At 46.7% G+C, this 57,671-nt stretch carries 52 protein-coding genes, 3 pseudogenes and 1 riboswitch; of the genes and pseudogenes, 5 read left to right on the forward strand and 50 right to left on the reverse strand.

From position 1 onward, the window contains the following. Positions 1-215: 215 nt before the first annotated feature. The 3 genes from JNE38_RS28280 to hpf all read right to left on the reverse strand — a co-directional run bounded on the left by JNE38_RS28280 (position 216) and on the right by hpf (position 5,144). Positions 216-1,655 carry a S8 family serine peptidase gene (locus tag JNE38_RS28280; RefSeq protein ID WP_203354355.1) on the reverse strand — a complete coding sequence of 480 codons (1,440 nt, stop codon included), beginning with the start codon at positions 1,653-1,655 and terminating at the stop codon, positions 216-218. Between the two features lie 189 nt (positions 1,656-1,844). After that, positions 1,845-4,367, reverse strand: a complete 2,523-nt coding sequence (gene secA, locus JNE38_RS28285; RefSeq protein ID WP_203354356.1) for a preprotein translocase subunit SecA — start codon at positions 4,365-4,367, stop codon at positions 1,845-1,847. Between the two features lie 216 nt (positions 4,368-4,583). Then, positions 4,584-5,144 (reverse strand): ribosome hibernation-promoting factor, HPF/YfiA family, encoded by a 561-nt coding sequence (hpf, locus tag JNE38_RS28290; RefSeq protein WP_203354357.1) that lies wholly within the window; start codon positions 5,142-5,144, stop codon positions 4,584-4,586. 212 nt (positions 5,145-5,356) lie between these two features. Here hpf and JNE38_RS28295 point away from each other — a divergent pair, with 212 nt between their 5' ends. After that, positions 5,357-6,409 carry an HD-GYP domain-containing protein gene (locus tag JNE38_RS28295; protein ID WP_203354358.1) on the forward strand — a complete coding sequence of 351 codons (1,053 nt, stop codon included), beginning with the start codon at positions 5,357-5,359 and terminating at the stop codon, positions 6,407-6,409. A 51-nt stretch (positions 6,410-6,460) separates the two neighbouring features. Here JNE38_RS28295 and cspD read toward each other — a convergent pair whose 3' ends face one another. The 5 genes from cspD to JNE38_RS28320 form a co-directional block, all read right to left on the reverse strand. After that, complete coding sequence (gene cspD / locus JNE38_RS28300) at positions 6,461-6,658, reverse strand: cold-shock protein CspD (RefSeq protein ID WP_055746341.1); 198 nt, start codon at positions 6,656-6,658, stop codon at positions 6,461-6,463. 92 nt (positions 6,659-6,750) lie between these two features. Then, on the reverse strand, positions 6,751-7,425 hold the full coding sequence (locus JNE38_RS28305; protein ID WP_203354359.1) for an amino acid ABC transporter permease: 675 nt from the start codon (positions 7,423-7,425) through the stop codon (positions 6,751-6,753). Between the two features lie 87 nt (positions 7,426-7,512). Beyond that, positions 7,513-8,313, reverse strand: a complete 801-nt coding sequence (locus JNE38_RS28310; protein ID WP_203354360.1) for a basic amino acid ABC transporter substrate-binding protein — start codon at positions 8,311-8,313, stop codon at positions 7,513-7,515. Between the two features lie 292 nt (positions 8,314-8,605). Then, entirely contained in the window at positions 8,606-9,409 is an 804-nt protein-coding gene (locus JNE38_RS28315; RefSeq protein WP_203354361.1) for an OmpA/MotB family protein, read from the reverse strand. After that, positions 9,402-10,211 (reverse strand): motility protein A, encoded by an 810-nt coding sequence (locus tag JNE38_RS28320; protein WP_203354362.1) that lies wholly within the window; start codon positions 10,209-10,211, stop codon positions 9,402-9,404. The genes JNE38_RS28315 and JNE38_RS28320 overlap by 8 nt, the downstream gene beginning before the upstream one ends. Positions 10,212-10,349: 138 nt before the next feature. Between JNE38_RS28320 and JNE38_RS28325 the strand changes: the two genes are divergently transcribed. After that, the gene (locus JNE38_RS28325) at positions 10,350-10,541 is read left to right on the forward strand and encodes a putative motility protein (RefSeq protein ID WP_203354363.1); all 192 of its coding nucleotides are present in this window, start codon (positions 10,350-10,352) and stop codon (positions 10,539-10,541) included. Positions 10,542-10,798: 257 nt separating this feature from the next. Here the strand turns inward: JNE38_RS28325 and JNE38_RS28330 are convergent, their stop codons facing one another. From JNE38_RS28330 to JNE38_RS28505, 36 genes and pseudogenes are all read right to left on the reverse strand, one after another. Then, complete coding sequence (locus tag JNE38_RS28330) at positions 10,799-11,182, reverse strand: flagellar protein FliT (RefSeq protein ID WP_203354364.1); 384 nt, start codon at positions 11,180-11,182, stop codon at positions 10,799-10,801. Positions 11,183-11,186: 4 nt separating this feature from the next. Beyond that, positions 11,187-11,567 carry a flagellar export chaperone FliS gene (gene fliS, locus JNE38_RS28335; RefSeq protein WP_203354365.1) on the reverse strand — a complete coding sequence of 127 codons (381 nt, stop codon included), beginning with the start codon at positions 11,565-11,567 and terminating at the stop codon, positions 11,187-11,189. Positions 11,568-11,587: 20 nt separating this feature from the next. Next, complete coding sequence (locus tag JNE38_RS28340; RefSeq protein ID WP_203354366.1) at positions 11,588-13,123, reverse strand: flagellar hook-associated protein 2; 1,536 nt, start codon at positions 13,121-13,123, stop codon at positions 11,588-11,590. 12 nt (positions 13,124-13,135) lie between these two features. Next, positions 13,136-13,483 (reverse strand): flagellar protein FlaG, encoded by a 348-nt coding sequence (gene flaG / locus JNE38_RS28345; protein WP_203354367.1) that lies wholly within the window; start codon positions 13,481-13,483, stop codon positions 13,136-13,138. 89 nt (positions 13,484-13,572) lie between these two features. Continuing rightward, the gene (locus JNE38_RS28350) at positions 13,573-14,010 is read right to left on the reverse strand and encodes a YaaR family protein (RefSeq protein ID WP_275296734.1); all 438 of its coding nucleotides are present in this window, start codon (positions 14,008-14,010) and stop codon (positions 13,573-13,575) included. 87 nt (positions 14,011-14,097) lie between these two features. Next, positions 14,098-15,906 carry a flagellin N-terminal helical domain-containing protein gene (locus JNE38_RS28355; RefSeq protein ID WP_203354369.1) on the reverse strand — a complete coding sequence of 603 codons (1,809 nt, stop codon included), beginning with the start codon at positions 15,904-15,906 and terminating at the stop codon, positions 14,098-14,100. A 27-nt stretch (positions 15,907-15,933) separates the two neighbouring features. Then, positions 15,934-16,383 (reverse strand): flagellar export chaperone FliS, encoded by a 450-nt coding sequence (fliS, locus tag JNE38_RS28360; protein WP_203354370.1) that lies wholly within the window; start codon positions 16,381-16,383, stop codon positions 15,934-15,936. A 58-nt stretch (positions 16,384-16,441) separates the two neighbouring features. Further along, positions 16,442-16,738: an EscU/YscU/HrcU family type III secretion system export apparatus switch protein gene (locus tag JNE38_RS28365; protein WP_203354371.1), complete on the reverse strand. Its 297-nt coding sequence runs from the start codon at positions 16,736-16,738 to the stop codon at positions 16,442-16,444. Further along, entirely contained in the window at positions 16,735-20,418 is a 3,684-nt protein-coding gene (locus tag JNE38_RS28370) for a hypothetical protein (protein WP_203354372.1), read from the reverse strand. The genes JNE38_RS28365 and JNE38_RS28370 overlap by 4 nt, the downstream gene beginning before the upstream one ends. 199 nt (positions 20,419-20,617) lie before the next feature. Further along, positions 20,618-20,989, reverse strand: coding sequence for a DUF8042 domain-containing protein (locus JNE38_RS28375; RefSeq protein ID WP_203354373.1), 372 nt, complete (start codon positions 20,987-20,989; stop codon positions 20,618-20,620). 225 nt (positions 20,990-21,214) lie between these two features. Beyond that, a complete protein-coding gene (gene fliB / locus JNE38_RS28380) occupies positions 21,215-22,444 on the reverse strand; it encodes a flagellin lysine-N-methylase (protein ID WP_203354374.1) in 1,230 nt (409 codons plus the stop codon). Between the two features lie 136 nt (positions 22,445-22,580). Next, positions 22,581-23,414, reverse strand: coding sequence for a flagellin N-terminal helical domain-containing protein (locus JNE38_RS28385; RefSeq protein ID WP_203354375.1), 834 nt, complete (start codon positions 23,412-23,414; stop codon positions 22,581-22,583). Positions 23,415-23,597: 183 nt separating this feature from the next. Then, positions 23,598-23,837 carry a carbon storage regulator CsrA gene (csrA, locus tag JNE38_RS28390; protein ID WP_203354376.1) on the reverse strand — a complete coding sequence of 80 codons (240 nt, stop codon included), beginning with the start codon at positions 23,835-23,837 and terminating at the stop codon, positions 23,598-23,600. Between the two features lie 7 nt (positions 23,838-23,844). Further along, a complete protein-coding gene (locus JNE38_RS28395; protein ID WP_203354377.1) occupies positions 23,845-24,264 on the reverse strand; it encodes a flagellar assembly protein FliW in 420 nt (139 codons plus the stop codon). Between the two features lie 16 nt (positions 24,265-24,280). Further along, positions 24,281-24,859 (reverse strand): DUF6470 family protein, encoded by a 579-nt coding sequence (locus JNE38_RS28400; RefSeq protein WP_203354378.1) that lies wholly within the window; start codon positions 24,857-24,859, stop codon positions 24,281-24,283. Between the two features lie 24 nt (positions 24,860-24,883). Continuing rightward, entirely contained in the window at positions 24,884-25,777 is an 894-nt protein-coding gene (gene flgL / locus JNE38_RS28405; protein WP_203354379.1) for a flagellar hook-associated protein FlgL, read from the reverse strand. 35 nt (positions 25,778-25,812) lie between these two features. Further along, on the reverse strand, positions 25,813-27,294 hold the full coding sequence (gene flgK, locus JNE38_RS28410; protein ID WP_203354380.1) for a flagellar hook-associated protein FlgK: 1,482 nt from the start codon (positions 27,292-27,294) through the stop codon (positions 25,813-25,815). A 12-nt stretch (positions 27,295-27,306) separates the two neighbouring features. Further along, on the reverse strand, positions 27,307-27,798 hold the full coding sequence (locus JNE38_RS28415; RefSeq protein ID WP_203357781.1) for a flagellar protein FlgN: 492 nt from the start codon (positions 27,796-27,798) through the stop codon (positions 27,307-27,309). A 45-nt stretch (positions 27,799-27,843) separates the two neighbouring features. Then, positions 27,844-28,119 carry a flagellar biosynthesis anti-sigma factor FlgM gene (flgM, locus tag JNE38_RS28420; protein ID WP_203354381.1) on the reverse strand — a complete coding sequence of 92 codons (276 nt, stop codon included), beginning with the start codon at positions 28,117-28,119 and terminating at the stop codon, positions 27,844-27,846. Positions 28,120-28,234: 115 nt separating this feature from the next. Beyond that, positions 28,235-28,663, reverse strand: a complete 429-nt coding sequence (locus JNE38_RS28425; protein WP_203354382.1) for a TIGR03826 family flagellar region protein — start codon at positions 28,661-28,663, stop codon at positions 28,235-28,237. A gap of 87 nt (positions 28,664-28,750) precedes the next feature. Further along, positions 28,751-29,524: a ComFC family protein gene (locus JNE38_RS28430; RefSeq protein ID WP_203354383.1), complete on the reverse strand. Its 774-nt coding sequence runs from the start codon at positions 29,522-29,524 to the stop codon at positions 28,751-28,753. Then, entirely contained in the window at positions 29,524-31,446 is a 1,923-nt protein-coding gene (locus tag JNE38_RS28435) for an ATP-dependent helicase ComFA (RefSeq protein ID WP_203354384.1), read from the reverse strand. The genes JNE38_RS28430 and JNE38_RS28435 overlap by 1 nt, the downstream gene beginning before the upstream one ends. Before the next feature lie 109 nt (positions 31,447-31,555). After that, on the reverse strand, positions 31,556-31,942 hold the full coding sequence (locus JNE38_RS28440; RefSeq protein WP_238933493.1) for a glycosyltransferase family 2 protein: 387 nt from the start codon (positions 31,940-31,942) through the stop codon (positions 31,556-31,558). 60 nt (positions 31,943-32,002) lie between these two features. Beyond that, positions 32,003-32,710 (reverse strand): response regulator, encoded by a 708-nt coding sequence (locus JNE38_RS28445; protein WP_203354385.1) that lies wholly within the window; start codon positions 32,708-32,710, stop codon positions 32,003-32,005. A gap of 32 nt (positions 32,711-32,742) precedes the next feature. After that, a complete protein-coding gene (locus JNE38_RS28450; protein ID WP_203354386.1) occupies positions 32,743-33,885 on the reverse strand; it encodes a sensor histidine kinase in 1,143 nt (380 codons plus the stop codon). After that, the gene (locus JNE38_RS28455; protein WP_238933494.1) at positions 33,882-34,670 is read right to left on the reverse strand and encodes a polysaccharide deacetylase family protein; all 789 of its coding nucleotides are present in this window, start codon (positions 34,668-34,670) and stop codon (positions 33,882-33,884) included. The genes JNE38_RS28450 and JNE38_RS28455 overlap by 4 nt, the downstream gene beginning before the upstream one ends. A gap of 369 nt (positions 34,671-35,039) precedes the next feature. Continuing rightward, the gene (metK, locus tag JNE38_RS28460) at positions 35,040-36,251 is read right to left on the reverse strand and encodes a methionine adenosyltransferase (RefSeq protein WP_238933495.1); all 1,212 of its coding nucleotides are present in this window, start codon (positions 36,249-36,251) and stop codon (positions 35,040-35,042) included. A 134-nt stretch (positions 36,252-36,385) separates the two neighbouring features. Next, positions 36,386-36,486: riboswitch (SAM riboswitch) on the reverse strand. A 53-nt stretch (positions 36,487-36,539) separates the two neighbouring features. After that, a complete protein-coding gene (locus JNE38_RS28465) occupies positions 36,540-36,986 on the reverse strand; it encodes a hypothetical protein (protein WP_203354388.1) in 447 nt (148 codons plus the stop codon). Positions 36,987-37,013: 27 nt separating this feature from the next. Next, entirely contained in the window at positions 37,014-39,578 is a 2,565-nt protein-coding gene (locus JNE38_RS28470) for a S8 family peptidase (protein WP_203354389.1), read from the reverse strand. A gap of 184 nt (positions 39,579-39,762) precedes the next feature. After that, entirely contained in the window at positions 39,763-40,749 is a 987-nt protein-coding gene (locus JNE38_RS28475) for an SLAP domain-containing protein (protein ID WP_203354390.1), read from the reverse strand. Between the two features lie 47 nt (positions 40,750-40,796). After that, the gene (locus JNE38_RS28480; protein ID WP_203354391.1) at positions 40,797-41,741 is read right to left on the reverse strand and encodes an SLAP domain-containing protein; all 945 of its coding nucleotides are present in this window, start codon (positions 41,739-41,741) and stop codon (positions 40,797-40,799) included. Between the two features lie 92 nt (positions 41,742-41,833). Further along, on the reverse strand, positions 41,834-42,772 hold the full coding sequence (locus tag JNE38_RS28485) for an accessory Sec system S-layer assembly protein (protein WP_203354392.1): 939 nt from the start codon (positions 42,770-42,772) through the stop codon (positions 41,834-41,836). A 460-nt stretch (positions 42,773-43,232) separates the two neighbouring features. Then, positions 43,233-44,783: a S8 family serine peptidase gene (locus JNE38_RS28490; protein ID WP_203357784.1), complete on the reverse strand. Its 1,551-nt coding sequence runs from the start codon at positions 44,781-44,783 to the stop codon at positions 43,233-43,235. Between the two features lie 236 nt (positions 44,784-45,019). Then, a pseudogene (locus JNE38_RS28495) lies at positions 45,020-45,856 on the reverse strand (RNA-guided endonuclease TnpB family protein). A 72-nt stretch (positions 45,857-45,928) separates the two neighbouring features. Continuing rightward, positions 45,929-46,349 (reverse strand): annotated as a pseudogene (tnpA, locus tag JNE38_RS28500) (IS200/IS605 family transposase). A 301-nt stretch (positions 46,350-46,650) separates the two neighbouring features. After that, entirely contained in the window at positions 46,651-47,994 is a 1,344-nt protein-coding gene (locus JNE38_RS28505; protein WP_203354393.1) for a tyrosine-type recombinase/integrase, read from the reverse strand. 1,991 nt (positions 47,995-49,985) lie between these two features. Here JNE38_RS28505 and JNE38_RS28510 point away from each other — a divergent pair. Together JNE38_RS28510 and JNE38_RS28515 are read left to right on the forward strand one after the other, a co-directional pair. Then, entirely contained in the window at positions 49,986-50,156 is a 171-nt protein-coding gene (locus JNE38_RS28510; RefSeq protein WP_203354394.1) for a hypothetical protein, read from the forward strand. Positions 50,157-51,833: 1,677 nt separating this feature from the next. Further along, positions 51,834-52,163 carry a hypothetical protein gene (locus JNE38_RS28515; protein ID WP_203354395.1) on the forward strand — a complete coding sequence of 110 codons (330 nt, stop codon included), beginning with the start codon at positions 51,834-51,836 and terminating at the stop codon, positions 52,161-52,163. 445 nt (positions 52,164-52,608) lie between these two features. Here JNE38_RS28515 and JNE38_RS28520 read toward each other — a convergent pair whose 3' ends face one another. Further along, entirely contained in the window at positions 52,609-52,830 is a 222-nt protein-coding gene (locus JNE38_RS28520) for a hypothetical protein (protein ID WP_203354396.1), read from the reverse strand. Positions 52,831-53,182: 352 nt separating this feature from the next. Next, complete coding sequence (locus JNE38_RS28525) at positions 53,183-53,398, reverse strand: hypothetical protein (RefSeq protein ID WP_203354397.1); 216 nt, start codon at positions 53,396-53,398, stop codon at positions 53,183-53,185. 196 nt (positions 53,399-53,594) lie between these two features. On the opposite strand from JNE38_RS28525, the gene JNE38_RS28530 reads away from it, so the two are divergent. Next, a complete protein-coding gene (locus JNE38_RS28530) occupies positions 53,595-53,948 on the forward strand; it encodes a helix-turn-helix domain-containing protein (protein ID WP_203354398.1) in 354 nt (117 codons plus the stop codon). 35 nt (positions 53,949-53,983) lie between these two features. Here the strand turns inward: JNE38_RS28530 and JNE38_RS28535 are convergent, their stop codons facing one another. The 4 genes and pseudogenes from JNE38_RS28535 to JNE38_RS28550 all read right to left on the reverse strand — a co-directional run bounded on the left by JNE38_RS28535 (position 53,984) and on the right by JNE38_RS28550 (position 56,707). Continuing rightward, positions 53,984-54,232 carry a hypothetical protein gene (locus JNE38_RS28535; protein WP_238933497.1) on the reverse strand — a complete coding sequence of 83 codons (249 nt, stop codon included), beginning with the start codon at positions 54,230-54,232 and terminating at the stop codon, positions 53,984-53,986. Positions 54,233-54,254: 22 nt separating this feature from the next. After that, positions 54,255-55,126: pseudogene (locus JNE38_RS28540) on the reverse strand (tyrosine-type recombinase/integrase). 300 nt (positions 55,127-55,426) lie between these two features. Beyond that, on the reverse strand, positions 55,427-55,837 hold the full coding sequence (locus JNE38_RS28545; protein WP_203354399.1) for a hypothetical protein: 411 nt from the start codon (positions 55,835-55,837) through the stop codon (positions 55,427-55,429). A 372-nt stretch (positions 55,838-56,209) separates the two neighbouring features. Next, positions 56,210-56,707: a flagellin hook IN motif-containing protein gene (locus JNE38_RS28550; protein ID WP_203354400.1), complete on the reverse strand. Its 498-nt coding sequence runs from the start codon at positions 56,705-56,707 to the stop codon at positions 56,210-56,212. Between the last annotated feature and the right edge of the window lie 964 nt (positions 56,708-57,671).

The following is a 57,671-nucleotide window of genomic DNA, read 5'->3' on the forward strand; positions in this document are numbered from 1 at the left end:
TCATCGTGTATTTGGAAAAGTGTTGTACTTACGATTCTATGGTTTTTTGAAAGGATTTCCACTAGAATCGTTCGATGGCATTTTCCAGTGTTAGACAAATCGACGGAGCGATGCCGACGAGGAACAAAGGAATGGGACGAACGCTGTCTAGCAGGCAGGAATCAGGGCAGAAAAAAACCTCTGAGTTCACATGCTCAGAGGTTCTAGCCGTATCATCAATCTTCGAGTGCCTCAAAAATGTTAGCCTCACCCGCGCCGAAGTACTTATCTTGACCTTTTTTCCCATAATCTACTGCTGTCTTCCGGATTAATGCTGCCACCTGTGCCGGGCTGTAATTCGGATGCTCGGATTTGATGACTGCAGCGATTCCAGCCACTTTTGGAGCTGCCATCGACGTTCCATGCATATAGGCATATCCCTTTAGATTGGAGGTAAAATACGGCGGAAGGTAGGTTGGCCATGTCGACAACGCACGGTAGCGGAAATCACGCTTATCGAGGTAGTCACCTTTCGGGTCTTCCCGATAAAGGGCGTCGTATTCTGGACCGTTGTCTCCGCCTGGCGCGGCGATGTCGATCGGATTGCCATAATTGGAATAAAACGCGATTTGATCCTTTGACCATTCATTGGAGGAAGACACCGTAATGACTCCTGGGAGCTGAGCAGGGACAACCCGGGAAGGCCCTTTGATATCCAATCCATAGGTGTCCTTCCAATATTCCTGCATGTCGTGCAAACTGCCCAGATCCCTCGAATCATTTCCGGCAGCAACGACTACTGTCACGCCCTTCTTAACGGCATATTGAACAGCCCGTTTATACGCCACGATGGAAGCAGAATCACCCTTTTCTCCATAATTCTGCGCCATCCAACGCCAGCCGCCCAGGGACATGTTCACTACGTCCACCTTGTCATTTGCCGCAGCTACCAGCGCATCCGTGATCCAGGATTGCTGCGCTCCGCCTGTCGCTCCGAATACTCGGTATGCGCGGACCGTCAGCTTAGGTCCAATCCCCAACACCTTGCCATCCGCTGCGATGGTACCAGCAACATGGGTGCCATGGCCGTTTTCATCCCACGCGTCATCTGTTCCCGGCACAAACGTCTTGCTGCCTTTCTCATCTGCATTTTTCTTCAAATCCGGATGATCAAAATCCAATCCGGTATCAATGATCCCGACGACCGTATCTGAATCTCCTTTGCTAATTTCATGCGAGTCAAAATCATGGGTCACCCGTTTCACATCCCACTGCAAATCGTGGTAATTTTGATCCGGGTCATCCCAGTCAGGCTGTGGAATGTCCGTAATCGGCTGGCCATCCGCTGCTTCTGGGTCCTCTTCGTCCAAGTGGATTTCCAGTTCTTCCTCCGCAGCGAGTACATCAGTGGATTCACGAAGCTTGTCCAAAAAGTTAGGATCATCCGAGCTGGCCGACACGATCCCAATCTCCTCAACCACCGTCTCAACCTCTCCACCTGCATCTTCAATCTGCTCTTCGAAATCATTTGGCAAATTGTCTTTCTTGAAAGCGATCAGGTAAGACGTCTCCTTGCTCTTCCCAAGTACAGGTGCTTGCACAGCAGAAAGCACGGTGGCCATCAGGCCTACCACCAACGTGGAATTCAAAAGGACAAGCTTGAGTGATTTTTTCAACGGACATTCTCCCTTCGGTAAATTAACTTTTACTTATATCATTGTAGGGATTTCCAATATCTTGCTCCAGAAAAATCGTTCGATGTGTTTCTGCACCAATGGACAAAAAGACGCAAAAAAACATCCCTTCCTACAGATCCAGGCTGTTGAAGAAGGGATGTTTGACGAATCACGCGTCTTTTATTTGTGTTATTGATTGCGCTTGTTGTTGCGGCGGCGCTCCTGATCCTCAGCTCGGCGCTGCGCGCGGTTTTTCGGATCGGCGTCTCCGGAAGTCTCTGAATCCGGGCGCTCGGAAGGTCCTGAAGTCTGCAGCTGATCTGGATCCATACCTTGACCTCGGATCACATCCTGACGCTCCAGGTTTTGGCTCACTTCCGCTTTCATGATGTACATAGCCACTTCTTCCTCGACAGCAGCGACCATGGACTGGAACATTTCATATCCTTCAAACTGGTACTCACGCAGCGGATCGTTCTGACCGTAAGCGCGCAGATGAATCCCTTGGCGAAGCTGATCCATCGCATCGATGTGATCCATCCACTTGCTGTCCACAGCGCGCAGGATAACGACTTTTTCAAACTCGCGAATCATATCGCCAATCTCTGCTTCACGCTGTGCATACTGCTTGGAGACTTCGTTTTTCAGGAGTTCCATGATTTCTTCCGCTTCTTTGCCTTTCAGCATCTTAGCGGTGATGGTTTCATCATGCAGGAACATGTTGTTGGCTGCATCCGCAAGTGCTTGGAGATCCCAATCCTCTGGCACCTCTTCTTTTGGACAATGCAGCTCGACATTGCGTTCCAGGACGCTGTTGATCATGCCAAGTGCGATTTCGCTCAGGTCCTCTTTCTCCAGGATGTCGCGACGCTGCTTGTAGATAACCAGACGCTGCTGGTTCATCACATCGTCGTACTGGAGTACGCCTTTACGCGCATCGAAGTTGGAGCCCTCTACCCGTTTCTGAGCAGATTCGACAGCACGTGTAACGAGACGGCTCTCGATCGGCATATCTTCTTCCATGCCGAGACGATCCATCATGTTCATGATGTTGTCCGCACCAAAACGGCGCATCAGCTCATCCTGCATCGAAAGGAAGAACTGGGAAGAACCAGGGTCCCCTTGGCGACCGGAACGACCGCGCAGCTGGTTGTCGATCCGACGGCTCTCGTGGCGCTCGGTACCGATGATGTGCAAGCCGCCCAGGTCAGCGACTCCCTCACCCAGCTGAATGTCCGTACCACGTCCCGCCATGTTCGTCGCGATCGTGACGGCACCGTATTGACCCGCACGTGCTACGATCTCGGCTTCTCGCGCATGCTGCTTTGCATTCAGGACGTTGTGCGGTACGCCTTTTTGCTTCAGCATTTGCGAAAGACGCTCGGAGTTTTCGATGGAAATGGTACCGACCAGAATCGGTTGCCCTTTTTTATGACGCTCTACAATGTCGTTTACCACTGCACGATACTTCGCTGCTTCCGTTTTGAACACCAAGTCAGGCAAGTCCTCACGTGCGACTGGTTTGTTCGTCGGAATGACGACAACGTCGAGTCCGTAGATCTTTTTGAATTCCTCTTCTTCCGTTTTCGCCGTTCCGGTCATACCGGACAGCTTTTGATACATACGGAAGTAGTTTTGCAGGGTGATGGTCGCCAGCGTCATGCTCTCGCTCTGAACGCGCAGACCCTCTTTCGCTTCGATCGCTTGGTGGAGACCGTCGCTGTAACGACGCCCTACCATCAGACGACCGGTAAATTCGTCGACGATCACAACTTCGCCTTCCTGAACGACATAGTCCACGTCGCGTTTGAACAGGACTTGCGCTTTCAGTGCAGCCGTAATGTGATGGTTCAACGTCATATGTGCCGTATCGTACAGGTTTTCGATATTGAACGCCTGCTCTACCTTGCTCACGCCGTCATCGGTCAAGGACACGATTTTCAGCTTTTCATCAATCGTGAAATCCTTTTCCAGCTCCAGACGTTTTACAAAGTGGGAGCAGATGTAGTACAGCTCCGTCGAACGATTCGCAGAGCCGGAAATGATCAACGGCGTACGCGCTTCGTCGATCAGGATGCTGTCCACCTCGTCAATGATGGCATAGAAGAGCGGACGCTGAACCATCTGTTCCTTGTACAGCACCATGTTGTCGCGCAGGTAGTCAAAGCCAAATTCGTTGTTGGTTCCGTAGGTAATATCGCAAGCGTAGGCTTCACGCTTTTCTTCCGCGCTAAGTCCGTTCTTGTTCAAACCGACGGTGAGGCCCAAGAAGTTGTAGAGTTGACCCATGATGGTCGAGTCGCGCTCGGCCAAGTATTCGTTCACCGTAACGACGTGAACCCCTTTTCCCAGCAATGCGTTGAGGTAAGTGGCCAGTGTCGCTACGAGGGTTTTCCCTTCCCCCGTCTTCATCTCGGAAATGCGTCCTTCCTGCAGGACCATACCACCGATGAGCTGCACATCAAAGTGCCTCATGCCGAGGACCCGCTTGGATGCTTCCCGAACGACGGCAAACGCTTCATTCAAAATCTTGTCCAGATCTTCCCCGTTTTGCAGGCGAGCTTTGAATTCTTCTGTCTTTTCCCGCAGCTGCTCATCGGATAGAGCCGCTATGCTTGGTTCAAGCGAATTGATCGATTCTACGCGCTTAAACATTTTTTTGACTTCGCGCTCATTGCTATCGCCAAAAATCTTTTTAACGAGTCCTAACATGAGGACACCCCTTCCATATGCTCTCAAGTGAAAAACGGTACTTTCGCTCCCCCTTGAGAGGGCTCCAAAATATCCCTGAAACAGGGATACAGATTTTCCGAAAATAAACTCTCTCTAAAAATCTATTTTAACAAATCTGTTCACATATACACAAGTAAAGGGAGTTGCCAATAGCAACTCCCTAGTCTTATACGAGTGATAGGCTATAAAGTTTCGTTATTTGGGTTCGATCAAACCGTAGCGACCATCATTGCGACGGTACACCACACTCACATCGTTCGTGTCGGTATTTTGGAAGACAAAGAAGTTGTGTCCCAACATATCCATTTGCATGACAGCTTCGTGAGTATCCATTGGTTTTAGATCAAAGCGCTTGGTTCGGACGATGTCGATATACACATCTTCCTCATCGCTTCCATCAGCCAGCGCCACTGCTACCGGTTGGCTTTCACGTCCCCCCGCTTTGCTAGCAGAATCAATTCTCAATTTTCGCATTAACTTGGTTTTGTGCTTGCGAATTTGACGCTCCAGTTTTTCTACTACCAGATCGATAGCAGCGTACATGTCTTCATGCGTTTCCTCTGCCCGGATAATGACTCCGCCAAGCGGGATCGTTACCTCGATCGTCCCCTCGCCCCGATGAACGCGCATCGTGACTTGAGCATCGGTAGGCTGAGTGCTTTCAAAGTATTTTTCGAGACGGCCGACTTTCTTTTCCACATACTCTCGTAGTGCTTCGGTGACTTGAATGTTTTCTCCACGAATGTTAAATTTCATGGTTCCAACCTCCTTCCGTCTATATAAAGGTATTCGGCGCAATTGTAAATAATCCTCCTGTTTCTCTTCAAAAAACGCACACAAAATTTTTACAATCACTCAACAATCGACAGAATTTTACCAATACTTACTACTTTCCCTATGATATAATACCTTAGTAGTCACTCACACAACCATATTTCGCGGTCGTATATCGCACAGGAGGAATCCTCATGGCAGAGGTGAAACCTTCCCACTCTATTATCGGAGCTACACTCGCGCAAGACGTTTACAACGAGTATGGCCTGCTGCTCTTACCCGCAGGCGTTGTATTGCAGCAGAGTGACTTACGGCTACTAGAAGCCCATCAAATCAATAAGGTAATGCTCGCCGCGGCGGGCGAGGCTCCTGAGATGCCCGAGCCGACCCTCCATTGGAACGAAGCGCAAGCCACCCGCCAATACGTGATAGCCGTTCAGCAAACGGAGGGGCTGTTCAAGCAGATCGCTTCGGGCAGTGTCCCTTCCTTGAAGCAATTTAACGAGGCTTTTTACCCCATGCTGGATGCTGTACTTCAGCGCTGGGACTTTCTGCGCTTTATCTACATAAAAGAAGGCACGGACAACTATACGTACCGCCATTCCTTGAATGTCGGCATTGTCGCCGCCCTCCTCGGCAAGCTTATGGGGAAATCGGAGGAAGACATCTACTTTTTGGGGCAAGCCGGATTGCTGCATGACGTCGGGAAAATGATGATACCCGATGAGCTGTTGTCAAAACCGGAGAGCCTGACGGATGAAGAATACGCGATCATGAAACGTCACACGAAATACGGCAGCCAGTTGCTCCGCACGATGGAACATGCCAACGAGCTGATGGCTTTATGTGCCCTGCTCCATCACGAGCGTCTGGACGGTTCGGGCTATCCGGAGGGACGCACGAGTGAAACCATCCCTTTTGAATGCCAGATCATCAGCGTTGCGGATGTTTTTGACGCCATCTGTACGGATCGGGTGTATCGCAAGGGCACGTCTCCATTTGAAGCTGCCAACATCTTGTGGGAGCAGGCCTGTACGGGTAAATTAAATGCCTTGGTCGTGTCCCGCTTCATTCATTACATCGTTCTGTTGTACGTAGGCTCCAAAGCCGTTCTGAACAGCGGCGATGACGTGGAAATTATTATGATTCATCACGACGAGCCGATGAGACCTCTTGTCCGCCGCGGCGAGGATTTCCTGGACTTGCGCCAGCATCGCCATTTGCGCATCCAAAAAATGATCAGTTAACATACCAATCCCCCTGTACCCGTTCAATGGGCCAGGGGGATTTCATGTTTTCTACAATTTAACGACGTTGGCAGCCTGTGGTCCGCGATCGCCTTCCACAATATCAAACTCTACCGCTTGTCCCTCTTCCAGACTGCGAAACCCGTCTGACTGAATCGCTGAGAAGTGGACAAACACATCATCGCCACCCTCGCGCTCGATGAAACCGAAACCTTTTTCTGCATTAAACCATTTTACTTTGCCTTGCATGAAACAGCACAACCCTTTCTTTTGCCAAAAATTAGGATAGATATCCTGCATGGTTCGATTCTAGTTTACCCAAAAACAGGAAGCCCATTCCTTTATTTAGGGGTATATCGTTTCTCCAAGCCTCGGACGACGACACGGGAGAGGAAAATGGTCAGAAGCAGATAGATCGCCCCGGAGGTGAGATACGGAGGGAAACGCTCGAATGTATTTTTGGCGACGTTGAACGCTGCATACCCGAGCTCTGGTGTCGCAATAATCGCCAGTAAAGAAGAGTCCTTCAAAAGGGCAATAAACTCATTTCCGAGTGCCGGCAGCATGCGCAAAAAAGCCTGCGGGATAAGAATCAGCCTCATTGCCATTCCTTTGCCCATCCCGAGTGACCTGGCCGCTTCCATTTGCCCCGGATCGATGGACTGGATCCCCGCTCGGAAGATTTCCGCGATATAGGCGGCAGCATTCAAGGTCAAGGCCACAAACCCGGAAAAGAGAGCTTCCGGCACTTTCGCCTCTGGAAAAAAGATCCCCCAGACCCCTGGAATCACCGCGGTATGAATCAATAAGATTTGCAGAAACAAAGGCGTACCGCGGAACAGCTCCACATAAACAGCTGAAGGAGCTTTCAAATACACCTTGTCCGACAATTTACCCAATCCAATGAACAGACCTAATATGGTCCCGCAAACGATTGCTACCGTCGTCAGGAGAATCGTATTGAACACACCTCGTATGAATAATTCCCGATAATCGTAGACTACGCTCCAATCCATACCCATGCCTCCTCTCGATGCAACCCGTCAAGGCACAAGGAACGGGTACGCCATTTGACGCACCCGCCGAGTGCAATTGCTGCTGTCTTATTGACCGAAATATTTGTCGTTGATTTCTTTCAACTTGCCGTTTTCCTTGATCGTCTTCATGCCTTGGTTGATCTTGTTCAGCAAGTCGGCGTTGCCTTTTTTGACGATGATTCCGTAGTGCTCGACTTCAAAGGAATCGTCCTTGATCAGCTTGAATTTCTTGTCTTTCATCTTTTTCGCATAGTCCTGCAGAACCGCGTTATCCGCGACAACCGCATCTACACGACCAATAAAGAAGTCATCCACAGCGGACGGCGTATCGTCGTACCCTTTTATGCCTTCGTACGTATCTCCAAATGCCTTCTTCACGACTTGCTCACCAGTGGTGGCCGATTGTACCCCGATCTTTTTGCCTTTGAGATCCGCCAGTTTGGCGACGGTCGAATCTTCAGGCAACAGAATCAACTGGTTTGCCTCAAAATAAGGATCCGAGAAATCATATTTTTGTTTGCGCTCGTCGGTAATCGTTACTGCGGAAATTCCCAAATCGACATTTCCTTTGTCAATGCCGTCAAACAATGGATCCCAGCCGGTATTCTTCACTTCAATCTTGATGCCGGCAGCATCCGCTACAGCTTGGACGACATCGATGTCAAAGCCCGTGATTTTGTCTGCTTCCATTTTTTCAAATGGAGGGTAGGCTGCGTCTGTACCGACCACATATACTTTGCTATCTCCTGCTGCCGAGCCAGAGCCGCCTCCTGAAGCTTGTTGACCACCCGATCCACAGGCCGAGACCAAAAGTCCCACCCCTACGGTCAACGCAAGTGTTGCCAACCACTTTTTCCCGTTCTTCACCTGTAAAACCCCCTTGATATTCTATCTCTGTTTTACATTTGTCCCCAACAATATCCACAACATAATCATGTGTTTATTGCGTTCTCCACAGAGATATCCACATTATCCACATCGAGTTGTGCACAAGCTGGGCATAACAATTTCTTGCTCGTTGCACGGCTGTTTTGGAGATCCAACGACCGTGCCCAGCAAGAAGTTGCCAGAAAAAAAAGAAAGATTCCTGTCAGATATACTTCTCTCTGATACACAGGAATCCTTCTTTTCAACAAAACTATTTGCAGAAAAATACGAATTATTCTTTTTCCGCTAAAATGATAATCTCCACTCTTCTATTCTTTGCACGGTTCTCTTCATTGGAATTATCCACGAGTGGCTTGTATTCCCCCAGCCCCGCAACCGTAAACCGCGAAGACGGTAAAGTATACGCATCAACCATTTCACGCATTACCGCAATAGCGCGCCCCGTCGACAGCTCCCAGTTCGTTTTGTAGGAGCTGTGCGCAATCGGCACATCATCCGTGTACCCCTCGATACGCACCCGATTGCCAAAACTCTTCAATACCCCCGCTACCGTACCGACCACTTGCTTCCCTTGCTGCTTCAGATCTGCCGAACCACTCGGGAACAGAATGCTCACCGGAAGACGGATACGCAAGCCTTCTTCCGTTTCTTCATAATCGAGATTCAGTTCTGCCAAGGCGGAGGATAGCTGTGTCCGGACCGTCTCCATGTCCCGTTCGGCAGCGTCGGTTTCTGTCGAGCCAACTGGCGGTGGCGGCGGCGCGGCATCCGGGATCTGTGGCGTCTCCCCCTCCGAGCCCGTCAGCAGCTTCTTCTGCGCCTCCAGCTGGTGCACTTCCCGCTGCAGCTCCAGCTTTTGCAGATTCAACAGATCCAGACTCTCATGGACCTGCTGCAATGTCGCCTGCTGCTTCGCGGTTTCTTTTTGCGCCTCTGCTCGCTGCGTCTGGAGGTTTGCCGCTTGCGAAGCCGCTATAATCACCACAATGACAAACAACAGCGTAATCAGGTCGCTATAACTGAGCAGCCAGCTCTTTTCCAGCTCCTTTTCATCGTAAAGCCGGTCGTCATGCATAGCGATCCTGCCTCTCAATCGTTCCTTTCATGCTGCCCGCCTCTTTGACCAGCACCAGCTTCTGGTCGCCCGGCAGGAACGAATTCAATTTTTCAAACAACAGACGCGGCGTCTCCATCCGCTGCAAGCCGACGCAGCCCTCGATGTAGAGACGCTTTTCAAACATCTCCCGGTCGTACAGATCCATCATCCGGTAGTAGCATGGCAGCGCGAACAGGTTGGCCAGCAGCGCCCCGTACAACGTCGCTACGACGGCTGCGCTCAGGCTGTGGCCCGTTACGGTAAAGTCGGAGAGAGATTTCAAGACGCCCGTCATCCCCAATAGCGTTCCGACCAGCCCCATCCCAGGAGCAAGCAAGCTAATCAAGCGGAAAAAGCCCGCCGCTTGCTGGTAGCGATACTGCTCCCCTTTGAGCTCGTTTTCCAGGATGAGACGCAGCTCGTCCTCCGGCACCCCCTCGATCGCAAGCAAGCTGCCGCGCTGCACGAAAGAGTCTTTTTCCTGCTGGAGCTCTTTTTCCAGCGTGATGTAGCCCTGCTCCTTTTGCACCAGCGCATAGTAGTAGAAGCGCTTGATCGTATCCTCGACGTTGCTCTCCCGGCCGTGGATCAAGAGGCGCGTGATTTTTTTCAGGTCCAGGTGCTTGCGCTTGATCGCGTAGGAGATCACGACAGACAACGCTACCAGCTCGATGGCTGTCGGGTTCAACAGATCGGCGATACTGCCGTTCAGGTAGACCGCGTGTATGAAGATGAGAAGGACGGCTCCGATTAGGAGGAGCGAGCGGCGTTTTGTGGACAATGGTGTCACCTTCCTAGTGTTCTTTCAGAAAACTGTTTACTTTGGTATATCGGTTAGATTGAATTTAATTATTATAGCAAAGGTTTTCCAAGCCGATAAAGGAAAGATAGAATCTGACAAGAAAAGGAGAATTAACCTATGGACATCAGTTCCATCATGGGCGCCCAAGTAAGTCAACTGCAGCAAACCGTTGGCCTGAGTATGCTGAAAATGACGCAGGCCACTCAAGCGGCAGGGGCGATGGTTATGCTGCAGGATTTTGCGAATGCACAAGTATCTGCCCAAGCACCCCATCCAACTCTCGGAAAGCAGATTGATATCAGTGTGTGATGGGCAAGAAAAAAGCGAAGAAATGGATTCTTCGCCGAAAATCGTAACTTTAACCTTATCCTGTATCTTGTTGAAGGTTACTTTAATTATTTAGCCAGCCAGAAATTTCTGGTTGGCCTTTTCTCGTGGCAGACGAACAGGGTTTCGTTATCTATTTGCAAATAGTTAATTGGCATTTCAAACACAATTGACAGGCTCCCGTATCTGGGTAGCCCTTTCCAAGGATTATGAGAAAGTAAGTAAAACATCTTATTTGATTACTTTTTCGTATCGAAAAAAGCACCATAAGCAGCCGAACTATAGCCTCGATACTGTTGATTAATTGTTTTTCCGCGCTGAATTTGGTTTAATTTTTCGGAAAGCTGCTCTTTTCTGTCTTCCATCATAGGAATGGTGCGTTGATCGATTTGCAAAATAGGCTGTAGATACTGCTGTTTCCATTCTTCACGAAATACAGCGCCCTTGCTCATCTCTGCTTCCATTTTCTCTTTCACCAGTTCGCGCTTTTCCAATAGTTCATTCCAATGATCAGGATCTGCCTCCTCCTTCACCACAGACTGCGCCAATTCTCTGGTATGATGCAGTAACTGCTGAAACAGTAACTCCAATGCCTCTATTGAATTCTCCCTCATATTTGCCATTTATCTAACCCTGTGTCTTCGCCAGTATCATGGCTTGCTTCCAAGTATCACGAAACTCCACTACGAAGCCTTCCACTTCATCCAGAATCGCAACGTCTTTCTTAATATTTGCTTCAATCAAGCGTTGTTGTATGTACTCATACAACAAGACCATTTGTTGCGCTACGGGATATTGGCGATCCAGAGTAATAAGTAATTCTGAAAAGATGTCCTGAGCCTTGATGTTGTATTCATTCGCCTTATCCCACTTCTTTATTTCAATCGCCGCTTTTGTCTGCTTGATAAACTTTAGTGCACCGTTGTATAGCATCAGGGTTAGCTCACCTGGAGTAGCGGTTGTAATTGAATTAGTTTGATAGGCTTGGGCAGGTTGTTGATAGGCCATTCCATCCAGCTCCTTTTATTTCACTGTCCTCCGCCGAATTGTTGCATGAGCCATCCGCTTTGCGAATTGGCTTTTGAGATAGCCTGTTCCATTGCCGTAAACTGTTTATAGTAACGGCTCTCGATATCTTTTAAACGTTCTTCCCATTTATCGATATCTTTATCGATTTGATCTATGCTCTTTCCAATAAAACTTTTATCTACTAAAGAAGCACTACTGCCCGCTTTTTCTGTGATTTTGTCCATAGATACTTTTAGCTGATCATAAAGACGTTGAGCAATTCCGCTTCCACTGAATTTGCCGTCTGGATCGGTTTTCGTGAACAATTCGACTACTTTACTGCCGTTTTGAGTGATGGCCTCACGTAATTTTTTTTCATCAATATGCAGCTTTCCGTTCTCAGAATACTCCAATGTGTTAATCCCGATCTCACTTAGCGTGTCAAACTTAGAATCAGACACACCAGAAACAACAGAGGAAAAAGCTGCACGCATCCCGCTTAAAGCTGCGGTTAGTATGGGATCAGAACGTAGGAGACCGCTTTTTGCTTTAGCTTCCCACATTTCGATTTGCTTTTCCGACATCCCCTCTTTTTCCTCATCCAAAAGTGGTCCGAAATCGCGATATCGTTTTTCTTTAACCTCGGTATTCATCTTCGCAATGATCTCATTGTATTTGTCGACAAAACCCTTGATTGTATCGAAAATGCTATCGACGTCTTGTGTAGAAGAAATTGTAGCGTTTCCTGTTGATTTTAATGTATATTCCATACCATTGATCGTAAAAATATTAGACGTGCGCTCGGTTTTCAAACCGTTAATGGTAAATTGTGCATTAACACCTGTATTTGCATTCTTAAGTGCCAAAGCCTGGGTTAAAAAATCTCCAGCCACTTCAATCTCATTGCCACTACCCGCTGTATTATTCCCCGTATGGTTCGTGGACATGGAAATCTGGTCAGACGCGGCATCATAAAACATTGTAACTCCTAGACCGGAGCCATTCACTTTTTTCAGAACGTCATTGAGCGATTCTTTCGTAGGGTCAAATGAAAAACTCGTTGGTTTTCCCATTGTTCCATCCGGTTGAAATACCGTGAGTGAAAAAGAATATGTACCGTCTGCAGCTTTTGTTCCAAGGCTTGAGTTTGCAAAGTTCCCAGCAGTAATCTCATCAGCCAGAATGGCATTAGGATCTATTTTCTTGTTTGCAGCACTATTTGAGAGCTTGTCACTTGTTGCTCTGGAGGCTTCAGCCAATTTATCTACGGTAAATTGAGCAGAAGAGCTAGCGGTACTGCCTGTAGAACGGGCACTAACCACTGCCTCATTGGAAGATGTCACCTTATATTTTGAATATGTTCCTTGAAGTTTCATATCGAAAGCCTTATTTCGCAGATCCAACAACAATGTATTCATTTCCCGAAAGCTGTCACGCTTCCACTCTTCCGTCTGCTTTTTTTGCAGCAGCTTGTTAAGCGGAACACGCCGAGATTTCATTAAATCCTTGATCATTGATTCTGTATCCATACCAGAAGCCAAACCACTTATTCGCATGCCTCTTTCCCCCTATCGTTTTTCATCCACCAACAATCCGATCATTTCCTGCATTTTCGCGCTGATGTCGAGAATTTTTTTGGAAGGAATTTGCCGTATCACTTCATTCGTAACGTCATTGACAACTTCTACATAATATTCTTTCATTTTTTCGTGCATGCGAAACTGGAGATGGGTACTCTCTGTCTGCATCCACTTGTTCAATCCTGCGATCGCCTTTTCCAATTCTTCGGGCGAGTTCTTTTTTTCCGCGTCATTTGTTTCAACAGGACCTTCAATTGCTTTCGGTCCTGTTCCTTGGTTTTCCAAGCCAGTTGACTTTATGACCGCTCCAGCCTGGTTAGGAAGTCGAATCTCCATGCTTACTCCTCCTTATCGACATGAGTCCTTACTGTCTATATCGGATTAGGCCATGGAAAATTTTAGCCTTCTCCTTAAGTAAGGAATCCTTAAGCGAAGATATTGATCAGTAAGCCCTTGATTTCACCGATTCGTTCAAGGATGCGCAACCCAGGTTCCTGTTTCTTTAACATGCCATCTGTAAGATCCAGCAATTGCTTATCTACTTCTTTTACAATTTTATAGATTCGGGATCGTCCCCGCCGATTAAACCCTTGACGTTCCTCCAATGCAAGACCGTGCTTAACAGCATCCTCCATGAAGCTTTTCACCAAAGATTTATACTTTCGCAAATCCCCTACGGTACGGGACTCTGCAAGAATCTTCCCCTGCTCCTCAATTTCTTGTATTTTTTTATGAAGCCTTTCCGTATCCATCTGTTCTCTGCCTTTATTCATCAACTCAGTAAAAATAACTTTATCAGTTGCCACTTCTTGCTTCGGTTTCGTCACTTCTCGAGACAGTTTGCCAATTTTGCTAACTTCCAAGGTCATCCTCGCCTTTCCACACACCTAGATCACATCAGAGAAAAAAGGAGATAAGCGTAGACATATACTTATCTCCTTTTATCCTAATTATTTTAACAGTTGAAGGATGCCTTGTGGCAACTGATTCGCCTGGGCAAGCATAGCTGTAGCCGCCTGGTTTATAATATTATTCTTAGTAAAGTTAGTCATCTCCATAGCCATATCAGCATCGCGAATACGAGACTCAGCAGCCGTCAGGTTTTCATTCGCTGTGGTCAAGTTTGTAATCGTGTGCTCCATTCTGTTTTGGTAAGCACCAAGCTTGGAGCGCTCTTCGGATACCAATTTGATGGCAGCGTCGATAGCTGTGATTGCGTCTCTCGCGGCTTGCTGCGAAGAACTCACATCAATACCAGAAACGGCATCGACACCCGGAGTGCCAATTACGGTCTTATGATCCGCGTCTCTCGCTAACCCGAGGGCAGCCGTATCCATCACACTGATATCGATCTTCATGCTTTCATTAGCGTTTGCACCGATCTGCATGTCCAAAGTCAAGTTTTGACCTGCTGTCGATGCAAAGTCAGCGTCAGTAATTCTGATCTCCAAGCCATTACCGATTCCATCATCGGTTTTGTCAGTTGTTAATACTAGATTATTTCCCGAGATGTTGGAGGATGTTAATGCCGGTAGAGAAGCTGCCTTATCTGCCGGGACCGCAGAAATATCGACTAAAAGTTGATTTACTTCTTTTAAAATATCAGTTGGAGTTTTGCCTGTTACATCAATCGTAGCTGTATTGCTCACAGAATTATAAGGCACAGCTGGCGTTCCAAAAGTGATTACCAGGTTATCAATTTTGAGCTCGTCACCAGCCTTTGGAACATCCGCAAAGCTAATTGAAACTGATTTTGAACCGGAAGCATCCGGCTTTCCTTTTAGTGCGCTAGCTGCTGTAGTGGTACCCGGTTCATAAAAGTTGACACCGGCTCCTGGTGCTACAGATGTACCGACAGTAATCAGATCAGCATCTTTAGGAGACATCGTTTTCGCTGTTGTTAAAACGAGTTTTCCGTTCGCCTCGAAATCAGTATCTGAGACAGAGTTATCCACATAAGTAATTTGGCTTGCAGCACTATCAAAAGTCTTATCATTTGCCATGATAGCAGCTTTCAATTCGTCTAAAATGCTGTCCACATTGGCTTGTGCTGCAGCATCATCCCCAGCTGCATTCCATGATGGTATGTGTACTGCAATATTACCCGTAGTAATTACCCCAGCATTAGTTGCGCCAAAAACGTCAAGTTCGTATGTTTTTCCGTTAATGGTAAATGTTAAACCATCTGCGCCATCCTCGCTTAAATTACCAAGATCAAAGCCCAAATCCAGCTCAACAGATGCTTTGGCAGTAGGATCAGCAGCTACAGTTCCCTGCCAGGTTCCAGGAGGTGTGAATGCAATTTCAGGCGAGCCAGTGGATGCAAATGCTTTTCCATCTACCGAACCGCTCAACAGGTCTTTTCCGTTAAATTGTGTCGTTCTTGCGATACGATCAAGCTCAAAAGTCAATTGGTCGATTTCATTCTGAATGGCCGATCGGTCTTGATCCGCCAGCGTTCCATTTGCTGCTTGAACAGCTAGTTCTCTCATACGTTGCAAAATCTCATGGGATGTCCCGAGAGCACCTTCACCCGTTTGAATCAAGGAGATACCGTCCATCGTATTTCTTTCCGCCATCGCCAAGCCCCTGATTTGCGAACGCATTTTTTCCGAGATGGCAAGACCTGCCGCATCATCGGCAGCACGATTGATGCGCAGACCAGACGACAGCTTTTCCAAATGCTTGGATACGGTTCCTTGATTTTGGGACAAATTGCGATAAGCATTCAAGGCTTGAATATTATGGTTAATTCTCATGGTTTTTAATTCTCCCTTTATGTAAAATTATTCTTTTTGGTCTAAGGTACCTTGGTCATAGTAAAAATCTTGGTCATAAGCGGATGCTTTCTTCTTTAACATGACTTTTTCTGGTTTATCAACACCCCTAGCAAGGGCAGTATTCCATGCGTCAGCAACTATCTTTATGAGAGAAAGAACCTCGTCTATCGGAGCGATGCTTTTATTCATATTCGCTTCAATAATCCGATCTGCCATGTAGTTATAGATGGCTTCCAGCTGATCTGCGACAATTCCGGCTTCGTAATTGATCCCCGCTCCCAGCCGATAAAGAATGTCATTGCAGTTTTGCAAGAGTTGGTTTGCCTCTAAATAATTCTTTTGTTTGATAGCTTTCGATGAACTTTCTAGTTTCTCTATCAATGCTGTATATAATAGTTTCGTAAGTTCTTGGGGTGACTTTTGATGCACCAACTGTTCTGTTAGGACTTCCGTCACAATATTCACCTCCAGATTATTCCCTGTTATTTATTTATCGGGTATTTGCGCCTCATCTTTAATTACTTTTTTCCATTTCTTCTAGCAACAATAGGACTTCAGCAACTACCGAATATAACTGCGGAGGAATGTTGTCTCCTAAATCCATATCTATCAGATTTTCTACAAGTAACGAGTCTTCTTGAATCGGAATGTCATTCTCTTTTGCCATGCTGATAATTTTGTCGGCAATGTGGCCTCGACCTTGTGCAATTACTTTAGGTACATTATCCGTTTCCTGATCGTAGCGAAGGACGGCAGCTACGGGGCCGTTAACTGCCTTTTTTTGTTTTGGGTTAAACCATTTGCGGTTCATATTTTAAAATCCAGCCCTTTCGCAATGGTGTTCGGTCGAGTCGTCTGAGCAGAAGGTTGTGCTTGTTGTCGTTGCTGACTAGTTTTTGCTTCTTCCGTTAGCTTCGTAAAAGTGACACCAGAGATGTTATATCCAATCTCTTTCAATTTATCCTTGCATTTGGATATAACTGGATCTACTTTTTCCTTGATATTTGGTTGGTTATTTTTGACCGTAATGGATAGGTTTCGATCTACAGCTGAAATATAAATCCCTGTTTGCCCCATTTTTTTCGTCTCGATCAAAAAGTACAGACTGCAATTCTCCCAATCAACTTTTTGCCCCTCATTTTTCGAGTTCACATACAGCTTGGCGCTTTCCAAGCTTCCCCCCAACATAACGGGCAATTGAAAAAACATGTTTTGCAGATTCGACCCGGACTCCGACTTACTCAATAACTGCTGACCTGTCAAATTGTTGAGGGCCTTCTCTACCTGCTGATTTTGATTCGAAAGTGAGGATTGCGCGCCTTCTGTTTGTGCAAGCTGTAAAAGAGCAGCCTTCAAATTTTTGTGAAGGTCGTCATTTCCATTTTGTTGCACGGAGGAAAGCGATTGTGCAACTTCACTCTCGTAGTTCAGTCCCAAAGAACGGAAAAACTCAAACGTGTTGCGAGCAGACGGTTCATGACTCTGATGCTGATGCGCAATTTGCGCGACTTGATCAGACAGCTTGTGAACGGACGGTACTTCGTCAGAAAAGATGCTCTCCGATGTCATAAAGTGTTGAATCCTTACATTGGATGGCTTCCATTGCAGCGAATCCAATTTTGATTTGACATCATTCATGATTGCCATTGCTTGAGTGTTCTCACCTTTTGTCAGAAGCCTTCGCGCTTCCGCCAACTGGCTGCTTGCTTTCATGATCTGTTTCTCTGTCTCCATGTCGGTTAACATGGTGATCTCGCTTTTTAAAATGGCTTTATCCAACAGGTCAATAGTTGACTCCAATAATGGCTTTACAGCTGACGTGATATTTCCCTTATTTGATTGGGCGACCTGAATGATGTTATCAAGGTTCCTCGTTACTTCCCTTTTCACCGATTGAAAATGACTGGCTGCTTGGCTCAGTTTTGCGGTAATTTCCGTCACAACCAGATCCTTGGTCGCAAGCAAAGCCCCCATCTGCAAATCAATATTGGCGTCGTATTGCTGCTGTCCGTTCCTTATGTGATCAATCGTCTCATCGACTGTAAGATCGGCAACAAGGTCTGGGCCCACTTGATCGATGGTTTTCACTACTTGTTCTCGTCCGACCTGTTCCCATCCCATCTGCTGCAAGGAAACTGCTTGTGCGAGCGACTTTTCGACTCTGGAAACAGCTGCCGAGTTTGCGTTTGGATGATTGGCGATCAGCTCTTGGAATTGCTGTAAAACGCGTTCTAGGGAAGGTTCCTCTTGCACCATGTTTATTAGGCTTTGCAATAGCTCCTCTACGTTTTGTAGAAGGGATGGCTCCATTGAAGCAGGGTTTGTTACATTTACGATTGGGCTATGCAGATTGGGTTGCTGTGAGCCAACGACCGTCGTAGGCTGTCCTTGGCTTGGGATCCCATTTAATTCTCCTGTTGCTTGGTCTAAAGCTTGCATTAAGAGCACACGGGCTGCTCTATCCTGTCCCGCTTGCTGCAATTGCTGGGCATCTAATAGCGCTTTTTCTATTTTCCCTGCGATTTCCGGCATGATTTTGGGGTTGTTACCGAGCTGCTCACGGATTTGCTGGATTGCCTTCTCCAGGCTCGGCTCCCGCCTCACTGTTTCCTTTGCCTGGCTCAAGGCTTCTTGTGTCTTACCTATTTCACTCTGTGCATGACTTGCCGTACTTGCCGTATCTCGTGCCTGACCTGTTGATTCTTTTGGCTGCGTTGTGTCTAGTGCTTCTTCTATTTTCGTCAACGATTGAGACAGATGCTCTCTTCCGGCCCGTTCATGCCCCATTTGCTGGAGCTTCTGCGCCTCATTTAGTGCTTTTTCTATCTTTGCTACGATTTCCGGCTCTATCTTTGAGTTATTGCTCAGCTGCTCACGGATTTGCTGGATCGCCTTCTCCAGGCTTGGCTCTCGTTTTACTATTTCCTTTGCTTGGTTCAAAGCTTCTTGCGTCTTACCTATTGCACTCTGCGTTAGACTTGCCTTACTTGCCGTATCTCGAACCTGACCTGCTGATTCTTTTGGCTGCGCTGTATCTAGTGCTTCTTCTATTTTCGTCAACGATTGAGACAAATGCTCTCTTCCGGCCCGTTCATGCCCCATTTGCTGAAGCTTCTGCGCCTCATTTAGCGCTTTTTCTATCTTTGCTGCGATTTCCGGCTCTATCTTTGAATTATTGCTCAGCTGCTCACGGATTTGCTGGATCGCCTTCTCCAGGCTTGGCTCTCGTTTTACTGTTTCCTTTGCTTGGTTCAAAGCTTCTTGTGTCTTACCTATTTCACTCTGTGTTTGACTTGCCGTACTTGCCGTATCTCGTGCCTGACCTGTTGATTCTTTTGGCTGCGTTGTGTTTAGTGCTTCTTCTATTTTCGTCAACGATCGAGACAGATGCTCTCTTCCGGCCCGTTCATGCCCCATTTGTTGCAACTTCTGTGCCTCATTTAGCGCTTTTTCTATCCTTGCTGCGATTTCCGGCTCCATCTTTGAGTTATTGCTCAGCTGCTCACGGATTTGCTGGATCGCCTTCTCCAGGCTTGGCTCTCGTTTTACTGTTTCCTTTGCCTGATTCAAAGCTTCTTGCGTCTTACCTATTGCACTCTGCGTTAGACTTGCCTTACTTGCCGTATCTCGTGCCTGACCCATTGATTCTTTTGGCAGCGTTGTTGTGTTTAGTGCTTCTTCTATTTTTGTCAACGACTGATACAGATGCTCTCTACCGACCCGTTCCTGCCCCATTTGCTGCAGCTTCTGTGCCTCATTTAGTGCTTTTTCTATCTTCGCTGCGATTTCCGGATCTATCTTTGAGTTATTACTCAGCTGCTCACGGATTTGCTTTATCGCTTTCTCCAGGTTCGGTTCGACTCTCACAATCGTACTCATACTTCTGGTGTTAGTTTGGAGACTTGCATCAAGGCCTTTCGAATGAGAAGGATCTATGATTTTTTCCATGCTGGATAATACGCTTGATAGAGTCGGTCCATGAAGTGCCTCATGGATGGATCGAAGCTGGGTAGTTGACACATCTAGCTTTTTATTGGCGATTGCGTGAATCGTTACCAGCTTTTGCTGCAAATTACCTAATCCCTTTTCCAAAAACTCTTTTACATCTCGGATCGCCTCTTTACTAAGAGGGATACCCTTATCTATCAGTATCTTGGTCGCTTGTTTTAACTCGGGTGTGGGGTTCGTACCCATACTACGCAAAATAGTAGAAACGTCGTGTTCACCCGTTCCACTCCCCTGATCAACGGAAACCGTCCTCACTTGCGGCAACTGTCCCCTATTCTCAGTTATCTGAACTGTCGCCCTTTCAGCAGATGGAACCTTCCCTTCAAATTGAATGTGAACATCCTTCCCTCGGATATGAACTATCGCTTCTTTTTCGGAGACCTTCTCTTTGATTTTGACAGAATAAACTTCACCCTCTTTTAATTCGACAGGCAGATCAGTCGTTATGGCTTGACTTGTAGAGGTAGATTGGTTGACTCTCATCTATCATCACTCCCTAAAGGATGAAGAACCGTAATTAAGTATCTATCTTTTTATCGTCAGAAATGGACAGGGAGTTTATATGACTAGATAACTTTTGACGCTTCACTACTGATCGTCTTGAATTAACCTCGATTACTTCACACAAAAGAAAGATTCAGATATCCAAGGTCTGTATTGTTTCTTATTTGAACATCAACTATTACGAAAGAATAATTGGATATAAACAGTGTTGTAACTCTTCGTGCCATATTCGATAGCGCGGCATAACTTCTGTATCCAAAAGATTTAATATCTTATCCCGCTTACCGTTCGCTTCATATGTATAGACGATTTGCTCCATTCCGCTCTTTAAGTCGTTAGATATTACTTCAAGTTGGCAGGATGGAATAATATCCATATACAGAGCTATTGATTTTTCCATCTGGAAAAAAGCATCAAGAATATCGCTAAATAATTCACGCGATTGTTCAAAGTAACCCTCTAGCAATTGAACCTTAATATGTACTAAAGCTTCTTCTCCTGTTTCCGCTAACTCAATAGTACGCCTCATGGAATCAATATATTTTTCCATTAAATAGCCCCTTTATACCTTAATGGTTTTTATCATGCAAGAACCTTTAGCATAGGGTAAAACTCATTTTACTTTCAGAATTTAATACGGTGATTAGTTAAATAAAACAAAAAAAATAACTGCCGAGATTCGCTGTCTCGATAGTTACTAACTTATGAAAATGAATTTTTATTGTCCCCAGTTCTTATCGTTTTTATCTATTCACTCCATCTAAATACTACAGTACTAGTTTTTGATTAAGATGGACATATACGTCAACGTGATGAACTTATTCTCTTTTAATAAATTCATTAATTTTTCAAATACCTGTCCATTATGTTCAAAAGTTTTTGATAGAGATTGAATCAATTTAATAACATGATCAGAAGATAGTCCCTCATAATGATTTGCCATACCAATCAGATGAAGCTTAATTAAAGAGTAGAGCACAACCATACGAGCATAACTTTCAAATGGGGAATCACAATCAATTGGAAAACAATTTTTAAATACGTAATTTACCAAGTAATTTTCAAGCATATACTCATGATTTTTGATAAATGGACTATAGAATTTTCCGAAAGAATATTCGTAATTTTTATTAATTTCATCTTCTGAAAGATTCGCCTCAATTTTGAGTCCAGATATCATGTCTCTTGAACACTCTAAAAATCTTGCAGAAGTTATGCCTTCTGTTAATCGTAATACAACAAGTTCCCTGCATAACCGTAGTTTTATTTCTAATCGGTTAGGTATATTGTTAAATTCTCCAATAAATGTTTCATCCTCTACACAATCAAGGTATCTACCTAATAAGCTAGGTATCTGCTCTATTTTATTATCTTGTAAATATTCTTCCAGTTCGTTATACAACATACCTAAAATTAACAAACGATCTTCAAGCGAATGTTTTCGATTTTGCAAAATAGAAATAGTCACATAACGATATTCGTTAAAAAAATCTTTCCAATGCGATACTTTTTCAGGAGTATCAATCGTTACACTTGTAAGGTTTCTGCTAGGTGCGACTTCTTGGTTCTGCTCAAACTTAATTCCGTCTGGTTTTAGCAATACCAATCTAGTTGCTTCTGGGCAAGATACTGTCAGAGAACGTTCAAGCATTCCATTCACTTTGTTAATTCTTCGTGGGTATACAGTGCAAGTATTGCTTAGATAATCTTCTCCTAACTTTAATTGGATACTACATAATCCTTCATTATCTAAAAAGGAGCATTTCAAATGTCTCATTTTCATTTTTGCCACGTTACTCGACGTTGGATTAGAACGATTTCGAATAACATTTTTTTCTAGCGCAGCTTTCATTTCAAGGTTGTCTACCCTTTTGTACTTTTTATAGGTTACTTCATCAATATCCACTCTCCATCCTGAACAGCAAGTGTCTTCGCAAGCAGAACCGATGCAAGAAAATTCTTTCATGTATTCAGGAATTAGCGTATCAACCATTTTGATTGTCATGAAGTAATCTCCTTTGAAGTAGTGTATTCTTTCCAAAGAGAAAATGGATGGATTGGTTCCGTTTTCTCTTTGGAAAAACTAACTATTGTATAAATGAAAAGGAATGGCGAACCATTCCTTTTCGGGTTTCAATCTATTAACGCAGCAGTTGCAGTACGCCTTGTGGTTGTTGGTTAGCTTGAGCCAACATAGCCTGAGCAGCTTGAGCAAGGATGCTGTTTTTCGTTTGGTTCATCATTTCTTTCGCCATATCTACGTCGCGAATACGGGATTCAGCAGCTGTCAAGTTCTCAGCAGCATTGTCTACGTTTGCGATGGAGTGTTCGAGGCGGTTTTGGTAAGCACCGAGCTTCGAACGTCCGGTAGAAATTTTTGCAATATTGTCATCCAGCAATTTAATCGTAGTTTCAGCATCAGTCTGAGTATCGATTTTACCTGCTTTAAGATCAGTTGTGATTTGATCCAACTTAATACCATCAGTAGTAAAGTCCAATTGAATTTTTTGATCTTTATTAGCACCAACATGAATCTCTACTTTACCAGCATTACCAGCAGAACCGTTTAGTAATTTCTGGGTATTAAACTCAGTATCTTTATTGATGCGCTCAATCTCTGTAGCCAAAGCATTATACTCGTCTTGCAAAGAAGTACGGTCAGCTGCAACGTTTGTATCATTCGCAGATTGTACAGCCAATTCACGCATACGTTGTGCGATGGAATGTACTTCATTCAAAGCACCCTCAGCCGTCTGAATCAAAGAGATACCATCTTGCGCGTTACGGGAAGATTGCTCCAACCCGCGAATTTGTCCGCGCATTTTTTCGGAGATGGACAGACCTGCCGCATCGTCGCCAGCACGGTTGATACGAAGACCGGAAGACAGTTTCTCGATAGATTTGCTAGTATTGGTTGTGTTTACACCCAACTGACGATGAGTATTGATTGCTGAGATATTGTGATTGATAATCATGTAAATTTTCCTCCTTGATTGTCACCACCACGTCCATGTGGTTGGTTCATTAATTTCGGAAAGCAGACTCATTCGCGCGCTTGTGTCGTTTTCCTCTACATTATTGTTATCGGAAACATGCTTCACGCTTTTTAGTCTTTTTTTTAAGTTTTTTGATGAAAGTCGACAAAAAAACCTGATACACTACTCTGCATCAGGTTTGCTCTTTATCCACTCTTTCAGTTGGGACAAATCCATTTTGTTTTGGGAGGCCATGCGGTTTTCTTCCTTGATCGCCACGTATATCTCATGGCGGTATACCTCGACATCGCGAGGAGCCTCAATCCCGATTTTGACGACATCACCTTCGACCGCCACAATCTTGATCTTGATTTGATCACCAATCATCAGCGACTCGTTTTTCTTCCGTGACAAGACTAGCATGCTTCACCTACTCACTGGCTGCTTTCGCCCGGATTTGCATCAACGGCTGGCGAATCTCGTACTTTTCCGCATTCAAAATCACCTGTTTGGCCAATTGATTGGACTTATTCACTACAATCGGTGCTTTTAGGTTAACAGTAATTTCTCCACCATCTCTGAACGAGATGACATTGCAGACGAACATCGGTGTACCTTCTTCAATCTGCAACTGGGATTTTACTGAATCAGGCAAGGTAAATTCATACTCCGGAAAAAAGACAAATGGCTCGATTACCCAGAATCCGACTTGTTCATCTTCCTGTGATTGCAGCGAGTAAAATGGACTTCCTAGTTCACCTTGAACCAGCAGGAAACGTTGAAGCTCTGGAAACCCTGGCATGCCGTCTTGAAAGATCAGTTCTTTTGATTGTACGTCGGGAGATGACATCTAAACCGCTCCTTTATTACATCCCTGTGTCTACATGTGTTCCTACTACATCAATCCGTAGACTGTTCTTTTGAAGAAGATAGCCCTCCACCTTACCTCGCGCATAGTTGTGAACAGGTGCCTTTATTTCGGGTTCCATTCTTACGCCTCGTACTTGTACATCGATAATCGGCTTCTTGGCTTCAAAACTCATTTCGATTCCGTCACCAATGATAGAACCAGCCGCAATAATTTCCTCGGCCTCATAGATGCCACTTTCTTCATAAGCGATATCCGCAATTGGGTTACCTTTATTTTCGATAGCAGCAAGACGATCTCCTTCATAACTGATCTGCTCAACTGCTTCGAATGCTCTTCTGTTCCCGAATTCAGCATGATCCGCCGTCCTGCGCAACGGCCCACGCAGATCGATATTGGCTTGCGCCTCACTGGTATCGATGAATAGCTGCCCCTGCTGTTGGTGGATATCTAAAATAGCAGCTTCCTGGCGCATATTCATTTCTGCTTGCGGCTGTTCAATCTCTTGACGGGGCTTTTGTATATCTAATCCTAATTTTGCATAGGTTTGAGTCATGGTTATTTGCGGAAGTCGCATGGCATTATGCTCCTATCGCTATAATCAACGCAAGAAATCAAGCAATGACGGTTGAATGATCCTAGCACCCGCTCCCAAAGCAGCTCTGTGTACATTTTCTTGTGTCTTCAAGTTCGTAATAACCTCAGCAATGTCCGCATCTTCGTTTTTGGACATCCCCTCTGTTAGCGTAGTTTCTTCTTTTTCCATCCGATCCTGGATAAGATCAATACGGTTTGCTCTAGCACCCAAGGTAGATCTTACTCCTAACAAGTTATCTATTTGTTCGTCGATATTCCCCAGCTCATTATTCACCGGTTTTCCATCCTTCAAATCATTCACAATTTTATCCATCAGATCAAAAACATTTTTTCCACCATTGCCAAGATAATTAAAAACAGATTGTCCAGTCACGTTGATCGGAACTTGAATCCCTGTACTTACCTCGAGCATAATTTCACTATTATTCGTGGTCGTAATTTTTCCAGCAGAAACATCATAAGGAGGAGTCATAATATCACTGCCTCCAAAAATATATTTTCCACCTAAAGTCTGGTTGGCGATCGTCCCAAGGTGCTCTTTCAGCTGTTCAATCTCTTTTCCAATCGCTTGTAGGGAATCGGGTCCAAGAGTTGTGTTACCCGAATTTACTGCCAACTCCCGAATACGATGCATGATAGACCCCGCTTCATCCAAAGCTTTATCCGAAAGCTCCAGCCACGACTGGACTTCACCGATATTTCTTTGATATTGCTCGTTTTCCATCAAAGAAGAGCGGTAGAACATCCCTCGAGTAGCAACGACAGGATCGTCTGAAGGCTTGGATATTTTGCTTCCCGAAGACAATTGCTGTTGCATCTTGTCCATGCTGTACATAGAATTGTGTAGATTACGCAACATGTTGCTATTCAGCATATTTTGAGTAACGCGTATGGCCATATTTGATCCCTCATTTAACTCAACATTTAACGATTTTACAAGCCGACTCGTCCCATACCGTTAATTACTTTATCCAGAATTTCGTCCATGCTTGTCATGACACGGGCAGAAGCGCTATATGCATGTTGGTATTTCACCATTTCAGCCATCTCGTCATCGATGGATACACCTGATACGGATTGACGCTGGTTATCAACGGTTCCCACAATTAACTCCGAGTTTTTTTGGTTTCGCAAAGCTTCCTGTGAATCAATCCCAAGCTGACCAATAGTATAACGATAATAATCGTCAAGCGTAGAACTTTCTTGTAGATCAGTAGCTCCTGTACCCGCTTGAAGGACTTTGAACTTTATTTTGGCAATTTCCAAAGCGTTTTCGTTGTTCCCTACAGCCGTACCTCCTTTACCAGGCAAAGCTGCAGCGATTGAGTCCAAGCTGGCCAGAATATCAGGGTTCACAACAATGCTTCCAGCGCCTTTCGGATAGTCCTTCGATCCGGCTGGTGCGCTCGCATCCAAAAAGAAGGGCAGATCCTGAGGAGCTCCCCCATTTTTAATATCAGTGAGACTGGCTCCCTTTCGATGCAGTTCATTGATTTCTTTCGTCAAATTGACTGCCAGTACATCCAGACGCTGCATCATGTTCGGGACTATTTCATCTCGGGATTGTTGGGCGCCTGCCAAATAACCAGTCGTTGGTACAAAAGTGTCACCACCCATAGTAAGATCCAACAGTCCTGTACCTGCATTCTGTTGTGTAGTTACCGGCGCTGATGTCTGGCCCGTAACAAAATCCCGTCCTTCTACAGTCACATTTACCATACCGTTTGCTGCCGGTGTCACCTTAACTTCTACTAGCTTAGACAGTTTGTCAATGAGTACATCGCGTTGGTCGTACAAGTCATTCGGCTGATATCCATGTGGAACCACGTCTGCAATCTGACGGTTCAAACTCGCGATCTGTTGACCAAGCGAGTTCATCTCCATGGCTTTCACGCCCATCACATTGTCCAGGTCACCTTGCACTTCCTTTAGATGACCGTACAGTCCACTGAATGTATCAGCTACCGCTTTTGAGCGCTCGCGTACTACCGCACGAGCGGATGTGTTCGTTGGGTCCTTGGATAAGTCCTGCCAAGCCTGCCACATCTGGTCCATTACTTTTTGCAATCCTGTATCAGAAGGCTCATTCATGATACCTTCTAATTTTTCCAAGGTTTCGAAACGCGCATCCCAATAGCCCTGACGTTTATTTTCATTTCGATATTGAATATCTAAAAAATCTTCTCTCAGCCTCTGTAGACTAACAACATTAACACCTGTTCCCAAAAGGCCCGGTTCAAGACTCGCATTCATACCTGGATATGGGAGCCCGGTCGTTGCCTGCATGTTCGCCCGCTGACGAGTATATCCTTCCGTGTTCGCGTTCGCAATATTATGCCCGGTAGTATTGAGCGCAGATTGCTGTGCGAACAGGCCACGTTTGCTTACTTCAATCCCATGAAAGGTAGACCGCATTACGACACCTCATTATGCTTTTTTATTGAAAAAAGTTGAATTAACCTGACGATTTGTATTCAAGGCCGACTTTCCGTAAAATAAGTCGTCTTCAGGCGTATCCGTGATCAGGTCGAGAGTCATATTTACAAAAGAAAGAGATTGCTCCAGTAATTGTTGGTTAAACTCATTTTCCTTGCTTAGTTCCGATACTATCGAGGTTAGCCCATTACGATAGGATGCCAACCGCGTCTTTTCTTCCGCACTGGTCGTCAACTTGATCAATTCAGCCATGGTGCCTTCCTGCAGCGTCAAGCCTTTTTCGGCTGTCAGCTCCCTCACTACATTCAGACGGGCTGTCTCAGCTGCCGTGACGCCTTTGATCAGCTTTTGCTCCTGGCGCGTAATCGCCACGAGCTCATCCACATTTCCTTTGATCAGCACTTCTTTCTTGTGCTGGGACAATGTGTACAAAGCTTTGTGAAGCTGGATCAAGTTGTCGAGCAGCTCGTAGAGCATTTCCATTTTCGCCATGTTGGGTTTCTCCCTCGTCTTCCCTAGAGAGCTTGTTTATTTCTTTTGCCAAAAGGACAGGAACTTCTCCGCAATCTTGTCGCTTGCGACGCGGTAGGTCCCTTCCTCTACCTGCTTCTTCAACCGATCCACCTTTTCTCTGCGCTGGGGTGAATCCGGATCCTCTACTTGCTTCAGCATTTCCAGCGCTTCGGTGGAGATATTTACTTCGTCTTTCCCCATCGGAATTTTGCCTGTTTTCCCTACCTGCGTATTACCTGTTTTGTTGTAGGCGTTGATCATTCCGATTCGATTGGGTTCATTAATCCGCATGTGAAAACCATCCTCTCAAACCACCGGACATGAATGTGTATATAGAAAACCGATGATACCTCTTAGTAGTATCATCGGCAATTTCGTTGTCCGCGATTAGTTTTTTTGTACAAAACTATTCGTCAGCATTCTCTTTTCTTCGATAAGCGGCTGTCGCAAATCCTGAAAGCTGATCATCTTCCAGACGTTGATCAACCTCCATTTGTTGCGTGATTTCGTGCTTCAATCCTTTGATGCAGTCCTCGCACATATTCCCTGCCTGGATGATATTTCCACAGCTCTCGCAGGGATATCCAAGGTTTGGATTCCCAACTACAGATATTCGACCCTCTTTGATAAACTTGGTGATCTGCTTGACGCTCACGCCAGTCGCTTCGCTCACCTGATAAATGTTTGAACCGCGATTTTCCCGTTTGCGCAAAAAACGCGCACATAATTCATATTCCTGTTCCACAGCCTGATGGCACTTCGGACAAATGTCGCGAACAGCTTGTACAAAAAGTGCATCACAACGTGAACAGTTTGCCAGTTTGCCCAGAGACATAATGACACCCCTTCACTCACCTTACATTGTTCTTCCGCTCTCTACATGTTGTATGGCTCTCATGATAACGCATTTCCCATAGGCTGGCTATCGGTAGATCGTGACGGAGTAGATATCGCACAAAGACCCGGCATGCTCTCGGATCGTTCTGGCACACGAGCGTAGGGTGGAGCCTGTCGTATAAATATCGTCCAGCAACAGAATCCTGTACGAACCTGCCTTTGCTTGCCCGAGACGTTCCCCCGCCCACGAAAACGCCCCGTCCATGCTTTCCTCACGGGCTGATCGACCCGTTTGCTGACTGAGCTTGGCAGTCCTCTTCGTTCGGTGGAGCAACGCGCGAACGGGAACTCCCATTTCTGCACCGAGCCGTCCTGCAAGCAAATCTACCTGATTGAATCCCCTCTCCTGCAGGCGCTGGTCATGAAGCGGAACCGGCGCGATACAGTCAAAGGACGTCACTTGATGATAGCGAAGCACCGCGATCGCCAGAAGCTTGGCATAAAGCACTGCCAGCCGTTCCTCACCACGATACTTGTACATGCTGAGCAAATCTTTTCCCCATTGATTATATCGGAGCAAACTGCGGTTGCTTTGAAGCGTTTCTTCCGTCAATTTATGACAATCCTGGCACAGCTCCTCTGTCTCTTGTTCTCGTCCGCATTGCCAACAAATGGCCGCCCCGATGACCGGCAGCTTTTCCAGGCAGGAAGCGCACAGGGAGAGGCCGGAAATCAAGCGATACATGGCGGGATAGCGCGTTCGATTGGATGATAGCTGATTAGTCAGCCTGCGAACCGATGCTTCCCGGGACTGCAGTACAATCCGGCCCGCACATGCGACGCAAATGCTCCTGCTCATTAGGCCTGTACCTCCTCACGGGACCGCAGCTTCTCGGCCAGCTGATTCATACGTCGGATCTGCCCTATTGCCGCTCGAACTGCGGCAGAGCGATCAGCCTGCAAAAACAGAACCGTTCCTGCAGGGTCATCGACTGACCGTCCAACCCTTCCAGCAATCTGAACCAAAGAAGCCTCGTCAAACACGGCGACCTCTGCACCAATCACAGCCACATCGCTGCGCGCAATCGTCACTCCCCGCTCCAGGATCGTAGTCGTCACCATGACGCGATAGCGCTTTTCCCGGAAAGCCACGACCTTTCCTTCCCGCAGTGAGTCTGCAGCATGCACCCCAGCGAATAGGGAAGCATCAGAGGGGAAGAACTTCGTAAGGTAAGCCAACACCTTATCCACGTCATCGATACGCGGTACAAACAAGAACAATTGACGCTCAGACTGCAACGAGTCCCGCACCAGCTCGAGCAGAGGAGCTATTGGCCGATTGCTTTTTAAACGTTTGTGTAGTCCTGCAATGGTTACCGCTTTCGGGACAGGCAAGGCCGTTCCGTGGTAGCGTCCGGGTAACAAGACATGCGTAGAAGAGCTCAGGAGAGGCAGTGAGCGGCCCACATCCAGCTTGAAACCGCCACGCCTTTTGGCTACCAGTCTTTTTTGGAGATAGCGCGGCGGGGTCGCGCTCAGATAGAGCAGCTTGCCCCCCGGCTGAACCGCTCTCGACACGGCTCTGTAAAGCATGGGATTGTTGTGGTACGGAAAGGCATCCGCTTCATCCAATACGACAAGCGGAAATCGATGATAATATCTCATCACCTGGTGGGTGGTCGCGATCGTGATATCGGCATCCTCCCATTTCTGCTGACTGGAACCGTGAATAGCGATCACGCTGGCATGGGGAAAAACGCGCTGCACACGAGGCGCCAGCTCCAGCACCACGTCCTTGCGAGGCGTCGCGATCAGCACTCTCCCGCTTGCTGCCAAACACTCCGAGACAGAAGGGAACAGCAGCTCCGTTTTCCCTGCGCCGCACACTGCCCAGATCAAAAACTCCCTGCTTCCCGGGCGAGGGTTGGCCACATATCTTCGCGCTTGCTCTGCTGCCACCGCCTGATCCTTGGAGTAGCTGCCAGTCCAGCACAGCTGTGAACGCATCGCCCCTCCATCTCCTTTTGCGTACGGAGAACGGCTCGGCACCAATACATACGGCGTGCAGCACTTGCTTCTTCCCATCCCCAGGCAGACTGTACAGTAGGCACAGCCTTGTCCACATGTATGGCAGACAGTGAGCTCAATATTCTCGTGCTGGCTGCCGCACCTGTCGCAGACCAGATCCAAACGATGCTTCCACCAGCTTTTTTTCACCAACAATCGAACGCCTGGCCGCCACTCGGCTTTTTCTGCGAGGACCATTCGCTGCAAGATAGGGGTCATATCAGGGCAAGCCACGGCCCGCTTCATCATCAATGTTTCTATTTCCTCCCAAAGAAGCCCTCGCCCTTCGAGAAGGGAGCCCATTCCCTTCTCAGCATTTTCGATGGACCCATTGCACCTGGATAAGGCAACGGACACATCTTCTTGCTTCCACTGAAACCATTGTCCCTGCAGCGGCTGTCTTCCAGCCATCTCCCTCCCGTACAAAGCTGAAGTCTCCCTCACGCGCGAGATGGCCAGCTCCCTCAGCTCAGCCAACCCTTCCTCATTCAAAGGCTTGGAGGCCGCATGCCGGCGTTCCAGCTGCGCGTTTACCAGTTCCCTCAGTGAAAAGGCCAGGACTAGGGAAGGGCTCCTCCCAATCACATGGAGCTGGCATCCTTCGCGCTCCTGCCAAAACGACTGATCTACGGAAAAGCACGGCGTGACATACGCCTGAGCCAATCGCAATGACTCCGTCCCCACTTTGATATAGAGCAGATACTCTCGCACCATGACTCCCTCCCCAAGGCCTTGTATGCCCTCAGTGTGCAAAAAGAAAGAGTGCAGGTGCAAATATATTCGATACCTCCCGAAAACAGAAAAAAGAGCGCTGGTTGCGCTCTTATATCTTCTGTACGCTTGCTTCTTGCCGCAAATCAATGATAATCGTATTTAGCGAAGACGGCTCCTGGTGCCCCTCGTCAAAAAGAAGAACGGAGTACGGATAGCGTCCGTAGGCGCTGCTAATCCGCTTGGTCTCCTCATTCGAACCCGAATCAATCAGAGAGATGCGTATAGGCTTGCCACTCCAATAAGAACGGAACAGAAGTCTGCGAATGACTCGTTCCAGGACTTGCTCGGAATCCCGTACCAATAACCGATAATCCTCATGCGGGGGCTCATTGCTGCTACTCATCCGATCCGCCCACTTGTCTGTCAGCATCACGAGCAGTGAGGAGCAGCCATATGCCGCCAACAACCAAATAATCAGGTCTTCCACCACGGTCATACCTCCTCTAGTAACAAGGTATGCCGGATAGCTTGGCCACGGTGCAGTTTTGACTTTCTCTTACAGCTTCACCCAACCATTTTTAATGGAGATGACCACTGCTTGTGTACGGTCTTGCACATTCAGCTTTTGCAAAATGCTGCTGACGTGATTTTTCACCGTTTTCTCACTGATGAACAAGAATTCACCGATAGCCCGGTTGCTCTTTCCTTCCGCCATCAACTGCAAAACCTCACGCTCGCGACGCGTCAACGATTCGATCACCTTTGGATCGATCATCTGCGAATCATCGATGGAGAAGCTGCGGTCTGCTGCGCCCTCTTGCTCGCTCAGACGGCGGAATTCCTCAATCAGCTTTCCTGTTACCTTGGGGTGGATGTAAGCGCCACCGCTAGCTACGACCCGCACAGCATCAACGAGATCGCTCGTACCCATCTCCTTGAGCAAATAGCCTGACGCACCATTGCGGAGCGTACGGTAAACGTATCCTTCGTCGTCATGAATCGAAAGCATGATCACACGAGTGTTTGGACTTGCGGAAATCACATTTTCTGCAGCGGAGACGCCATTGATGTTCGGCATGTTGATATCCATCAACAATACGTCCGGCTTATGCTCCTCTGCCAGCAGCGCAGCCTCGCCTCCATCCGCACCTTCACCGACGACCTTGAAATCCTCTTCCATTTCTAAAATACGCTTTACGCCTTCACGGAACAATTGATGGTCGTCCACAATCACGATGCGGAGTTCTTGCTGTCTTTTATCCATGGTTCATCCCCCTGTACATGTTCTATGTTTTTTCACATTTTTAGCGGTATTTGGAAAATGACCTTCGTTCCGTCGCCTGGAGCCGATTGCAGCTCCACCGATCCCTCCAGAAGCTGAACACGCTCTTTCATGCCCAACAGTCCGAATGAACCTCCATTTGCCATTCGCTTCTCCAGATCAAAACCGACGCCGTCGTCTTTTACCACAAGACTGAGCGAATCTTGGACAAACTCCAGCTTCACTTGTACGGAATTGGCCTGCGCGTGCTTCTCCACATTGTTCAGACATTCCTGAACCAATCGGAAAATCGCAGCCTTCACCGAACTGCGCAGCGGAGGCTCCACACCAAATACTACCAGATCTATGGAAGAGCGGGTACGTTCTTCACATGTTTGTATGTATTTTTGCAGGGTAGGTACCAGTCCCAGATCGTCCAATGCCATCGGTCGCAGGTCAAAAATGATCCTTCGTACGTCGGACAAGCTCATGCGTACCATTTCTTTCAACTCATGCAATTCCATTTGCGCTTCGAGAATGCGCTCATTTTTCAACATTCTTTCGACGATCTCCGAACGCAGCACCACATTGGCCATCGATTGCGCTGGTCCATCGTGGATTTCCCGCGCTACGCGTTTGCGCTCTTCCTCCTGGGCCTGGATCACTCTCAGACCCATGAGCTGGTGCTGCTTGGCGGACTCCAATGCCTCTCCGATCTTACTCAGATCGCCGGTCAAATACCCGAGCACAACACCCATTTGGGACACCAGCTTCTCTGCACGATCGATCGTCACTTCCAGCGTGCGCAATTGGCGCTCCAGATCGTTGCGCCTTCGCTTCAAGTTATTTTCCCGCTCCCGGTAAATCGATAGCTCGACCTGGATGCGACTCGCTTCTTCATACGCGATCCGGATGTCTTCCTCCGTGTACATATGGAAATTGCGGCTTACCAACACCAGACGGTTACGAGACTTGCGATACGCCAGCTCCAGCGCATCAACCTTCTGAATCACCTTGGAAATCTCCTGGCGCAGTTCATGAAGATCTAGCTTCAGGGAGTTTCCTTGCTGTCTTGCATTTTCAGCTATATCAAATATTTGGGTTTTGCTTGTCTCCACGGTTTCAATCGTTCGTTTAATAACTCCATCGAGCATGCTAATGTCAATCGCCTTGTTCATGATTGCTCTCCTTCAAACTCATTTTTCGCTTTCGTGAACAGCTGATGGAGGCTCGTTACATCCGTATCACTTATTCCCACATCAAACCTGGGAATGGCGAATGGATTCGTTCCACTTTTCACGACTCCTGGAGTGGACGTAAATACATAGCGGTAACCGGCTTGCTGGGCAGTCTCTGTTACAATGCTGCTCGTGTAACCATATGGCAATGAAATCGCATTCACAGATTGACCTGTCCATTCGCCAAGACCGACTCGGGACATGCTGAAGTCCACATAAAGGCGATCCCTGTATTCCTGCTCGACTTCCAAACGTTGCAGATCTTCCCGGTATACAGGAGCCGTCTCGGGTCCCAGCTCTCCCCACTCATTTTGCTCTTGCTTGTCATGGAGACTATACGTGTGGGATCCAAAAGCAGCCAGCCCTGACGCTTGCATTTCTCTTACTTGTTGACGAGTAAGCGGTGTTGTCATGTTCTTTCGGTTTCGATCCGCAGAATCACGCAATCGGTCCGCGATGACAAAATTCGCAGAAGGATAACCGTAGCTCTTAAGGATCGGAAACGCTTGGGTGTAATAGCTCTCGTAACCGTCGTCAAACGTAATCAATACTGCATTTTCAGTAGAAAGATCGCCACTTTCCATAAATCGTGCAAATTCATCCAGTGAGATCGGATGCAATCCATTTTCATGTAAAAAGGATATTTGCGCGGCAAACTGTTCAGGCGTGATCGAATAGCGCTGATCCGAACGCTCCGCAACATGATGATACGCTAAAACAACCACGAAATCTCTATACCATTGTTTCGGTATTATCGTTGCTTTTTTTAAGGGCGTGACGTTTGGCTCAGCATTCTGCTCTGCGCTTATGCTCTTAGACGTATCAACATGGGGAAAAGGTTGCACTTCCGGGACATTTCTTTTTTCTTCCTGTCCCCTTCCCATGATGCCTGCCGTCATAATAATCAATAAAAAGGTAACAAACACAATTAGGAAGAGCCTCTTGTTCGGCAAAAAAACCCCTCCTTACTTCCCCATAAGAAGATTCGACATAGTCCTACAAAATCCTTTGTATGCCAATCCCCAATAAATGGGCGGAGAACTGATCAAAAAAAGAGCCTAGCATGGTAACTAGGCTCTTTCGTCGGCTACTTCTTATTTCGCCAATGTTGCAGCGTCTTGTTTCAGTGCATCCGCTTTGTCTGTTTGCTCCCAAGGAACATTCAGGTCGTTACGGCCAAAGTGACCGTAAGCTGCTGTTTGCTTGTAAATCGGACGACGCAGGTCCAGTTGCTTGATGATACCAGCAGGACGCAGGTCGAAGTGCTTGCGAACCAGTTTCACGAGATCTTCCTCGGAAACAGTTCCTGTGCCAAATGTATCGACTGCGATGGAAACAGGTTGTGCTACCCCAATTGCATAAGCCACTTGGACTTCGCATTTGTCAGCCAGACCAGCTGCCACGATGTTTTTCGCTACATAACGAGCTGCGTAAGCACCGGAACGGTCCACTTTGGTCGGATCTTTACCGGAGAACGCACCGCCGCCATGACGTGCATAACCGCCGTAGGTATCTACGATGATTTTGCGGCCAGTCAAACCAGCATCCCCTTGTGGTCCGCCGATAACGAAACGGCCAGTTGGGTTGATGAAGTACTTGGTGTCTGCATCCAGCAGTTCTGCTGGAACAACAGGCTTGATTACGTGCTCGACAAGGTCTTTTTTGATTTGCTCGAGAGTAGTCTCAGGAGCATGTTGGGTAGAAATGACGATGGTGTCGATACGAACTGGTTTGTCGCCATCGTATTCAACCGTTACTTGTGTCTTACCATCCGGGCGCAGGTAGGACAGCGTGTCGTTTTTGCGCACTTCAGTCAGACGGCGAGCCAATTGGTGAGCCATGCTGATTGGCAATGGCATCAGCTCAGGTGTTTCGTTGCAAGCAAAACCAAACATCAGACCTTGGTCACCAGCGCCGATCGCTTCGATCTCAGCGTCAGTCATTTGGCCTTCGCGCGCTTCCAGAGCCTGGTCTACACCCAGCGCAATGTCAGCGGATTGTTCGCCGATTGCAGTGATGACACCGCAAGTGTCTGCGTCAAAGCCAAACTTTGCACGATCGTAGCCGATGCCGCGAATGGTTTCGCGAACCAGCTTTTGGATATCTACGTAAGTGTTGGTGGTGATTTCACCAGCAACCAGTACGAGACCCGTAGTTACGGATGTTTCGCAAGCGACACGCGCGTTTGGATCTTTGGACAGAATGGCATCAAGAATGGAATCGGAAATTTGGTCACAAATTTTATCCGGATGTCCTTCGGTTACGGATTCAGATGTGAACAGACGACGACCTTTTTGCAAAGCCATGAGAAAATTACCTCCTTTGACCTCATACAAATAGTGTGGTAGCCGAGTCAGGATTTTATCGACGTAAACGCAATAAAAAAACCTTTTCCAACAAGTCGGAGGAAAAGGTTTGAGCGCTTTTTGCTTCCTTCATCCTCTTATCGGCCAGAACAGATGTCCGTTCTGCTGGTTAGCACCGCTCTAGTCGGTTGCCGGGCTTCATGGGGCCAGTCCCTCCGCCTGCTCTGGATAAGAGTATCCATTACGGATTATAGAATAATTGTTTTTTTCTATGGTGTCAATAGACTTTTACCGCAGCTCATACTTTCCGCGAACCATGATGTGGGAAACGCCGTCGTAATTGGACGCAAGCCGCAAGCCGCGGTTATCGGAGCGTGCGATCAGCAGCAGGTGATTCGTGCCTACGACCGCTCCTCCTTTGAGGTCTACGCCAGCTGTCAGGTCTGTCAGGCCGTCGCCTTTGTTGCCCGCTACTGCTTGTACTTTCCCCGTGCGGACAATAAATTCAGTGCCTTCAAACCCGTACAGTGTCTGTCCAGGATTTACCTCCACGACCGTCAGCGTGCTCCCACCGCCGCCAGCTGCCTGAATTTGCTGATCCACATAACTTTTGGTTACGACCGGATCATCTACAGACCCCGGTACGCCGCCTACTCCATCTGCCATGGCCTGAGAGGCAAACAGTGCCGTACCTCCGATCGCTGCTGCAAGCAAGCCCTTTGTGACTGGTTTCATCAATGATTACCTCCCCAGATGTCGCTATTAGAATTTATAAGCCTTCGTAATCAGTACTACGACCTCTGCCCGCGTGGCGATTCCTTGCGGTTTGAACGTTGCACCGTAGCCGTTCAGCCAATTTCTCGAAGTGAGTGCTTCGATCGCCGGAGAAGCCCAGTGAGTCGTCGGTACATCCCGATAGCTGGACGTGCTGCGCTTGTACAACAACACATTATGCGCCCGCGCAATCATAGAGGCCATCTCGGCGCGTGTAATCGGCTGATCTGGTTTCATTTGCTTGTTCGGGTAGCCTTTCATAATCCCGACCTGATAAGCGATCCCCATGCTGTTGTAAGCCCAGTGCTTCTTGGACAAATCGCGGAAGGTCGTTTTGCCGGTATAGGATGAAGCTACCGGAAGTCCATCTGACCGCATCGCCTGGATGAGCATGGTGGCAAATTGTGCGCGAGTTACCGCTTGGTTGGGCTTGAATGTCGCATCGCTAAAGCCTTTGATAATGCCACGATTGCTCAGACGAACAATCTCCGAACGCGCCCAGTGAGTGGAAATATCGCGGTATCCGCCAACCAACATTTGCTGATTCACTGTCAACCGATACGAATCATATTTAAAGGGAACTCCACTATTCAGACGGATGTAATACTTCCCAGGTTTCAGACGAAGCCCTAAAATTTCCTTGCCCTGATCGGACAATTCCGCTACCTCATTGGTCGAAGCCAAGGCGTAGTTGAAGTTATTCCCATTGTACAAGGCGATTCTCACACCGGATGAGACCGGAACAAAAGGAGCTCGAACATAAACGTATGATTCCGTACTGACAGTAAATTGGAACCAGTCAGAATCGGTGGCGGTCGGCAAAGTTCCGGTCATGACGGTCCCGCCGGCTAACTGGGATGCCTGACGATATGTATCATTAGGCTCGTTCACATCTTTTTTCACAGGTGTAAAGCTGAGGTCCAAGCGGTATTCCCCATTCACCGAGTTTTGCTCATACTCGCTGATCCGCAAGAAATACTTGCCGGGCGAAACTTCTTTTTGGGCCCGCTCTGTCGGGTCATCACGATCCCCGTTGTCATATAGCGGATCCCATATCGTGCTTTTTCCCTGGTCCTGTTTTCCGATCGCCAGAACAGGGTCCATACGCTTGTTATCCGGCGTCACGGTCACATCCAGATGTCCGTATTCACGGACGTAATAGGAAAACCAGTCCTGGTCTCCATCGGTATGGAAGCTGCCGTTTACACTGATCTGATTGCCTACAAGCGGCCTGGCGGTGCCCATCGTGTCATTCGGTTCATTGCGGTCCGGGTTGATGCTGAACTTGCTGGTAAGCACGTAGGAAAAGGCATTCACGCCCCCGTTTCGCACCAGCCTGATGTCCATGCGCCCAGCCTTTGCCGGTACCGTAATCGTGTCCCCGTTCCCGATGTAATGAGTGACTGGTGTTCGATTTTCCGAATAGAAGGTAGCCGCCATAGGAGAAGATACAGTTGAGTTCACGGATGCTGTGAGACTGACTCTTCCATCGTACGGCACGTCCATTTTGAACCAGTCCGTCGTGTCATTCGGTCCCAGGTTGCCACGGATCTGCGACTCGATCGGAAAAGCCTTGGCCCGGGACTGAGTGTTGTTGGGCTCCAGAAAATCGTTGGACATGGGAGACATGACTGCTTTTTCCACATTCAACAAGCCATAGCCGGTCCGTCTGTCCCATCCAGTCTCCCCCAAATTGGTGGCCGTCTGATACAGCAGCTGCCGCACATCAATGGGCTTCAGCTTGGGGTATCTGGCCATGATCAATGCAGCAGCGCCCGCGACCTGTGGAGCAGCTGCCGACGTCCCGCTAAACGAGCCGTATTTGCCACCCAGCTTGGTGGTAAACACATTCAAGCCTGGAGCCATCAAATTCAACTCCGGCCCCGAATTCGACTCATAAATCGGATCGTTGTTGCTCTTCACACCCCCGACAGCAATCACGGTAGGATAGGCTGCCGGATAAGCCACCCGGTTCCCTTCGTTCCCACTCGCCGCCACTAGCACGGCTCCACTCGCCTCTGCCCGATTGATCGCGTTGGTCAGTGCTCTGGAATAGGACATGCTGCTGACGGACATGAGGATGACTTTGGCCCCTCGATCCAGCGCCGTGTTGATTCCTTTGGCAACAAGGTCGAGATCGGCGACAGCCTTGCTGTCCAGTACCTTGATCGGCAATACTTTGGCATTCCAGAGGACACCCGAGACTCCCATCCCGTTGTTCCCCTTGGCAGCCAGCACACCGATGACTTCCGTTCCATGCCCGTTGTCATCCTGAGCGGATCGCGCTGACGGCACCAGATTGATTCCCGGCAGCAGATTGCCTTTCAAATCAGGATGATTGTAGTCAGCTCCTGTATCCAGCACGGCAATGGTAATCGCGGTATTGCTGGTCACTGTTTTCCATGCCCGGTCTGCCTTGATCTGGTATAAATGCTGCTGGTTGTCGATGTAGTCATCGTTGGTAGCGTCCGCGGCCATCGTCGGATTGACATCAGCGATGGTCAGCGCGGTGCCTACGGCTAGTGCAAATGCTGCTCGAATCCATTTCTTCATGAAAAACAGTCCTTCCTTCTCTCCCCTGCCGGTATCGTGCAGTCTAAAAGGAATTCAGGTAAATTGACTTCTTTATCTTAGCATAGCGGAACAAAAGGGGGACTTGCAAGCTCGGAAATCCAATATTTGGAATGTTCAAGCGCTAAAAAGACCCTTTTCACCGTGGGCAAAAAGGGTCTCTTCATTATTGCAACAAACCTTTGTTGTTCTCCACTTCATGGTTGGCAGAAGGTTGCTTTTTACTTTGACGCGCTTTTGGGATGACGGCGGTAAGCTTGGTCATATCCACGTTATCTTGCTTGATGGAGGAAGCGGGAACTTCAAATGCCCACACTCGGTTGCTCTGGGCCTCTACCTTCATGTTTTGCAACGTATATTGCATACGTGCCACGGTATTCCCTTCTTCATCGTTGACGATGATCGGTACTTCCGTAAATTCCAAGCGTTTTTCCAGTCCGTTGCGGAAAGCTACCACGACACGGATTCCGTTATCCGCACCCGCGGTAATATCGAGCACTTGCAGATCGACCTGACCAGACGCGACTGGAGCCTGCTCTGCCTGCTTCATGTATTTCTCGGTTTCGGCTTTGGAAAGACCTTGATTCACTTCCGGGATGATCTCTTTTGGCGCTGCCGGCTTTTGATAGGTCAGAAACATGGGAACTTCTTGTTCCGGAAGCTTGCTGAATTCGTTCCAGCGAAACATGAACTCAAAAGGACGGCTGCACAAATCGCCAATCGGACCTGACGGAATCAAGTCAAAGGTCTTTCTCGCAACCACTTCGCCCTCTTCGGTCATCAGCGTCAGAGGAAGCTTTTGCAAAAGCACGCTGCGATCGGTCGCATTGCGAATGTAAGTGAGCACGACGTATCCTTCGTCCGTCACTTGCGTAAAGAACGGTACGATCCCAATCTCATCACGAACGACTGGGGGCAGCTCGTCATGGATATATTGCAGCAGCTCGGTTTCAGCTTCATCTAAACTATTATCCCAAGGACCATTCATCACCAGGTCCAGCTCGTTGGATGCAATTCGCGTAGAGGATTGCTCAGGATTTTCGATCCCGGATACCCCCAGATAAAATTCCTTGTGCAGATGCTCATGAATGTCTTCACGAACTTGCTCCAAGCTTTCCTTTGACCCAAACCAATTTTCCAATAACCAACTCATATGTCAACCTCCTCAACCCTACAATAGAAGTATCTATCCATGTGCTTTTACTCTACATCCAGCACCCATCTGCGCAGGTTGGCATTTGGTTTTTTTACTGAATTCGGCGGGAATACGATAATCCAAGGACGGCTGTAGCCAGGTTTGACGCGCACGGTACTCGCATCGACAGAACCTGCCGCCACCACATCTCCATCCGTATCCGAGATCGTAAGCTTCAACTTGTCCGGATGATACATCTGTTTCATGCCGTTGCGAAACAGCATGCCCGCTACCAATTTTCCATCCTTCGTCATGCCGATATCAAAACCGGTCACTTGCACCGTCTCTGCTGGAATAGGCGGCAACGAGTTTGTCAGCGCCTCCAGTCGATCTTTTTGTCGCTCTGTCATGCGCTTTTCCATTTCTGGATCAAGCTCGAGATGATTCGGCCATACGTGAGAAGATTTCCCTGCCTTCATGACCACTTTCCAACGTTTAAAGGTGAAGTTGTCATGCAGGAAGGTTTCTTCTGGGAAGAGCATTTCCCACGGACGACTCGATCGAGGCGGTATGGCTCCCAAATCGGACAGATCGACGTTCATCCGCGCAAAAGGCTTATCATCCAGGTAAATAGCCAGACGGATGTTTTTAATACGCACAGCGTGATCAAGCGAGTTGCGGAAAAACATCGTGACAGTCAGTCCACTTGGTCCCGGAATCATGCTGAAGCCGGTCACGCTGATCATGCCTCGAACCATATCAGGCAATTCCGCCTGCAAGAAGCGCAAGGTGTATTTCTTCTCCGAATCCAGCTCCTGCTCCCACATCGGGTGCAGAGACAGTTCGGTATGAACCTTGGTGCCTACGGGTGCTTTTGATTCATTCGCACTCTTTTCTACCGCGGCTTCGGCGTCGCTCAATTCATTGACATCGACGACTGCCTCTTCCTGGAGCTCCTTTTTCAGCTCGCTTTGCTCTTTTCCAAACCAGTTCTTAAAGAATGAAAACATGTGTTACCTCCTCAAACGTCCGGACGCGACCGAAGCTACATTTACTATCATAACCTTTTTGATAAAGCCGATCAAATTTCCAAGGCTACCGCCTATCCCTGTGGCACGCTGACCTTCCAGCGTGAGAAATCAGGCTCTGGCTTTTGGATGCTCTCCGTCGGGAAGATGAACAGCCACGGCTTGCTCGTATGCGCGTTCACCGTCAAGCTCCCCAGTTCAAACAATCCTTCCGCCACTTTCTCACCGCTCGCATCATGAAGCACAAGCGGCAGCTTTTCAAACGAAAGGGATTGCGCCGAACCGTTGCGAATGAGCAGCATCGCATTCAGGGCTCCCGTATCGTCGCGGCGAATTTGGACGCTCTGGATGTTCACTTCCCCTTCTTTAATAGGAGGAAGTCCTTTGGCCAGCTCGATCAGATAATTCTTTTGTTCATCCGTCAACGCTTTGATCCAAGACTCCTCCAGCTCCAGCTGCTGAGGCAAAAACATTTTCTTTTGCGCCATCTCAAAGGCGATCTTCCAATTCACCAGCAGGACATCCACTTGCAAAAAGTGCTCCCGTTTAAACACAAACGACCACGGTCTTGCAGAACGCGGTGGAATCTCCCCTATTTCAGCCAAATCAAAGAGTTGGCGGGTAAACAACTGCTGATCCCCAAACAATACGACGAGCGTGGTCTCACCCAAGTTTACAGGGCGATCCGAGCTGTTGCGGACAAACGCTGTTACTTCGATTCCGGCATCATGAGGAACGAGAGATGTACCAGCCAGGGAGATATGCCCCTCAGCCAACGGCTCCAACTCTTGCGCCATAAAGGATAGCACGTATCTTTCCTGGGTGCTGAGCTTCGCTTCCCATGACTCGTGAAGAGAAAGTGTCGTCACGACCCCTGCGGACGTGCTTTGCTCTAGTGGTTGTGTATCCTGCTTCGTAGGAGCAGCAGGCAGAATCGACTCTTCCTGTACTTGCTGCCTTACCTCTTCCGGTGTGGGAGTATTCCCTAATAAACTTTTCAAGAAGGATAGCATAACGTCTCTCCCAACTTTTCTCTACATCTATATAGAGTTCTGTTCGCATTCACTATAGCACAGTGATACCCTTTTGCAACCTAGAAAACTTGGTATATTCAAGGTGGGTCAGCACGAAACCGTATAGGCATGGTGCCCCCTGCTGCCGGCACTGACCGACGGGTAATATTTGTTAGGATACCCGTAAGCACAAGTGATGTCAAGGAATGGCAAAATCTACTCCCATTTCTGACATCGCTATTGTTCAAATGCGGAATATACTCCATTAATTAGATGAAAAATTTACCGGATGTACATAAGGTTTACATAAATGCTCTCCATTGTTAAAATAATGATGATAAATGATTTTCTTGGGGATTCCTTGCCAGCTGACCTCCTCAGCTGGCCACTTTTTTACAAATAATACTAAATTGTGGTTATGAGAAAACGCCAGACTGCCGCTGTCTGGCGTTTTCTTGTTCTATGGTGCTACGGTAATCGAGATCCGCACGGTTTTATTTCCGTACTGCGCGGTAATGGTTGCGGTCCCTTGCGATATGGCCGTAATCTCTCCGTCATCTCCGACAAAGGCTACTTTTTCGCTCGAGGACTTCCAGATCACTGCTTCCTCCACCTGCTCGACTGACCCATCGCTGTATGTCGCCTGGATCACGGGAGTCAGCGTTTGACCGATCGCCATTGTCTTGCGGGTCACGTCAGCTTGGAGCTGCTTCAATCGGGTATCCACACTGATCCTGACCGATTTTCCGCGATAAGTGGCCGTCATGGTCGTCGAGCCGAAGCCTTTGGCGACGATCTCTCCATCCCGGTAGACTGCCACCTTGGCATCTCCTGTTTTCCAATCAACCGCGGAAGTCACCACTTCCTCTTCATCCCCGTAAACAGCGGATATATTAATAGAAGAAGAAGCACCCGGCTTCAGTTGGATTTTGCTCGGACTCGCCACCAGCCTAGTGATGGTTACCGCGACTCGCATTTTCACCGTCTTCTCGCCGTACGTCGCGTGAATATAGGTACTTCCCAAATTTTTGGCGGTAATGACTCCATCTTGCACGACCGCTATGTTCTCATTTTGAGACTTCCACACGGCTTTTGTGGCAGGTACCGTTTCTTTGGATTTGTCACCGTAGGAAGCTGTCAGCTCCACGGCAGCCGTTCCATCCGGCTTCATGGTGAGTGTCGTTTTGGATGCTTCCAGCTTCGAGACCGTGATCTCTACGGGTACCGAAGCCGTTTTGCCTCCATAAGTCGCCGTGATAATTGTTTTCCCAAACCCGGTTGCCGTCACCAATCCGTTTTCCACGACCGCAACCTTTTTATCCTTGGTCTGCCATTCGACATCTTCGGCTGCTACCGCTGACTTCGAGCCATTTTTCAGGGATGCAGTGAGAGTAATGGTCCCGCTGCCGTTCGGAGGCAAAGACAGCTTGGTTTGATCTGCCTTGAGGCTGTTCACGCTCGTGTCAGCAGGCTTAGGGTTCCTCTCCTGGGACGAATCGGATTGCACCGCACGATAGGCGTTGAGCAGGCCGTATCCATATTGGCTGTCCCACCCTGTCTTGCCAAGGTCAGACGCCGTCTCAACTAGGCGGTTGGTCAGCTCTTTTACGCTCAAATCCGGTTCGCTCGCCTTGATCAGCGCCGCTACTCCCGAAACAAACGGTGCCGCCTGCGAGGTCCCACTCATGTACGCATATCTGCCTCCCGGATAGGTGCTCAGAATGTCCACTCCCGGTGCTGCAAGATCGATGCTCGATCCGTAATTGGAGAATTTTGCGAGTCCCAGGTCCGGCCCTACCGCACTCACCGTGACCACGCCCGCAATCGAAGCCGGCACATACCGATCTGCATTCGCAGCATCGTTGCCTGCTGCGGCCACGACCAATGCGCCTTTCTCCATGGCGTACTGCACGGCATCGACCATCGTTCTCGGCGCGGAATTCTCTCCGTCTTCCAGCTCCGCTCCCAAGCTCAGGTTGATGACATCCGCTCCCAGATCAGCCGCGTCTATGAGTCGAGCTTCGCGACAATAATCCCCGGGACATGCGTGCCGTGCCCCTCATCATCCTTGGCATCCCTGTCAGCGTTTACGTAGTCTTGAGACTCCTACCCCTAAAGGGGCAAGCAAACACCTTCGGTATCAGTGGGATTCTTGGGTGGTAGTCGGTAGTGTATTTCTGCTAACCGTAGTTTCCCCAAGTTCAGGGCTGTCTCATCAGCCCGTCCTAAGACTGTACATCTAGCATCTTAGGCTGACAGACTGCTACCATCTGCTACAGGTTGACGCATGATATTGATCGCTCCAACTCGATCACGATGAGTGTTGAATCCACATGAACATTCATACTTTCTGTCTCTGGCTTTGTTCTTCTCACCACAGGCAGGACAAGATTAAGAAGTGTAGGCAGGATTAACCTCCACAACCTTTATCCCAACAAGGTTTGCTTTGTAGGAGATGAATTGTTGAAGTTGATAGAAAGTCCAACTATGCAGATTCTTTGTGTGTTTACGGCTTGTTCTTGCCAGCTTACGAATATTCTCTAGTCGTTCAAGCTTGATGATTGACACCCCTTCTTGAATGGCTGTATTGACAATTTGACGACTAATCTTATGATTTTGATCCTTAATCCAACGCTGTTCTTTATTCCCTAACTTACGAATGGCGGACAACTTTTTGAGTTTCCCTAATTTACGTCTACGTTGCTGGTACTTTCTACGTCTGCCGTTTCCAAAGAATCGGGTTTTCCCTGTAGAAGTGGCAACAACAGCAGGGACTTTCAAGCCTACGTCGATTCCCATGATTCCTTCATGGCTTGTTTCGCTTGTAGGCACTTCTAACGAAATTTGAGCGTACCACGTCCCAGACTTTTCAACAATTCGCATCAATCCAAACTTGGCTTTCTGTAATAATTCCATATCTCGACTAGTTATTGCGGCATGAAAGGCCGTTTTTTTGATCCTTCCATCTACAACAATAGGGAAAGCAACCGTATTTTTAGATACCGTATAGTTTTGGTTGTTAACGAAATATACAGGTTTTTTTAGAACTGGACGAGCACCTAACTTCTTGATTTTTCGGAACACTCTCCTGGCATCACGAATGGCTTGATTACAGACGGCAGATGGAAGAATCGATTCTGGATGATCAGGAAAGATTCAAATGTTTACGGTTAAGGATTGCATCATTTCCCCCCTTCTCTTCTGTTCTTCCACATAACGCTTTACTGTTTCGCTTGATACGTTTCCTGCTGTACTTACGAAAAAAGAGCGTGTCCACAGACTAGGCATATGAGCAAGATGCTTAAACTCTAGCCTTAGCAGTCACCCCTTTCACTTTTGCCATTACGTCTGTTGGAGAATCAATGGGAAGACAGTTCAGGAATAAATGAACATGATCTGGCATCAGTTCCATCGCAACAATCAACCAGTTATTCTGATGACATATTTCAGCCAACAATTCCTTGAATCGAATTTCTACTTGTCTCACTAATACTTTTCTCCGATAACGAGGGCAGAAAACAAAGTGATAGTTGATCAGTGATACGGTTGTAGTCGTGCGCCTATATTCTTGTCCCATTTCACCATTGAATTAGTTTGAATGATCAACTACAACAATCAATCGAAAAGAAAAGCTAAGCACTCACACATATACTGAGTGTTTGCCCTGTCCATCCCTAAAGGGATGATCGGACAAAGCCATAATTCATCCCACGATTAAAACCGTGGGCTTTCAGTTGGCAAATACCTGTAATACAGGTATTTTTGCAATGTTATTTGTGGGTAATTTCAACTATTAGGCAATCTTCAGAACCCAAAAGCTCTCGATAAATAAGAAATAATAAAAGGAGTTGTATGGGGGCTACCAATGTAAATTTTATTTATTTTTTACCCGCTAAAAAAGGACATTTCATGCTTAGGGTCAGTGGTTTCGCCAGGAACGTTCCCATTTCTAGTCTAACGTTTTGTTTCCAAAAGCCTGCCGCTAAACCAAACTGCTGATAGCATAGATGTATAGAGTAGATTTTTTGAATTATAATCGTTTTGCCATACGAAGCGGTGACTTTGTACTTGCAGCGCTTTCTTTGAAAATCTACCTTAGCGATGGTGGCTAGGAGGTAAAAAAAATACTTTTCTGTTCCTGGCACCTTTGGCTCAAAGCGAGTTGACCTCGAATCTTTAAATTTCATTTTTCCCCCTGTCTCTCTCCTATCCGATATACACCACAACAGATCCCATCTACCTTCACCATGACCAAGCTCTGAGAGAACTGTATCAACGATACCCTTGATGTCATCATACAGATCGCGCCCTATCCCTGAGTCCATCCGCTGTTCCCCATGGTAATTCTTGACGAGCCGTTTCAGCATCCAATGTACTTCTGCTTTCTGATCTGGAATACGCTCCTGAATTAGCTCCTGAACCCTTTCTCGAGCGTATGTATGCCGAAATCCATGCGTACCTCGAGACTCTATCCCAGCTTTCCTACATGCTACTGCAACACCATTACGCATCGTTGTTTCGGATAGAGGGATAATCCTATCCTCGGGCAATTTGCTGATTATTAGCCCTCTTAGTTCATTCTCATAGCGTTGGGAGACCGGAACATTCCTGAAGCGCCCACCTTTTGTGATACCTCGTCCGTTTTCAATGCGGATCTCCAGCCTTCCATCCTCTCGCTGCTGAACATGTTCGACCCGCAGATTGCACACTTCACGATTTCGCAGACCGAGTTTGTATCCCATTCTGGCCGCAGTTGCTACCATTTTAGACATGTGCTTAAACATGGCCTCAATTTCTTCTCTCGTGTAGCTCCGATCTCGTGACCCTTCTTTCTCTCCCGGGCTTATTGTTCTTCCCTCAAAGAACGTAATCGGCGGCTTTTTAAGATTTTCTGACATCTTGGCCATGCCAGTTTGAAGCTTCTGAAGGTGGCTCTCCATATTCACCATGTAACCTTTTGAAAGTCCTTTTGAAGCTAGATGAGTCATATAGCTTTTATGATGCTCCGGACGCAATTGAAAAAGGGTTTTTATACCATGGTTTTCTTTGGCGTACTGCACAAATCTGATGGCAGACCCCTGCACGGCAACTTTGTAGGTTGTTCCATGTATGCCTGTCCTATCACCGGCCTTCCTTGCTTGACGCTTAGAAGTCCCGATCTTGTCTATAGTCCGCAGCGCCTGTACGACTTGATTCTTTACACTGGATCGATTTCGCCCCAATCTATTCTCTCCTTTCACAATAACTCATTTGAAATTCCGTCTGTTAGTTGCCCAGGGACGATCTTTCCGGTTCACACCTGAGCAAACAACCGAAAAAACTGGTGAATTTTCTTGGCGTGTTAGAGGGGAACACAAAGCCCTTCACCTTCTCGCGTTTCCTCCAACGCACCAAAAAAATGATAGATTCAACTCTCGCCGATCTCTAAAAAGACCGCGTATATTACAGGTAATCAATTGTACGCGCCTTCTTGTTTGGGCAGCCCAATCCGGAACAAAAGCGATTTCTGGAAGCGGTTACGAAAGCTAGTTATGCTGATACGCGCCAACCTTTGAGCAATTTTTTACAGGGTAACTTCTGGCTTTATCGTTTAATAAGGTTTATCTGAAATAACATTTTCACGTTCACTGCCATAATTTGTTGTTGTGATTGTTCCGAAAAAATTAGACACTGCTGCAATAACGAGTACAGCCCACCATTTAATCCTCATTTCTGGCGGATCGTACGATCCTTCCCTCCTTCATATTGTGAAATGACAAAAAGACCATGATGTTTATTCATGACCCGACAAAAATCATACATGATAAAGACGAAATTCTTTTGAATCCTTCCTTGTTAGACGTATTACGCAAAAAAAGCCTGTCAGCACACCTAAAGAAACGAAAAGCGTTTCAACAGGTAGCCAACAGGCTAATTTCTTGATTGTTGAACATTTCAACGGATCAGGTCTTGTAGAAATACCAAAACAAAAAGCAGGAAGAGGTTGTGTATTACTACTATACTTAAATTTATGTTTACTAGCAATACTCTCCGGTTTATTTATTTTTCAAATATGAGGCCGCTTCAAATAAACGAGAAACATACACGATTTCCCCTGAAAATTTAGGGACTAATCGAGATGATAAATAACTTTGAAAGCGGAATCCAAAATGACAGAAGCGGAGTAGAAACTGGATATTAGGAGAAGACCATGAATGTTCTTTAATGTCGATTGAATGTTAACTAAATTCCAGCACTTCCAGCGGGGGCGTTCTCAAATAGGTCAAAGGATGGTAGGAAACGCGCTCAGCTTGAATTACTAAAAAATCGAGGTTCACCTCCTACCAGGAAACTCCTCAATTTTCAATTGACTGCCTGTTCAGTCTTACGAATGCCGCCCTTACTTGGCGTAGACCACCAGTTTTAAGCAATAATTGATTAAAAAACACGCCTAGTATGGTCGGCTTCAAATATTTTAGCAACAACTTGTTACTGACAGTAAAACCACAACCATCGTCCACCGATTTAAGAAAAAGATTCCCTTTTAAGCAATTGCTTCAAACAATAACACAACTAAAAACAGTCACAGATCTTCACTTTACTAGAGATCCATACAAATGCCCCTGGAGGAATTAATGTCATCATTATACGCGAAAATCATAGTAGCGAACTCAGCACTAGTGATGGTTATTTTACTCTGTAATCGCCGTTGACATAACCTGCTAGCATGCCAAGAGCTTTCAGGCATTTTACGTTTTTTTCAATTGCAGTATCCATTTTAGGAGCTTCCGGAGGAGTTACTTAAGCAACGAATGCCATTGGAGCAACAGTAAGTGCGAGAGCACTAGCTAGCAATGTTAACAACCTTTTTCATAACCTTGGAACCCTAACTCATTTTTCGGTGAAAAGGACAATAAGATAACCCCTTGAAGATCATGGATTCTGCCATATAAAAATCTATCCTTTAGGAAAACTAAGCATTTTCGAATCAACTAGCTACTATCTATTTGAACTATCGTTAGTTTTGAAATTATTGAATCTATATATAGGTCTCCATTAGTTTCGATCGTTATAACTCATTATCTCTGTCGGATGTCACCTGATAAAACTATTTGGCGAAAGGGCATATATGCAAAAATCGTTTTTTACGGGCATGTTAATGCCTCCGTTGCCTTTTGTTGCCTTCTACAACTTTCTTTGTTATTTTATTATCATCAAAAAAGGAGTTGCTATCATGGAACTATTGGTATCAAATGCCGAAATTGAATCTCTCCTTGTGTGGCCAAAAGGAAAAGCTTCCGTTTATATTGAACGTGGGATCCTTGGCGCACCATTTCAAACTTTGAAATGTGGCAGGCTCTTTAAGCTTTCATCCATTTTTGAAATAGCTAAGCAAAAGAACTGAACTGTTGATGAAAATGTTTTAACTAATATTTACGCATCAGTGGTCATTACTCCACCAAAATAACAAAGTTTCGTTAATACTAACCGTTTTTTTCGATCAAACCACAAAAATAAAACCCCTTGGGAATCAAGGAGTTTGCCAATTGGATGTTCACTTCATTAGGAAAAACGTTTTCGTTTACTAACCCAATTCTCTTAGTTAGTGGATTCTTAATCAGGATATCGCAAACCATGACAACAAAATAACTCTAGTACAGCCTGATAGACTCGGACATTCATTTCTGGAAAGACAAATGCAACTTCTCCAGGAGCAAGTTGTAACCTTTCAATAGACTGCTCGATTACAAATGGCACCCCATTATTTCGAGAGCACATTTTAGATAGCCAACATCCGACCAAGAGACTACGTAATCGAACGATTTTTCCAATGTAATCACGCTCCGTGTTGCATGGTAGCATAGGTTAGGGAAAAAGAATACTCGAGGAATCAGCTATTTTTCTTAGCATATTAACTTGTTATTAGTATTATTAAACAACAACAGATGTTCCTCTATATTTTTAGAAGTTCTTTCATTTTTAGAAGTTCTTTCATTGATGAATGTGAATCGGTTCAATAATTTAAGGAGTTTTAACTATGGAACGAACTCTACCTACCATTCCTGAGGTAGCCAAAATTCAAGGAATCACCAGAGAACGATCGTATTTATTAGCTCGATCAGAGATGCTCCCCGTCGTTCGAATTGGACAAGGATGTCATATTGACGTAGAATTACTGAATAACTGGATTGAAAAAGGTAAGCTGGATCCTAGAAAGCAACCTAGGCGATCAATCAAGATTCAGGACCTATAGGATCGCTTTTTGCGAAACGTAAAAAAGCCCGAAAGATATCAGACTTTCCTACGATGTGAATCTCTATAAAATAGAGTGACTTTATTATAGCATTGAGTATGTTTTGTTTCAACTAAAGTATATTCACGTAAAGACAATATTTCATATTACATGACTGCCTACTTAAATTAATTTTATGATATTTTGCAACAATTGCACTCACTGAAACCGCCTGTTTTCCACAGGCGGTCTTTTTTTTACTTCTACTTCAAAGAAACGCTTACACAGTTGGACCAATCAATGTTGCGATCTCCCTCTGATAGCCAAACTTTTTTGAAAAACTCAATCAAGGCTACCTCGAAAATCTCCTTCTGGGATATATTCATTTCCTGGATAAACTCCTTTACTAATTGATCTAATCCTTATGCCATGTGTACGGATTTGGTAACGTGTACTCCACGGACAATATATCTCGGGATCTGGTCCACGACCGATTCAATGGACAAGAGGTTACCCAATAATCTCTCTTGGTGTTTTTCAAGAAGATCCAACAATGGCAGATAGCGTTCAAGCCCAACATGAGCACTAGGTAAGTGAATCCCGCTTGATAGATTTACTTGCACGCTTTGATGAGGATCGTCATTCTGTATGCCAGTGAAAACATACGTACCACCTTCGTCATTCCAGGTTAATTCCGAAAGTATTTATACCTGAGACAAGTCTTATGACACTCTCCAAGCAGTTCTTCATACAATTTCATACTTTTTTCAGAACCATTACAGAAATATGGTTTATAACAATAATTGAAGATACGCCCTCAGAGCAAGGGAATTATGGAGGTTTAATGCTATGAAAAAAACCCATCGTTTTGTTGCACTGTTAACTGTCATGGCGATTACCGCGTCTTTGGCAGTTCCAGCATTTGCAAAAAGCGCCGATGACAAAGAAGGAGTTGCCAGCATCTTTACCACAATGGTTGGCGAAAATCACAATATTACCAACCCTACCGTTGAAGAGGATGCTCCAACTACAACACCATCCACAACACCTACAGATGGTACCGTTGTGACTCCTACTGGGACATCCACACCAGAACTGGTTAACGCTGTCGACATTCCTACCATCATGGGCTGGGGCTGGATGACATTTCCAGAAACAAGCGACAAAGGCGGTAACTAAGAGGCTGCAAAAATAGTCGTACCTTGGTCAAGACTGAAAAAGACTACTTTCAATTTGGTGATCACTTTCCGATATTCTATCGGAGAAAGGTCGCCAATTTTTTTTGTGAAGCGATAATTGTTGATTTTTCACTTATCAATCTTAAACTGATTAGATCAGGCCCCTTATCCCCTAGGTCAAATGTAATGGCGACATCAGAATGGTACAGGCCGAGCTTGACTATTCTTGTAGCACAGTACTACCGGCTGGAGGATTGCTTCCCTCATTTGGATCGCAATTCCAAACCTATATCCAAACAGGGCTTTCGTTTCGATTCCCAACTGTGCAAGTGACTTTTCATCACACGCGGCGTTACAAGCGAAAAAGGGATGAACCGTACTTTTTTACTGAATTGGCAAACTCCCACAAACAGAGTATTCCGCAGTTCTACGATAGACCCCTATCGTCAATTTTTATTTGGTCTAGCACTTATTCTGAAGAGAAATCGGCTATTATTTAGCCCACTAAAGGTTAGCTTAATATTAGCTTTCTGAGCCAAGAGAATCATGATGCTCACACCAGCACCTAAAAAGAGGGCAACCAAGAAATCAACGTCCTTGTAGTTAAACATCCAGTAAATGAAACCAACGATGGCCCCTCCGATGGCCCACTTTACAATCGTCCCCATTCCATTCTCTCCTTTGCATGAATCGCTGCTTCCTTGCTCATTCCTGAACATGTCCGCATTGATTTATATCAATTAGCATTAGCTATTAGTAAGTTGGCCGGTTGCCTTACGAATTGTTTCGTAATCATTGAATGTTTTCGTCAAAAACTCCACGGCTTCCAAGTTACCAAGCAATCTCCCATCAGCAGCAACGTACGAAACATCGAATGTACCGTTATCGTTGATCTCAAACTTTAGTCGCAACTCGTAGTTTTCCATCTCCGAGTAGTACAGACCGGAAAACTCTACGAATTTCTTCCCATTGGACTCGGTGTAGGTCCACTTTGGTTCAGAGTGCAAGTACTCTAGCACCTCACCAAGTGGTTCCTGCTGAGTACTTCTGGAGTGAACTGCTCTTGATGGCCTCCACATACTTTTTACCTGGATCAGCGGCTTCCTCAATCTTTCCCTGTACATCCACGCCCATCCATGAAGCGATGAGCCAAACAGCTACTACAATGATACCTAGACTGGTCATGAACCCATAAAACTTGTTCACACCGTTGAGTATCTTTTTCCCTGCTCCCATTCCTTCCGCTTCCTCCCTTGATGACTTTTAGCCTATCTATTTTTGTAAACTTGATTGTCGGAACATAGAAGATTTCATCGTATTTAGTAGAATCTTCCTATATTACCTTATAGGCGTTATTTAATAGTCAAATACTATTTATAGTGTGTGTAAATGATTTTTCCCCTCTAGTACGCTTGACTTGAGGTGGGACCAAATGGAAGAGAGTACGAAACAACTCGCAAAAATGCTAGGTGATCGAATTCGCAGTCTCCGTCTGGATCTAGGGCTTAGCCAGGAGCAGCTAGGTGAGCGGTCTGGACTGCACACCAACTACATTGGCCAAATCGAGCGGGGAGAGAAGAACCTTACCCTCGAAACCCTGCTGAAAATTGCCCGTAGCTTAGTAACTTCCTTGGAGCAGCTCCTGCATTCCATTGATCCGCTTGATCCTCACACCCCTCTTGGGCAAATTGTCGTGATGCTCTCTGAACGTCCTGTTACGGATCAGGCACTAGTTTTAGCATTGATGAAAACTGTGTTTACGTGGGAAGACGAAAAGCGGAAGTAAGTCACAGTGGACTTTCTTCCGCTTGTTTTTTTGCGCTAGGGAATTGGCAGGCGAGAACAGTCATTTCCCACCGCACCGAAAAGATCTCCTTCCGCAGCTTTTCTTCCCACTGCTGAATCCATTCGCAGATGTCCCCGAACTGTTTCCTGACAGGTTTCCCCTCTTTGTTTGTAGACGAGCTCATCTTTCAAAAGGGACATGGCTTGTTCGCATGTTCGCACACTTCGTATCAATGTGTCCTCCTTGTTGACAAACTCCTCGTATTTTTCCTGTACTGAATTCATGACAATCTCCTCCTATTCCGTTTTACAGCAGGGCTACAGCCTTCTCCTTGTCCTGTCTGCTGGTGTTGATGTAGTAGTGGGCCGTCGTCTGAATGTGCGCGTGTCCTGCAAGCTTTGAAACCGTTGTGAGTGGCACACCCTTTTTGAGCAGACGAGAACAAAAAGTATGACGGAATTTGTGTGGGTACAGCTTGAAACTAAGCTGCTTCTCCAAGCCTTCCAGCAGCGTATTCACTGCATTCTTGTGCATCCTCTCTGCTCGTTGACTGAGAAGCAGGTAGGGACTTTCTCGATGCTTGTTTTCCTGCCGTTCGGTTCGGATGTACGCTTTGATCAAATCCACCAGATCAGGACGAAGCGGAATCTCTCGGTACTTCCCTTACCCGTCACCCGAAGCGTGTTGGTGAGATAGTCCAGATCACTGACCTGAATGCCGCAAAGCTCGCTCACACGAACACCAGTGTACAGAAGCAGCCAAACGATGAGGTGGTTCCGCAAGCTGATCTTGCTCCTATCCTGGACAAGGAACAGCAGCTGGTTCACCTCCTGCTCCGAGAACACCTCCACCTCTCCCTCACTACCAGCGGCCACCTTGATCCTGTCTTTCCGTAGCGTGACAACCTGTTCTGTGGTCAGCTTACGGTCGATCAGGAACAGATTGAACGCCTGTAGCGAATTGATCTTCTTGTTAATGGTGGCCACCGCGTACTTGTTCTCCATGAGGTGGCTTTTGTAGCTGGAGACGTAGAAGCGTTTCAGATCGATCGGCCGCTCAACGCCCATCCCTTCCAGGTACACACAAAAGGCTTTCACGTCGCCCACGTAGGATTCAATTGTCTTGGGCGCGATCCCGTTCTCCACTAGGTACTGCTCAAACTCATCAATCGGGTCCATCGTTTTCCCTCCTGAAACAGAAAAATGCCCTGCTGCCTTTTGATCGGCGCAGGGCGGTTACTCTCTACTTCCAGTCGTGAATTTCCGAAAGGCATGCCACATCTCGGCCTCATCGTTACTCCATGCCTGACGAACATCCTCAGGGTCAAGGATGCGGTAGTGCTCGGTGAAGATGTTCTTTTGTAGCCTCCAGCCGTTTCTCCTATCCAGGGTGTCCCAGAAGAAGCTCCCTCCTAAAGTTTTTGTGGGTAAGTTCGGAAAAAGCATGATCATTCACTCCCTTTCTTTGTATTGATCCACTTATTTGCCTGAGAGGAAGGACTTCTCCAGTTGTACGTAAAATGGATCAGCCAATTGACTGACCCATGTAAGGGCCTTTTGAATTTTCCCTCGGTACTTCGACCCCTCTTCTTCCCACACTTCCTCCCAGACTACATCTACGGTACCTTTCTCTTGCAGGAGGTTTACGTAGACATCAATCCCATGGATCAGATCAGAATGCTTGCTTTTCAAAACCATTCTTACCATGTGTGTTGACGCACCTACCTCTTTATAAGCCCGCCTACCTTCGTTGTCATCCTTGTCTCCATACCGACTGCTTTCACCTGGTTTGCGGGGCTGAAATGGCAGAGTCTCCGCAACCTCATTAAACAGTTTGGCAGTAGCAGCCAAGATCCAAAGATCCTCATAGGAATCTTCATTTCCCTCCATCCCAGACCCCTGTTACAGCATGTCCAGGATGAGCTTGTTTACTTGATCCATTTGATCCTCCTCTATGAATTACTGTCTTCCACCAAATTAATAATATAAATTTTCAGTCTATTTTGATGCGATTAAATCAAAAGACGCCTTAGCCTGAGTGCAGGCTAAAGGGCAATTACGGCGACTGACTACAGTTTTTATAGATTGAAGCGAAAGGACAATGGACAGGTTTCTTGCTGGGAATAGAGAGCTGAGTTGCGGAGGAGGAGTCGAAACCTTTTTCAGCGAGTTTCTGAAGCGTTTTTCAGTGAGTACCAACAAAAGAAAAGAGCCTCCACATGGGTAGACTCTCTCAGTTTGATTCATGAATAAATGCTGCTTCTAAAAGAAATCATTGCTGTTAGCTCCGCTTATTGTAATCGTGACGTTGGCTTTTTTCGCTACAATTTTAAAAGTACCTGCACTCACTTTCACTGCTGTCGCCTGCACACCTTCTGACGTCAATTCATCGTTGATTACGTCTACCAGATCGTCCATGTCGTCGAGCTTCCACTCCAAGGTAATCGTTGCTGTCTTTGATCCGTCACTGATGGTAAAGGAACGGTTTTTGCTGGTGTCCGTATTGCTTCCATAAGCCGTGTCCGTATCAAAGAATTCATCCCAATCATCACCGCCGATCGTGATCACATTACTTGACCCGGTCTGGAAGCGTGAAACGGAAAAGGTATCACCAAATCCTATGCCAGCCATGGTTCTTTGCCCCAGCTCAATGTGATGGTCGTTATAATACTGCTGGATGAAACTATCCGCGGCGGAACCCATCACCTGCCCAGTGGTAAAACCGTTTAACGGGATATCCCAGGTCAGATCCACATTCACTGTAATTTGTCCATCCGAGACGGTGAAGTGTTTGGGGTTGCTCGCGAAGTTGGTATTGGCGATCGGTCTGCTGGTGAGTCGAGCCTGTCCCGCATAGATCGTCGAAAAGTCAAACTGGGTAATTTCCTTACTGATAATTTCTTGTATAACTTCGCTATTCCTGACTAACTACTTTTTTAACAAGCAGTTTTCGATCAGGCCTACACCGTGCGGGCGACTTTCATCGCACACGGCGTGCCATCAGCGGATGATGAATCAAACAAACACCAAATAGGATTGCAGAAATCCTTCTTCTGCAATCCTACGTAGTTGGTATTCAATTGTAGCCTTGAGAAACTACAACGCCCATTGTAAGTTCTCGTATCCTTCTTATCCGCTGACTGGGTTCCTTCGCTCCGGCCAGTTTTCTCCTCCCCGCCTGTGTTACCACTACGGGTTCAAACGGCAAGCCATCCACACTACTACGAACCCGCTGCCATCTTATCAGCCTCACTGGTGCTAACCCACCTCTTCTGATAAGACTTCAAACGTTCCATTCTGTCTATCCCTTGTTTTGATGACCTTAGGTTTCCACTATTCAGGAATGAGAACGACCAGTTTAACAGTCCAAATTCTTCTGATCGCCACCATATTATTTCACATATAGGGATGAATACTAACCTGCTAGCATTTATCCTAGCACTCATTATCTCATCCTGGGTCAACATGGATTTCTCTCGTAACCATAGCCATCTTTAAGGAGCCCCGCCTCTTCCGAGTACGACTTCACCTGACTTCACCCCTTCGGCATGTTAGCGCCTCACTGGATGCAGGAGGATTAGGCACATGATGTTGGACTGTTATCATGGACAGGAATTTCACCTATCTATTCAACAGAACAGTTAGAGAGCCCCATATTAGGAACAATTAATATGTCTTATCGTGGGGCCTTCTCCACCTCTTTCGCTCTTTTAGCTTATGAAGT

The sequence above is a fragment of the Brevibacillus choshinensis genome (assembly GCF_016811915.1).
Taxonomy (GTDB): Bacteria; Bacillota; Bacilli; order Brevibacillales; family Brevibacillaceae; genus Brevibacillus; species Brevibacillus choshinensis_A.

What these genes read in the sequence shown, in the direction of transcription:
- JNE38_RS28520 (WP_203354396.1), bottom strand. Translation starts at nt 52,830, where the DNA reads ATGGGGACGATTGTAAAGTGGGCCATCGGAGGGGCCATCGTTGGTTTC.
- JNE38_RS28330 (WP_203354364.1), bottom strand. Translation starts at nt 11,182, where the DNA reads ATGGCAAATATGAGGGAGAATTCAATAGAGGCATTGGAGTTACTGTTT.
- csrA (WP_203354376.1), bottom strand. Translation starts at nt 23,837, where the DNA reads ATGCTAGTCTTGTCACGGAAGAAAAACGAGTCGCTGATGATTGGTGAT.
- JNE38_RS28295 (WP_203354358.1), top strand. Translation starts at nt 5,357, where the DNA reads ATGGCAGAGGTGAAACCTTCCCACTCTATTATCGGAGCTACACTCGCG.
- JNE38_RS28430 (WP_203354383.1), bottom strand. Translation starts at nt 29,524, where the DNA reads ATGAGCAGGAGCATTTGCGTCGCATGTGCGGGCCGGATTGTACTGCAG.
- JNE38_RS28445 (WP_203354385.1), bottom strand. Translation starts at nt 32,710, where the DNA reads ATGGATAAAAGACAGCAAGAACTCCGCATCGTGATTGTGGACGACCAT.
- JNE38_RS28525 (WP_203354397.1), bottom strand. Translation starts at nt 53,398, where the DNA reads ATGGGAGCAGGGAAAAAGATACTCAACGGTGTGAACAAGTTTTATGGG.
- metK (WP_238933495.1), bottom strand. Translation starts at nt 36,251, where the DNA reads ATGGCTTTGCAAAAAGGTCGTCGTCTGTTCACATCTGAATCCGTAACC.
- JNE38_RS28450 (WP_203354386.1), bottom strand. Translation starts at nt 33,885, where the DNA reads ATGAACAAGGCGATTGACATTAGCATGCTCGATGGAGTTATTAAACGA.
- JNE38_RS28485 (WP_203354392.1), bottom strand. Translation starts at nt 42,772, where the DNA reads ATGCTATCCTTCTTGAAAAGTTTATTAGGGAATACTCCCACACCGGAA.
- JNE38_RS28530 (WP_203354398.1), top strand. Translation starts at nt 53,595, where the DNA reads ATGGAAGAGAGTACGAAACAACTCGCAAAAATGCTAGGTGATCGAATT.
- JNE38_RS28315 (WP_203354361.1), bottom strand. Translation starts at nt 9,409, where the DNA reads ATGCATGACGACCGGCTTTACGATGAAAAGGAGCTGGAAAAGAGCTGG.
- flgM (WP_203354381.1), bottom strand. Translation starts at nt 28,119, where the DNA reads ATGCGGATTAATGAACCCAATCGAATCGGAATGATCAACGCCTACAAC.
- JNE38_RS28465 (WP_203354388.1), bottom strand. Translation starts at nt 36,986, where the DNA reads ATGAAACCAGTCACAAAGGGCTTGCTTGCAGCAGCGATCGGAGGTACG.
- JNE38_RS28370 (WP_203354372.1), bottom strand. Translation starts at nt 20,418, where the DNA reads ATGAGAGTCAACCAATCTACCTCTACAAGTCAAGCCATAACGACTGAT.
- fliS (WP_203354365.1), bottom strand. Translation starts at nt 11,567, where the DNA reads ATGGCCTATCAACAACCTGCCCAAGCCTATCAAACTAATTCAATTACA.
- JNE38_RS28535 (WP_238933497.1), bottom strand. Translation starts at nt 54,232, where the DNA reads ATGAATTCAGTACAGGAAAAATACGAGGAGTTTGTCAACAAGGAGGAC.
- JNE38_RS28545 (WP_203354399.1), bottom strand. Translation starts at nt 55,837, where the DNA reads ATGGAGGGAAATGAAGATTCCTATGAGGATCTTTGGATCTTGGCTGCT.
- JNE38_RS28355 (WP_203354369.1), bottom strand. Translation starts at nt 15,906, where the DNA reads ATGAGAATTAACCATAATATTCAAGCCTTGAATGCTTATCGCAATTTG.
- cspD (WP_055746341.1), bottom strand. Translation starts at nt 6,658, where the DNA reads ATGCAAGGCAAAGTAAAATGGTTTAATGCAGAAAAAGGTTTCGGTTTC.
- hpf (WP_203354357.1), bottom strand. Translation starts at nt 5,144, where the DNA reads ATGAAATTTAACATTCGTGGAGAAAACATTCAAGTCACCGAAGCACTA.
- JNE38_RS28425 (WP_203354382.1), bottom strand. Translation starts at nt 28,663, where the DNA reads ATGTCTCTGGGCAAACTGGCAAACTGTTCACGTTGTGATGCACTTTTT.
- JNE38_RS28515 (WP_203354395.1), top strand. Translation starts at nt 51,834, where the DNA reads ATGAAAAAAACCCATCGTTTTGTTGCACTGTTAACTGTCATGGCGATT.
- flgK (WP_203354380.1), bottom strand. Translation starts at nt 27,294, where the DNA reads ATGCGGTCTACCTTTCATGGGATTGAAGTAAGCAAACGTGGCCTGTTC.
- JNE38_RS28340 (WP_203354366.1), bottom strand. Translation starts at nt 13,123, where the DNA reads ATGCGAATAAGTGGTTTGGCTTCTGGTATGGATACAGAATCAATGATC.
- JNE38_RS28395 (WP_203354377.1), bottom strand. Translation starts at nt 24,264, where the DNA reads ATGTCATCTCCCGACGTACAATCAAAAGAACTGATCTTTCAAGACGGC.
- secA (WP_203354356.1), bottom strand. Translation starts at nt 4,367, where the DNA reads ATGTTAGGACTCGTTAAAAAGATTTTTGGCGATAGCAATGAGCGCGAA.
- flgL (WP_203354379.1), bottom strand. Translation starts at nt 25,777, where the DNA reads ATGGCCATACGCGTTACTCAAAATATGCTGAATAGCAACATGTTGCGT.
- JNE38_RS28470 (WP_203354389.1), bottom strand. Translation starts at nt 39,578, where the DNA reads ATGAAGAAATGGATTCGAGCAGCATTTGCACTAGCCGTAGGCACCGCG.
- JNE38_RS28435 (WP_203354384.1), bottom strand. Translation starts at nt 31,446, where the DNA reads ATGGTGCGAGAGTATCTGCTCTATATCAAAGTGGGGACGGAGTCATTG.
- JNE38_RS28510 (WP_203354394.1), top strand. Translation starts at nt 49,986, where the DNA reads ATGGAACTATTGGTATCAAATGCCGAAATTGAATCTCTCCTTGTGTGG.
- JNE38_RS28480 (WP_203354391.1), bottom strand. Translation starts at nt 41,741, where the DNA reads ATGTTTTCATTCTTTAAGAACTGGTTTGGAAAAGAGCAAAGCGAGCTG.
- JNE38_RS28475 (WP_203354390.1), bottom strand. Translation starts at nt 40,749, where the DNA reads ATGAGTTGGTTATTGGAAAATTGGTTTGGGTCAAAGGAAAGCTTGGAG.
- JNE38_RS28375 (WP_203354373.1), bottom strand. Translation starts at nt 20,989, where the DNA reads ATGGAAAAATATATTGATTCCATGAGGCGTACTATTGAGTTAGCGGAA.
- JNE38_RS28365 (WP_203354371.1), bottom strand. Translation starts at nt 16,738, where the DNA reads ATGAACCGCAAATGGTTTAACCCAAAACAAAAAAAGGCAGTTAACGGC.
- JNE38_RS28440 (WP_238933493.1), bottom strand. Translation starts at nt 31,942, where the DNA reads ATGACCGTGGTGGAAGACCTGATTATTTGGTTGTTGGCGGCATATGGC.
- JNE38_RS28385 (WP_203354375.1), bottom strand. Translation starts at nt 23,414, where the DNA reads ATGATTATCAATCACAATATCTCAGCAATCAATACTCATCGTCAGTTG.
- JNE38_RS28325 (WP_203354363.1), top strand. Translation starts at nt 10,350, where the DNA reads ATGGACATCAGTTCCATCATGGGCGCCCAAGTAAGTCAACTGCAGCAA.
- fliB (WP_203354374.1), bottom strand. Translation starts at nt 22,444, where the DNA reads ATGACAATCAAAATGGTTGATACGCTAATTCCTGAATACATGAAAGAA.
- JNE38_RS28400 (WP_203354378.1), bottom strand. Translation starts at nt 24,859, where the DNA reads ATGCGACTTCCGCAAATAACCATGACTCAAACCTATGCAAAATTAGGA.
- JNE38_RS28305 (WP_203354359.1), bottom strand. Translation starts at nt 7,425, where the DNA reads ATGGATTGGAGCGTAGTCTACGATTATCGGGAATTATTCATACGAGGT.
- flaG (WP_203354367.1), bottom strand. Translation starts at nt 13,483, where the DNA reads ATGGAGATTCGACTTCCTAACCAGGCTGGAGCGGTCATAAAGTCAACT.
- JNE38_RS28415 (WP_203357781.1), bottom strand. Translation starts at nt 27,798, where the DNA reads ATGGAAATGCTCTACGAGCTGCTCGACAACTTGATCCAGCTTCACAAA.